The sequence below is a fragment of the Streptomyces blattellae genome (genome assembly GCF_009709555.1).
Lineage (GTDB): Bacteria > Actinomycetota > Actinomycetes > Streptomycetales > Streptomycetaceae > Streptomyces > Streptomyces blattellae.
The window spans coordinates 1-57,433 of sequence record NZ_WJBG01000170.1 but is presented as its reverse complement, the minus strand read 5'-3'; the positions used below and the strand labels follow the sequence as shown (position 1 = coordinate 57,433).

Below are 57,433 nucleotides of genomic sequence, written 5' to 3'. Positions count from 1 at the left end.
GTCCCTCCGGGTACCGAACCCTCCGCTTCAGCCCCCGTGGAGGTCGACCCCAACGACCCCGACCTCAAACTCCCCGAGGGAGCGACGCTCGCCGAACCGAAGGTCCTGGACATCAAGCAGGTCGTAGAAGACCAGACAGGCGACGAACGCCGGGAAGACACCAACGCGGACGTGAAGTTCGCGCTCCAGGCGGAGGTCCTGTTCCCGAAGGACAGCTCACGACTGACGGGCGAAGCACGCTCCCGTATAGCGGCGATCGCGGACGAGATCAAGACCCAGGACGCGACACGGGTCCGCGTCTTCGGCTTCACCGACAACCTCGGCTCCTCTGCCCACGGCGACGTCCTCTCCAAAGAGCGCGCCAATGCCGTACAGGAAGTCCTGGACGAGGAGTTGAACGACCCCGACATCACCTTCGAGGTCCGCGGCTACGGCGAGCAGTACCCGATCGCCTCGAACGCCACGGAGGAGAGCCGCAGGAAGAACCGCAGGGTGGAGGTGACGTTCCCGCGAACCGGGAACTGACGGCGACGGGAAGTGTGCGTCCGAACTGCGCCGGAAGGCAGGGCTGACGCAGCGGGACATGGATTGGCGACGACGCCCGTAGTCGCCTTGGGCTGGGGGTTCTGATCTCGATCTGTACCGCGCTGATCGGTGTGACATGTCCCTGCCGCGGGCGCACCCACCTGTCAATTAGCATATCTAAACGCCCGGGGGGCACCGAAGACTCCCGGCAACACACGTTACGGGGGCGGCGATGGCAGGCACGACTCATGTCGACGACACGGAGCAGTTGCTGACGGCCAGCCGCGGCTGCTCTGAGCTGGCCTCGCTGGTTCGGGTCGCGGGTGACTTCCCGCGCAGCGACCTGGATGAGGCAGCCCGTAGCCTGTCCGGTGCCAACTGGGACGGCCAGCTCGGCGACGCTCTGAAGTACCTGGCGACCCGATGGATGGACCACCAGTGCGAAGCGCTGCACGCCACCTACCGCGGCCTCGGGGAGAAGACCTGGGACACGTGGTCCGCCTACACAGGTGTCGAGCGCACCAACACCGCGACGTTCAGCGACGCGCACGCTGACATCCGCGCCACTTTCGGCTGACGCACGCGAAGCCGACGTCGACCAGTCGCAACCAGCGGGGACACCACGATGACGATCACCTACTCCCAGCTCGACCACCTCAGCCTGGCCCGCCTCGACCACGCCGTCACCGCGTGGAAGGAAGTCGTGCGGAAGATGAGGGAGGTGGACGACTCCCACGGGCCCAAGGCGCAGAAGCCCTTCGAGGCCGCGGGATGGACCACCACTGGGGTGAGCACAGATACGGCCGAGATAGCCCACAAGCAGATCAAGGATGCCGGGCACGAGGCCGATGCCGCCTTGCAGCAGGCACGCGCGATCGAGAAGGTCCTCACGGAGACCCGTGACAACCTCAAGGCCCAGCAGAAGCGGCTCCACGACTACGTACAAGAGACGACCGCGGGTGGGAAGGTCCGGATCTCCGACCAGGGCAAGGCCACCTTCACCGACTCCGTGCTGGACGACCCCAAGCTCCAGGGGCAGCCCGGCTACGGCCAGGCCGTGGCTGCCGAGCAGCGCCGCATCGACGAGATCGAGGGCGAGATACGCAAGATCCTGAAGACAGTCACGGAGATCGACGACAGCGCCGCCGCTGCCCTGCGCTACAACGTCGGCAACGACAAGCGCAGCTTCAACGAGCACGCCACGGGCAACACGGAAAAGGCCGAGGACCGCTACGACTCCGCCCGCGCGGTTCAACTCGCCCAGAAGGGCGAGGACATGAGCAACAGCGAGCTCAAGGAGTTCAACGGCCTCCTCAAGGAGCACAAGAGGGACCCCGAGTTCGCGGAGCGGTTCGCCACCCGCATGGGCGCTCGCGGGACTCTGGAGTTCTGGGAGGCCATGAACCTCCACGGCGCCCCGGCCCCCGAGGGCGCCCGCAAGGAGCTCTTGGAACAGACCCGCAGCCAGCTCGGTGCGACCCTCGGCACCGCCACCCACTCCGACAGCAAGGCGATGCAGGAGTGGAAGAACGACGTGATCGCCGCCGGCCCCTACGCGCTCGATCACGATCTCAACAAGCCCAGGGGATTCCAGGTGATGTCGGACCTGATGAACTCGGGCCGTTACGACAACGCGTTCCTCAAGGACTACGGGAACGCCCTGATCGACTACGAGAAGGACGCCACCAAAAACGGTGACTCCCTGAGCGAGGAGTACCTCGGCAAGACCATCCCCGGCAGCGGCCTTGACGGCGGCGACATCGATCTCACCAACAACTGGGGCACCGACCCCATGACCGGCTACATGAACGCCCTCGGCCACAACCACCAGGCGTCCACCGAGTTCTTCTCCGACAAGGGCAACTTCGACTACGTGGTGGGCGGCGAAGGCGTCAAGGGTGCCCGCGACTGGCCCGAGGACGCCTACCCCCAGTACGAGAACGGCAACTCCCGTGGCTACAACGCCCTCGGCCACGCCCTGGAGTCCGCCACCACGGGGCGCGACTACGGCGCCGCCACACCCGAACTCCACCGGGGTGAGGACGAACGCGCCGTCATGCAGCGGGTCATGGAGCGCTACGGGAATCCCGAAATGGAGCTGATGGACAAGCAGACGGGCATCTCCGACAGCATGGGGCGCATCGGCGCCGCCTACATCGACGACCTCAACTACGGAATTTCGGGACTGGATGCCTCCGACCAACGTGATCGGGGTATGGAGGAGTTGTTCGGCGCCAAGCACGAGAACCGGATCGAGCCGGTGACGGCCCAGCAGTTCGTCCGTGAACTCGGCAACGACGAGACCTCGCACGGCATCATGTCCCAGGCCCAGCAGGCGTTCACCACCAGCCGTATCCAGGCCCACGAAGGCACCGCTGAAGCGTACCGGGCCGCCGAGTGGGGGATGACGATGCACGGTGCCCTCGATGAGGCGCGTGCCGAACAGATCGGCCGCGAATACCGCGAGGGTGACGAGGACTACAACCACGAACTCGCGAAGGCCGCAGCCTGGAAGCAAGCGGGAATCTCCGTCGCCGTGGGCGGTGCCACAACCGGGGTCGAAGCAGCTGCCACCATCCTGGCCCCACAAACTGCGCCCATCATCATTCCCCTCGCCGAGGCGGCCGGTACAGCTGTGGAAACCGGCCTGGGTAACGAGATTGCCGACTCCCTCAGGGAAGACGAGCGGGACAGCACAGGCAAGGCCATCAACAGCATCGATGAATTCGACTACGAATCCAAGAAAATGGCCAGGACGGGCATCGATAACTACATGGACAGCCAAGGTGTCACGGGTCCGTCGCGGGATGCCCGGAACACGGCACTCGAGGAGGCATACGCCCGGGGAAGCCGCGACACAGACACGGACAACTCCCGATGACCCCAAAGCCCCACCGTCAACAAGCCACGGTCGTGATGCTGCTGCTTGCAGTCCTCATCACCGCCTGCACTGCTTCACCGGATGAGCCTAAACCTGTCCCCATCAAGCCGGTCGCGGCGGACGACATCTGTGGCGGCATGTTCGGCAGCGGCACAGGGCGAGACCTTCAGCAGCTGCTCGTTGGCCGGAAGGAGTTCTATCCGCGTACGCGTTCTGAGGGGACACGAGTCGAGCGGGTCGCAGAACAGATGCGTAAGGAAGCCCCGGGCAGCAGCAAGCCGAACTACACGAGAGCCTCCTCTGTGTGTTCCTTCCTGCTGTGCAAGGAAGATGCGCGAACGCCCTGCGGAGGCCAAAGGGACATCGACTTCTACTTCGGCTGGACCCGGCACCCGTACTTCACCGAAGAGGAGAAGTCTGAAACCCTCAATTTCACCGTAGGCGATGCGGAGATGACGCGCGCTGTGGACGACCTCCGGCGTGCAACAGCACGCTTCGCGTGCAGGCTTCCGAGCGGCGACGAGGGTGCCGTACAAGGCTACTTTGAGGGGTATTGGGACAACCACCTCGACGACGTAAGCGAGCAGAGCAATGCTCGGCTCAGAGTGCTGCTCTCGGCCGCATCCAAGGTAAGCAAGTCCTTGGGCTGCACGAACAGTCCTCGCCTCTCGCCCGCTGACGTCGAGGAGTCTCACCAGGATGAGACCTCTTGACCATGGTTTCGTGAGAGCGGGACGGACGGGTTCGCCGCTCCTTGTGCGGCTCTCTACTACTGGTACGGATAGCGGTCGGGCGGCGGCTGTTGCTGGTGCGGAGCGGAACCGAGGTAGGAACTCGGCGGATAACTTCCGTATCCGGCCTGTTGATTGAACGAGTTCTGTTCTGCCACCCGACGGCGCTTCGCGCGCCGGACCAAAAGCAGGGGAACCCCGATCACGATGAGCCCGCCGAGGGCTGCCAGCGTGCTGAGCGCGATGACCGAGTTGGTGGTCAGGCCGCTGCCCGAGTCATTGGACGCGGAGGCCGGTGCCGTGCTGTCCGTGGAATCGGACTCGGGCATGGTGAGGGGGCCGTTCTTTGAGCCGGCCGGGATGTTCTCCTCAAGGGCGGCGAGGGGGCGGATGTAGCCGTAGCCGTACTTCTCGTCGGGGAGCTTCACGCCCTCGGCTGAGGCTGGGAGGCCGGCCGTCTTGGTGAGGCGGTTGACGATCTGGCCTGCGGTGAGGTCGGGGAACTTCTCGCGGAGTAGGGCGCAGGCGGCGGAGACGTAGGCGGTGGCGTCGGAGGTACCGCTGCCCCCGCCGTAGCCGTCGGAGTCCGTGCTTGCGGAGACGATGTTGTCGCCGGGGGCCGTCAGCAGGAGGTTCGCAGAGGAGTTGGACTTCTCCCAGATCTCGTTGGACTCCTTGATAGCGCCGACGCTCACCACGCCCAGGTAGCTGGCCGGGTAGCCGTTGGCCTCGGTGTTGCGTTCCCCGTCGTTGCCCGACGCCGCCACGACGACCACATTGTGTTCAATCGCGTACCCGATCGCCTGTTGCTCCTCGCCGCCGGAGGTTGGGGGGCTTCCACCCTGTGAGATATCGGTGGCAACTGACCGCGCTTGCGGGCGGGCGGAGCGGCAGGGCCACCACCTCAGGTTTCCGCCCCGGTCGCAGCAGCGCGGTGTCGAACGACCAAAATACGCGGTGCAGCCCCGGCAATTGGAGAATTTGGGCCACCCCTGACCCGACTCGCCCGCGCTGCCTGCGGGTTTGTGAGCTGCTCTTGGCCCAGATCTCCCAATTGCTGCTGCTTCTGCCGAACGGAACCGGGAAGTTGTGGCGCATCCGGGTGCTCGGCCCGCCGAAGCTCGCGGCCGATAGGGCCTCCGACGCGCTGTCCGTGCCGCTGCCCAGCAGGATTCCGCCCGCGGCGACCCTGCCGGTCTACAGGTCGGCTGCGAGGAGCCGGTAGCCGACGTCGAGGCTTTCGTGGTCGAGCAGGTCGGCATGGCGTTCGTGCCACATGCCGGAAGACAGGTCGTCGGAAAGCCGGGCAAGTCCCGGTCGGAGGAGCCTTTCGCCGGTCTGGGCGAGCATCGAAATGCCGGCCCGCACCTGCGGATCGAGGTATGCCTCGGGGCGGCGCCAGAAGGCGGCGCCGAAACCGTCGGTGCAGTCGTGCGGGATCGGGACCGTGTCGATGCGGGTGCCTCCCAACAGCGCAGCCAGCCGGTCGACTGCGACGGCCCGTGTGTCGTCGAACCTGGCCGCCTCGGGCAGGTACTCGTCCAGCAGCCAGAATCGCCGGAAGACGACCGGATCCCAGGTGAAGATCACGACGCGTCGGCGAGCGACCCGGAGCAGTTCTTCGATGCCGGTTTCCAGGTCGGTCCAGTGGTGCACGGTCAGGAGGGCCATCACCGCGTCGGCCGCATCGTCGGCCAGAGGGATCGCCTCTGCGGATGCCTGCACGGCCTGGGCGGATCCGGCCGCACGTTGGGCGATCATCACCGCGCTGGGTTCGACAGCCAGTGTCGTCTGCGGTGGTTCGTATGAGCCTGTGCCGGCTCCCACGTTGATCACCGTGGCAGCGTCACCGAGCGCCTCGTGGATCTTGACAGCGATCCGGGGGTCCGGTCGCCGGGTACCACCGTAAGTCGCGCCGATGCTGTCATAAATCGCCATGGCAGACAGTGTGGCGCGTTTCGAACGCCCTTCGTCCGCCCGGCACGTCAGTCGCACGCGTGTCGCACGTCAGTCTTCGTCCGACCTCGACAGTGCTTCGCTGATCATTCGCGTGGCGAAGTCGGGATCGTCGGTGATGCGGTTGATGTGCTCCGCGAGCAGGAAGGCGGTGACTTCCAGGGGGTTCATCTCCTCCTTGGTCCAGTCTCCGTACTGTTTGCGCCACAGGTTGGGGCTCAGGCCGGTGCCTGCGGCGATCACCAGGCCGGCCATGGTGGGGATGGCCTCGGGGCGGACACTCTTGGGCATCATGCGCATCGTGGCCACGAGGTTGGGCACCACGTACTCGATGGCGTCCTTGTCCTGGCTCTCGTGGGCCTTCCGCAGCCAGGTCATGAACATGAAGATGAGGGTGCATGCGCCGTCCAGCAGGTCATCGGCTCCCTCGGGGCCGAGTGACGCGGTCAACTGGTCGATCAGCGCCTGTTGTTCGGGGTCGATCTCGGTCTTGCCGCCGTGGATGCTCTTGAGGCGGGAGTCGATCATCATGAGCGCTGCACCCACATCACCGACGGGAGCGTGCTGGGGGTCGCAGGGCGATGGCACAGGTTCCTCCACGGGGGGCTGTGGTGGGCAGCTCGGCGTGTCCGTACGGGTACGGTAGACGGCCGGTGAGGCGGGGCTGGTGGTTTTCCGGTTTCGCTCCTACTTCGTACTGAAGTTCAGTACGGCGCCGTCCTTGTTGACCGCGGTGGCGTTGACGTCGGTCGTCTTGCCGCCGGCAGTGGAGAACCCGCCTCCACCGCCGGCGCCGAACGACATCATGCCCACGAATCCCGAGGCATTGGTGTTCGTGAGGGTGACCGTGGCGTCCTCCACGGTCACGTGCAGATTCCAGTCGCCGACGACGAAGTCCACCGGCTCGGTGACGAGGATTTCGCAGGTCCCGTCCTCACAGGCTGCGGTGTTCTTGCCGTCCTCGGCCTCAGGCAGCGGGCCGGTCGTGGCCGGGCTCGGGGACGGGCTTGAGGACGTGGACTCGGAGGCGCTGGGTGACGGCTCGGCGGGCGGGACGCAGCGGGGCGCGAGCCTGTGGGCTGTCTGGAGCCTCGACTCCCCGGCAACCACGGCCGACAGTCCGGGTTTCGGCATCTCCAGGGCCTCGACCAGCCCGGCCACGCGCTCGGCCCGGTCGACCTTCTCCTTCTCGGAGAGGTCGTAGAGGGTCATGAAGTCGGACAGTTCGGTGACCTCCGCGGCGGCCTTGCCGACGTCCTCGGCCAGGCGGTCGTGCAGCCGGTCCGCGGCGGCGATGCCCGTCTTCCGTACGCTGTCGAGCTCCTCCACGAGCGTGTCGAGGGACGACGAGGTGTCCGACAGATAGCTGTCCGCCGCCATGTCGACCGGCCAGATCGCGTCTTCGGGTGGATCCGTGACGTCCCCGATGCCCTCGGCGCTCTCCTTCTTCAACGCCTCGAAACCGTCGGTGGACTCACACATCCCGTCGGCCCAGACGACGAGCGCCCGGCTCGACACCGGGCTCGCCGACGGCTCGGCCCCCGAGGAGTCCGTGCCCTCCTCCGACGAACAACCGCCGACGGCCAGTACGGCCCCGACCACCACCACCGCGACGCGCTTCACCGGTGCGGCCATGTCCATCTCCCTGTCTCTCACCAATTCGCCTTCGTGCCCGGCGGCAGGCCGTGCCCCTTGGTCTTCGGGTCGCCGCGTTCGCACCGAAGCCCGAGGACCACGATGAGCCGGGCCAACGGGATCCAGGCCGAGAACCACGCCCAGCCGCTCCGGCCGCAGTCGTGCATCCTGCGGAGTCGGAACGGGATGCCCGGCCCTCCCAGGAGAAGGTCTGTCGTCGACTTCGACGAGCACGCTAAGCAGTCCCCCCTGGGACCCCTCCCGACATCGGGCGGTCAGGGAAGGGAACAGGCATACGGCGCCCACCCCTGCCACGTTCACGACGGCGGCCCCCGCGCTCGCGAGTGACCGGAACCCACAGGTGACCGGAGGAGCGTGTGACGGTATGCCGGTGTGAACCGCCCGGCACGCCGGCTGTCTTGCTGCTCACGACGCCCGTCGATGGCCGGTGCCCATCGCCCGCCGGATCGTGGCGATCATCGTCGCCGGAGAATGGAACACTTCCTCCGCGGTGAACCGCAGAGCGATCCGTACCTCGGCGCACTGCTGGAGTTCATTGAAGCGGGCGATGTCGCGGCGGTGGTCCTCGCGGCGGCCGTGGTATGCGAACCCTTCGATCTCCACGGCGACACCCTGCGCCCGAAACAGGAAGTCGGGGCGCAGGAGCCGTCCGGCGGGGGTGACCAGTTCGGCCTGCGTCTCGGGATGCAGGCCGGCGTCATACATCCGCAGCCGGGCGACCGTCTCCGCCGGCGACCCGGCGGCGGAATCGGCGAGCGCCAGCCAGTCGCGGGCCCGGACGGCACCGCGTGACCGGCCGGAGAGGGCTGAGGCGATCGCGTCGAGGCGGGTCAGTGGCCCCCTGCGGACGCGCCGGTCACCCACCGTCACCGTGCGGTACGAGAGCGCGGAGTCGACGGCCACCAGGGCCTCGTCCCGAGGCCCGGAGAGCAGCAGGTCGGCCAGAGTGCGGTCAACCCCGGTGACGCGCAGCCCGCCGTACGAGGCCATGCCGACGACGTCCTCGGCGCGCAGCGCTCCGCGGCGCACGCGCACCCCCTTGCGCTGCCGGAACCCGCCCAGATCGGTGAACTCGGCCTCGACCTCCAGGAGTTCTATCCGCCACAACCACGCCGCAGCCCGGTGACTGACCACGAGTTCCGGCGCGGCCAGCTGCACCGCCCGTAGCCGCATCGGGAAGTCCGGCCGGGTACCCGGCTCCGCCCACACGCCCCCGCCGAGGGGCACCCACCCCTTCTCTCTCAGACGCCGGAACACGGAGGCCCGTGCCCACCCCGCATCCACGGCCCCCGCCACCGACAGCAGCCCACCCACAGCCACATCCCGCAACTCGCGCATCCCCCCAAGCTCTCACCCCCACCGACGCGGCACCCCGCCCCTGCGTTCGGGGAGGCAAGTGTCGGACGAGTCTCAAGGGCGCGAGTGGCCAGGCTCTGTTGACCTGCGGATACGTGTGGTTGACGGTCGATTTCCTGAGACTGAGAACACAGATGACCTGAAACGCCTCCCAGTGGGAGGCGCTGACGTCGTATCGGCGGCGTGTCACTGCTCCCGACGCGCCCGCGCCCGCGCACTCGCCTCGTACCGGCCGTCCACCACCGCGTGAAACCGCCGTGCCCGTCGGGTCTCCGCGGCCTCGCGGCGGGCGTGCCGGGCGGCTGTCCAGAAGGCTCGGCCCGGCTCGGTGCCGAAGACGCTGTCGGCTCCCTGCCGTAGGTGCTCCTCGGACAGCGTGCCCAGCTCGAACATCATCTCCCAGTGGGACATCACCAGGTTGAGGTAGAGGTGCTGGCGGCGGGCCGTCACCGTCGCGTCGCCGTCGAGCCTGCCCCAGCAGGTCATGAGGTCGGGGTCGGCCATCGCCATCCGCATGAGTTCGGTGTGCGCGGTGCGCATGCCCTGTTCGCGGTTGGCCTTGCTCTCCCGGGCCTGGAGCACCAGCGAGGCGCCCACACCGGCCAGCGCGAGCCCTGCGATGAGGGCGGATACGGCGCCGTACGCCTGAGCGATGTTGCCGACGCGCTGCCAGTCCCGCTCCGAGCCGGGGTCGTCCGGTCCGAACGCGCGGAGGGCGAGGGGGGAGAGGAGGACGAGAGCGGTGGACAGGACCAGGGCGAGGACGGTGAGGGAGATCCGTACGGCGGTGGACGACCAGCGCAGCCGCCTCGCGGCAGGAGTCGTACGACGGTTTCCTCGGTTTTCTCCGGATTCGCCGCTGCTCATCGGGCCGCCCGTCCCTCGACTCGGCCGGCGAGCAGGGGCGCCGTCACGCGGTCGTGGAAGGCGAGCAGCTCCTCACCCTCGGCAAGGAGCTGCTCGATCTCCAGGCGGCAGGCTTCGATCAGGCCCTGATCGGTGTGGCGTACCGCGCCGTCGAGGTCTCCCTCAGGGGTGTAGAGCAGCTCGTACAGGGCGGTTGTGCCCAGGAGGACGAGTTCTGGCATATGCGCTGGGGGGGGGTGTTGCAGACCGGTCCGGGCTGAGCCGGTCCGGGCGCTGCCGCCACCGATCACCTTGATCTCCTCACCCAGCTCCGCCCGGAGCCGGAGGATGCTCATCTCCCACAACACGTAGTCGGAGGGCGGGAGTTCGACCAGACGCACGCGACGCAGGCGACGGCCACGAGCCCGTGCGTCCTCGTACTGGCGTGCCAGTACAGGCCGTTCCGCATCGGCGAGCCGGACCGCCGCACCCCAGTCACCCCGCCGGGCTGCCTCCCAAGGGGCGTATCCGGGCTCGCGGAACTCCTGGGCGGACTCCAGTTTGTCGACTTGGACGCAGTGCGGGTACTCGGCTCTGAAGCGGGCGAGATAGTCCGCGCGGGCAAGTCGGCTGCCCGAGGAGCGGAGCTCCCGAAGACCCGTGACAGCCGGGAACCTGCCGGCGGCGGCGTCAGACATCGGGGATGTCCCGCTTCGCCGAGCACAGCGTGGCGCGGGGGACGATCACCACTCGCTCGTCGTGTGCTACGGACACTCCTTGAGGCAGCCGGTCCGCGTAGGCTCCGGTCGCTTCGCGGCCTATCACCGCGAAGTCGCCGTTGCGGAGTTCCCATATGTCCGGGCAGCTCTCGGTCGCGCTGGTCAGACCGAGTTCCTGTGGCGTCCGTCCGAGCCGGCGCGAGAAGCCTGCGGCAAGGTCGGCTTCCCACGGGCGTCCGTCAGTCCCGTTCGCAGTTCCATTCGCAGTTCCATTCGTTCCGGTTGTTCCCGTCGTTCCATTCGTTCCGGTTGTTCCCGTCGTTCCCGTCGTTCCCGTCGTTCCCGTCGTTCCCATCGATGTCGTCTCCATCTCCCCTGAGGGGCATGAGAGTTGATCTTGCGGGGCCGTTGCGAGGCTAACGAGGGAACTCGGGTGCGGCAATGGGGCGCGGGGTGAGCCTGGTTCTACCCGCCGACCATCAAGTGGCCTGCACCACAACCGGATTGCCCCGCTCCCCTTCCAGGGAAGAGATGACGGTGCTGTCTCGCGAGACTCCCCGAAGGGAAACCGCACCGTGACCACAGCGTCTCCCCCCATGCCCAAGGCACCCGGCTCGCTCCCGTTGCTGGGCCACGCGATACCGCTCCTTCGTGACAACCTCGCCTTCATCGCCTCGCTCCGCGCCTACGGTCCGCTCGTCGAGATCCGCCTCCAGCCGCAGCAACCCACCATCGTCGTCAACGACCCTGACCTGATCCGCACGATGCTGATCGACGCCGCCCCCACCCTCGACAAGGGCCGCTTCTTCGAGAAGATGGGCCAGCTCCTCGGTGACAGCGTCGTCACCGCCGCGGGCACGGACCATGTCCGCAAACGCCGCCAACTCCAGCCCGCCTTCCGCCAGACCGAGATCACCCGCTACGTCGACCTGATGCGCGAGCAGGTCACCGCGGCCATGGCCGGCTGGCGTCCCGGGCAGACGCTGGACGTCCGTGAGGTGATGGTCAGACTCTCCCTCGACATGCTCGCCTCGACCGTCTTCTCCGGCAGCATCGACGAACAGGCCTTCCAGCAGCTGCGCCGCGACCTCAGCGTCGTCATGAACGGCGTGGGCACCCGCATCATGCTGCCCGACTGGGCGGAGAGACTCCCGCTGCCCGTCAACCGCCGCTTCACCGCCGCCCGGGACGCGGTTCGCGCCACGATCGACGCCGCGGTGGCCGAACTGCGCGACTCCGAGCGCGACACGGGAGACATGCTCTCCCTCCTGCTCCGGGCCACCGACGAGGACACCGGCCGGCCTCTGACGTCGTACCAGATCTGCTCGGAGATCCTCACCCTGGCGGTGGCCGGTACGGAGACCACGGCCTCCGTGCTCTCCTGGATCCTGTACGAACTCGCCCGCGCCCCGGAGATCGACGAACGCCTCCAGGCGGAACTCACCGACGTCCTCGGCGAACGCCCCGTCACCTTCGACGACTTGCCGCGCCTGCCCTACCTGAACCGCGTCATCCAGGAGGCCACCAGGCTGCACCACACCGGCTGGCTGGTCACCCGCCGCACCCTCGAACCGCTCCGCCTCGGCGACTGGGTCATCCCGGCCGGTACCGAACTGGCCTACTGCCAGCACGCCCTGCACCGCGACCCGGCCCTGTTCCCCGACCCGCTCACCTTCGACCCCGACCGCTGGCTGGACACCGCCCAGCCCCCGCCGACCGGTGCGTTCCTTCCCTTCGGCGCCGGCAAGCACAAATGCATCGGCGACCGCTTCGCCCTCACGGAACTGGGCACCGCGATCGCGACGATCACCCGCGAGGTCCGCCTCGAACTCGCCCCGGGCCGGACGGTGCAGCCGGTGGCCCGAGCGACGGTACGGCCTCGGACGCTGCTGATGACCGTGCGGCAGCGCGAGCGCACTCAGTCTGCACCGGGAGCCTAGGGAACGTGGTGGGGACTAGCCCACCCCCACGCCCTCCACCCTCACCCGAACCCCCACCCGCAACCCCCACCCCGTCATGACCCCCGCCCCCGCCTCCACCACATGCCGAGCACGGAGCCGGGGCATTCCGAGCCGTCCGGGCCTCATGGTCGTCACGGCGATGACCATGAGGTTGCGGTCGAGGTAGGCGACGTCGATGGGGATCCGCATCCGGAAGGTGTGCACGCTGTTGGCGGGGGACAGCAGAATCGCCCCGTCGACGGAGTCCCGCCCCAACAGCCCTTTCGTCCGGGCACGGTACGAGGTGGCGATCTCCAGAGGCACGGAGACGCCATCCCCGCGGCCGTCCCCACAGCCATCCCCGCGGCCGTCCCCGTACACGACCAACGTCCCCAGTCCGTCCCGCCAACGACGCCGCATTCCAGCAGGGTGACACACCGACACACCGCTGTGCGCGCGTGGAAAAGATGTTGTACGCCGCGTCGCGACCCGGGTAGGAAGGCCCGTATGACGACTGGACTCGGTGCCGTGTTCCGGCCACAACTGCCGCCCGAGCGACTGCGGGAACTCGCCTGGATCGCGGACGAGACGGGACTTGAAGAGCTCTGGCTGTGGGAGGACTGCTTCCGCGAGGGGGGACTGTCGACCGCGGCCGCTGCTCTCGCCTGGACCGAGCGGGTGCGCGTCGGTGTCGGGCTGCTGCCCGTGCCGCTGCGGAACGTGGCCATCACCGCGATGGAGGTCGCCTCCCTGCACCGGATGTTCCCCGGGCGTCCCGTCGTCGGCGTCGGGCACGGCGTGCAGGAGTGGATGGGGCAGGTGGGGGCCCGGGTCGAGTCACCCGTGACCCTGCTGCGCGAGCATCTTCACGCCCTGCGTGCCCTGTTGCGCGGCGAGCGGATCACGACCGAGGGGCGGTACGTCAAGCTCGACGACGTAGCGCTCGACTGGCCCCCTGCCGATCCCGCGCCGCCCGTCCTCGCCGGTGCCACCGGGCCCCGCTCGCTGCGGCTGGCCGGTGAGGCGGCCGACGGGACCATCCTCACCGCGGGTACGCCGCCCGACGGTGTCCGGCGTGCCCGGCAGCTCATCGACGAAGGGCGGGAGTCGGCCGGTCGTACCGAACCGCACAAGGTCGTCGTCTATCTCCTCGCCGCCACCGGTCCCGGCGCCGCCGCACGGCTGCGTGCCGAGCTCGTCGCCGAAGGCCTCGCATCAGTCCAGGACCTCGGTGTCGCCGGAGACGCCTCAGCCGTCGCCAAGGCCGTCCAGCGCCTGGCCGACGCCGGCGCCGACACGGTCGTACTGCAGCCGACCGGCGACGAACCCGACCCGGAGGGGTTCGTACGGTTCGCGGCCGAAGAAGTACGGCCCCTGGTTCCGTGAGCCGACGGGTGCCCGGTGCTTCCCGCACCTGCGAAACGTACGAAGCCCTCGTCGCAGAAGCCGTGTCCCACCCCACCGACGGCTGGGACTTCTCGTGGTTCGAGAGCAGGGCCACGGAGGCCCGGCCCTCATGGCGTTACGCGGAGTCCATGGCCGCCCGCCTCCGCGGCACGACCGCCGTGCTCGACATCCAGACCGGCGGCGGAGAGGTTCTCGACTTCGCCCTGGGGCGGATGGAGCGCGCCGAGTCGGCACAGCAGCCCACTTCACCCCTCCTCACCGTCGCCACCGAGGGCTGGCCCCCCAATCTCGCCAGGGCCACCGCCCTCCTCCGCCCCCGCGGGGTCGCCGTCGTCGCCTCGCCCGAGGACGCCGCGCTCCCCTTCGCGGACGGGACGTTCGACCTGGTCGTCAGCCGGCACCCCGTACGCCCCGACTGGCCGGAGATCGCCCGCGTCCTCCGCCCCGGTGGCACCTACTTCGCCCAACACGTCGGGCCCAGCAGCGTCTTCGAGCTGGTCGAGTACTTCCTCGGGCCGCAGCCGGAGGAGCAGCGCAGCGGCCGTCATCCCGACCGCGAGCGCGCGGACGCCCAGGCCGCAGGTCTCGAAGTCGTCGACGTACGTGCGGAACGGCTCCGTATGGAGTTCTACGACATCGGTGCGGTCGTCCATTTCCTGCGCAAGGTGATCTGGATGGTGCCCGACTTCACCGTCGAGGCGTACGAGTCCCGGCTCCGCGCCCTGCACGCCGAGATCGAGGCAGACGGCCCCTTCGTCGCCCACAGCGCCCGCCACCTCTTCGAGCTGCGCAGGCCGGGCTGAGGCACTACGCGTGCGGGCCCGCCCTCACCGCCCCTGGAGCGGTCCTCCCGGAGGGGCGGCCCGCACGTCCGTCCGGGGCGTGGAGGGGCCCACGGCGGCCATGTCTCCACCCGCCTTCGCAGGGTTGGCCAGGAATTGCCGTTCCAGTCGGCGTGCGCTCGCGTCGTCCCAGCTGATCCTCAGGGGCATGGGACGACGGCAGGGCTGTAGTAGGACGGAAGCTGTCCGCTATGCAGGAGAACCAGGGCGTCCAAGCAGGTGCAAATCGGTCTATTGGTGCCTTGCTGGAGATTCCTCCTTCACTTCCACGGATCGTGCACAGTTTCCACATTGTTATCGCAGGTGACTCGCGTTCGGTCGACACTTGACGTAAGTTCAGACCAAGGAAATTCGCGCAAGCAAAGCTGCGCGGGCGGTACCGCGCAGAGGAGGGGGCTGCGCGGTACCGCGCACGTCAAGCGGACGTTCGCTGACGGGGTCACCCACCCGGGGGAAGCGCGGTCACTCCCGGGGTTGCCCGCATCGCCGTGATTCGGCCATGAGCCCGCCCGGAACGAGGCCTTTTGCGGCCATCGTGCCGTCGTCGGCCGACTCCGGAGAGTAGTTGTGGCACGCCGATGCACCCAGCATCACTTACGAAGGGTTATGGTGGAAGCCCCCCCTCGGGCCGGTCCGTCTCCCCCCCACGGACCGGCCCGTTTTTTGTATGCCGGACCGGCGAACCGCCCCCGGACCGGCGAACCGCCCCCGGACCGGCGAACCGCCCCCGGACCGGCGAACCGCCCCCGGAATATGGCCCTCGACGCCCACGGCGGTACCCTCGCTCCGCGGGGACCGCATCCGCACGGAGGGGCTGACATTCACGTGAACCTGCGCGACAAGCTGCGCAGCCTGCTCGTCAGGCTGTACGCACGCCGGGTGGAAGGCCACCTGGACCACGCTCAGGTGCCCAAGCACATCGGCGTCATCATGGACGGCAACCGGCGCTGGGCGAAGGCGGCGGGCTCCACCACCGTGCACGGTCACCGGGCCGGCGCCGAGAAGATCGAGGAATTCCTCGGCTGGTGCTCCGAGACGGACGTCGAGGTCGTCACCCTCTGGCTGCTGTCGACGGACAACTTCGACCGCCCGCAGGACGAACTCGTCCCGCTCCTCGGCATCATCGAGGACGTCGTACGCACCCTCGCCGCCGACGGCCGCTGGCGTGTCCACCACGTCGGCACGCTCGACCTGCTGCCGCAGCAGATGCAGACCACCCTCAAGGAGGCCGAGGAGGCCACGGCGGGCATCGACGGCATAGTCGTCAACGTCGCCATCGGCTACGGCGGCCGCCAGGAGATCGCCGACGCCGTGCGCTCGATGCTGCTGGACGCCTCCGACAAGGGCACCTCGCTGGAGGAGCTGGCCGACACCGTCGATGTCGAGACCATCAGCCGGCATCTCTACACCGGCGCCCAGCCCGACCCGGACCTCGTCATCCGCACCAGCGGCGAGCAGCGGCTGTCCGGTTTCATGCTCTGGCAGACGGCCCACTCCGAGTACTACTTCTGTGAGGTCTTCTGGCCGGCCTTCCGTAAGGTCGACTTCCTGCGCGCCCTGCGCGACTACGCGGCGCGGCACCGCCGTTACGGAGGCTGAACCGCCGTTGCGGAGGCTGAACCGCCGTTGCGGAGGCTGAACCGCCGTTGCGGAGGCTGAACCGCCGTTACCGAGGCTGAACCGCCGTACCCCCGGACGAGGAAAGCCGCGGACGAGGGAAGCCACGCTCTCCGGGGCGGGAGTAACCGGACGTAACGATGAGTTCACCAGCGCGCCGTCATATGCCGTGGCATGGCATCGCGCGTTCGAGGGCATAAGCCAGACAGGTCGACACCCGAACCACGGGTGTCGGATCTCAGCGGACGGCACGGGGCCGTCCGCCCGGGAGGCCCTTTGCACCAGCCCGATCGTGCGTTCACCGCGCGGACGAAGCAGCGGAGGGCCGGTTCTCGGCCCGTGCATCGGCGCCGTCGACCGGTCCAGCTCCTCTCCGTCGCTCCCCGACCTCTTCCGAGGGGGTACGTCCTTCCGTGGTGACCAGCACAAAGCGCCACAAGCCCGACCGGCGCACCTATGTTCTCGACACCAGCGTCCTGCTGGCCGACCCGAACGCCCTGAACCGCTTCGACGAGCACGAAGTCGTGCTCCCGATCGTCGTGGTGACGGAGTTGGAGGCCAAACGGCACCATCCCGAACTCGGCTACTTCGCCCGGCAGGCGCTGCGCCTGCTGGACGACTTCCGGGTGCGGTACGGCCGTCTTGACGCCCCCATCCCGATCGGGGACCTCGGCGGCACCGTCCGTGTCGAGCTCAACCACTCGGACCCCAGCGTTCTGCCGACCGGCTACCGCTTGGGGGACAACGACTCCCGCATCCTCGCGGTCGCCCGCAACCTGCAGGCCGAGGGGTTCGACGTCACCGTCGTGTCGAAGGACCTGCCGCTCAGGATCAAGGCGTCCTCGGTCGGCCTCCTCGCCGAGGAGTACCGCGCCGAACTCGCCATCACGGACTCCTCCGGCTGGACCGGAATGTCCGAACTGACCCTTCCGGGCGAACAGGTGGACATCCTCTTCGAGGAGGGGACGGTCCACGTTCCCGAGGCGTCCGGCCTGCCCGTGCACACCGGGCTGACCATTCAGTCCGAGCGCGGGAAGGCCCTGGGGCGGATGTCGCCCGAAGGCAACGTCCGGCTGGTGCGCGGGGATCGTGAGGCGTTCGGCATCAAGGGCAGGAGTGCGGAGCAGCGGATCGCGCTGGATCTGCTCCTCGACCCGGACGTCGGGATCGTCTCGATGGGCGGCCGGGCCGGCACCGGCAAGTCGGCGCTGGCGCTGTGCGCGGGTCTGGAAGCGGTCCTGGAGCGCCGTCAGCACGAGAAGATCATGGTCTTCCGTCCGCTGTACGCGGTGGGCGGGCAGGAACTCGGCTATCTGCCCGGTTCCGAGGCCGAGAAGATGAGCCCCTGGGCCCAGGCGGTCTTCGACACGCTGTCCGCGGTCACCAGCCGCGAGGTCATCGAGGAGGTCAGCTCGCGCGGGATGCTGGAGGTCCTGCCGCTCACCCACATCCGCGGACGCTCGCTGCACGACGCGTTCGTGATCGTGGACGAGGCGCAGTCCCTGGAGCGGAACGTACTGCTGACCGTCCTGTCCCGAATCGGCGCCAATTCACGGGTGGTTCTCACCCATGACGTGGCCCAGCGGGACAATCTGCGCGTCGGCCGGTACGACGGTGTCGTCGCCGTCGTCGAGAAGCTGAAGGGGCACCCGCTCTTCGCGCATGTCACGCTCACGCGGTCCGAGAGGTCCCAGATCGCTGCACTTGTGACCGAAATGCTCGAAGACGGGGTGGTCTGAGGAATCTGTCGACCGATGCCCAATTAGGGCCGGTTACTCGGTGGTTGGCGCCGTCCAGCAAAGGTCTAGAGCCTAGTTGGGCGGCGCCGTCGTGTGTTGCGGTTTCTCAAAATCCACCGGGGCAAACGGGATGTGAGCTTTCACACGCAACTCGGAATTGCCACCCGGCGTCGGGTTGCGGCAGAGTCTCACTCCTGTCAGGCCCCGCATACGACACACCTGTACCCCTGGGGGTACCCCCACACTTTTGGTAGTGGGGGAGGTACGGCACCACAGCAGGATCAGAGCCAACTCCATAGTCGACGTCGTATGCCGCCCGAGCACCACGCGGCGCTCCCCTCGCGGGAGTTGCCCACCGGGCCCGTGCCTCCCGTGACCGCGCAGTGGGGAGGCCAGCGTTCAGGGGCACGATTGCGTCCGCCAGGGTCACCGAAGCGGGCGATGCTGGAAGGAAACCGTGTGAGCCGGATTTCGGTCCGGGGATTCGCAGTGGCCTCGGCCACCGCGGTCACCGCTGTCGGAAGTGTCGTCGGCGTTGCCTCGGGGAGCACCGCACAGGACAACGACGCCGAAGCGGCGGCAGCCGACCTGACGCTGCTCGCGGACATACCCGCGGGCCAGCAGGCCCAGGTCCAGACCGCGTCCCTCACTCAGCAGGCCGAGACCCAGGCCATCGCCGCGGACGCGACCGCCAAGAAGGACGCCGAGGAGGCCGCCCGCAAGGCTGCCGCCCAGTCCGCGGTCGAGAAGAAGGAAGCCGCCGAGAAGGCGGCGCAGGAGGCCAAGGAGCGCGAAGAGGCGGAGGCGGCGGCCAGCCGCAGCGCCACGCGCGATGCCTCCGACTTCGCCCCCCAGAGCTCATACACCATCGCGGAGATCCAGTCGATGGCGCAGTCGATGGTGGCGAGCGACCAGTACCAGTGCTTCAGCAACATCGTGGACCACGAGTCCAGCTGGAACTACCAGGCCGTCAACCCCTCCTCCGGCGCCTACGGCCTCTTCCAGGCCCTGCCCGGCTCCAAGATGTCGTCCGCCGGCTCCGACTGGCAGACCAACCCGGCCACACAGATCAAGTGGGGCCTCAGCTACATGAACGACCGCTACGGCAGCCCGTGCGACGCGTGGGCCTTCTGGCAGGCCAACAACTGGTACTGAGCAGCCGTTCGCTCAACCTTTCCGAGCCCCTCACCGTCCTACGGTGAGGGGCTTTCGGCACTCGACATGTACGGTCGGACATGACGGCTGTGGGGGAGTGGTGGGGACAGACGGGGGCAAGGGACGGATCATGTCGCGAGTGCCAGGGTGGCTCAGCCGGCTGGGCGCCGGACTGACCGAAATGGGAGAGCGGTTGGACAAGCGCCGCGCCGAGGTGGAGCGGGCCGATGTCGGGCCGGTGTCCGCCCCGGCCGCCGCTGAGAAGCGGGACAAGACCGCGGACAACACCGCGGACAACACCGCGGACAAGACCCCGGACAAGACCCCCGAGAAGGTTTCCGAGAAGGTCCCGCCGCCGCCCGACTACCCCCCGGAGACCGCGTCCCGCTCCGACCGCCCCGACCGCCCCGACCCCGCGCTCGCCGTGCCGTGGGGCATCCGGGTCGCCGCCGAGGCCGGCTGGCGGCTGCTGGTCCTCGCGGGCACGCTGTGGGTGCTGACGCAGGTCATCAGCGCGGTCCAACTGGTCGTGCTGTCCTTCGTCGCCGCGCTGCTGATCACCGCGCTGCTGGAGCCCGCGGTGACCCGGCTGCGGCGGTACGGAGTGCCGCGCGGCATCGCCACCGCGCTCACCGTGATCCTCGGCTTCGTCGTGATGGGGCTGATGGGCTGGTTCGTGACCTGGCAGGTCATGGAGAACATCGACAACCTCTCCGACGAGATCCAGGACGGTATCGAGGATCTGCGCCAGTGGCTGCTCGACAGCCCGTTCCACGTCACCGACCAGCAGATCAACGACATCGCCGAGAACCTGCGGGACGCGGTCGGCGACAACGCGGACGAAATCACCTCCGCGGGCCTGGAAGGCGTGACGGTCATCGTCGAGGGGCTCACCGGCATCCTGCTGGCGGGCTTCTCGACGCTGTTCCTCCTCTACGACGGCAAGCGCATCTGGGAGTGGTCGCTGAAGCTCGTGCCGGCTGCCGCCCGTCCCGGTGTCGCCGGGGCCGGCCCGGCCGCGTGGCGGACGCTCACGGCGTACGTCCGCGGCACGGTGCTGGTGGCCCTGATCGACGCCGTCTTCATCGGCATCGGCATCTACTTCCTGGACGTGCCGATGGCCGTACCCCTGGCCGTCTTCATCTTCCTGTTCTCCTTCATCCCGCTGGTGGGCGCGGTGGCCTCGGGCGCTCTGGCGGTCGTGGTGGCGCTGGTGACGCAGGGCGTCTTCACCGCGGTGATGACGCTTGCGGTGGTGCTCGCGGTCCAGCAGATCGAGGGCCACATCCTCCAGCCGTTCATCCTCGGGCGGGCGGTCCGGGTCCATCCGCTGGCCGTGGTGCTGTCGGTGGCGGCGGGTGGGCTGGTCGCGGGGATCGGCGGTGCGATCGTCGCGGTGCCGCTGGTGGCGGTGACGAACACGGTGGTCAGCTATCTGAAGTCGTACTCCCAGGAGGCGGCGCTCGTGCAGTCCCCGCGGCCGAGGGGAGCCACCGCACTGGATGTGGCGCCGGTACAGCCGCCTCCGCCGTCGGACGCGGCACCGTCGTAGTCCGGGGAAGGGTGTTCGCCCCCGCCGCCCCTACCCGTCCCAACCCTGGGGGCTGCCTGCCGCCCCCAGACCCCCCGCTTCGGCCTGAACGGCCTCGTCCTCAAACGCCGGACGGGCTGAATTGCCCGGACCGGCATCCTCAGGCGCCGGACGGGGCTGGGAAAATCAGCCCCTTGGGGGTCCCCCTCTGGGGGAGTTTGAGGAGCGGGGGTCCAGGGGGCAGAGCCCCCTGGCGGTGGCTGAGTCACTCCGTGCGCAGCCCGTCCGGCCGCATCAGCCGCAGCAGCGGCGGCAGGCTGAGCAGGGTGACGGCGAGGACGACCGCCGCGCCGCTGCCGGCCATCGTCGCCACGCTCGCCCAGTCCACGGTGATCGGGGCGTCCGACATCCTGAGCAGCACCGCGCCCAGCGTCAGACCGACCACCGAGGCCAGCAGCAGACCGATGGCGACCGGGATCGCCGTCTGCCACAGCACCGACAGGCTCAGCGTGCGGCGCCGGGTGCCGAAGGCGACCAGCGACGACAGCAGCTTCTTGCGCTCCCGCAACTGCTCCAGCTGCGACACCAGCAGGCTCGCGCCGATCAGCGCCAGGACACAGGCGGCGCCGACGAACAGGCCGGTGCGGATGGAGTCGTAGCGCTCGGACCGAGCGGTGGAGGACCATGTCATCGGTTCGTTGACCGGGTCGATCGTGGCCGCCGTGTTCCGTACCAGATCGCGTACGTCCGGCACGGACTCGTCGAGGCTGAGGTAGATCTGGCCGTTCATGCCGGGCACGGTGCCCGCGGGCAGCGCCTTGGGGGTGACCATGAGGCCGCCCCGCTTCCAGCCGGTCATGTCGACCCGCGCCTGAGCCTTCTTCACCGTCGGCGGCAGGGTCCAGGCCAGCGGCGTGGTCTCGGGCCCGTCCGTGTATCCCGAGTCGAAGTACACCGTGCCCCCGGGCTTCGCCAGCGTCTCCGTGTTCGCGTCGTCCTCGGCGCCCTGTACGGCGAACACGTCCCCGTCACGGCACGAGGGCAGGCGCGTCACCTCGCGCAGCGCGGCGCAGTCGCCCACGGTGACCTGGGAGCTGAGCTCGGCGTCCATGGGCTTCTCACTGACGTATGCCTCGTCGTACGCGTAGACCCCGCGCACCCCGTCGGTGTCCCGGAACTTCGCCGCGGACTGCGCGAGGGGCACCCCGTCCGGCACGTTCACCTGCATCTGCGCCCGGGTGACGTCCTTGCCCGTCGGCCTGGTGTAGTCGTCGTCGATGCCGGTGAACAGCATCTGCAGCGCGATCGCCCCGGCCACCGCGACCGCGATGCCGTTGACCATGCGGGCTGCCGTGCCGCTGCTCAACTGGAGCCTGCGCACGGCCAGTTGCCAGGCGATGCCGCCCGAGCCGAGCCGGGCGACGACCGTCTCGACGATCCACGGCAGCAGCACGGTCACGCCGACGAGCAGCAGCATCACACCGCCGACGACGAGGTACTGGTTGAAGTCGCCGTCGTCGCGGCCCTGGCCGAACATCGGGTAGAGCATCGCGAGCCCGGCCAGCGGCAGCAGCAGCCGCCACCACAGCCGGCGCCGCGCGGGCTTCGCCGTACGGACCACTCCGAGCGGCTCGATCACCACGCGCCGCAGCGCGAACAGTGTGACCACCACCCCGGCCGCCGGCACCACGACGGCAACCAGCAGGGCCAGCGCGGGCGAGGGGTTGAGGTAGCTCGGGAAGACGCTGACGTCGAACAGCTCCAGCGAGCCCGCGATCTCACGGCCGAGCAGGAAGAAGCCGGTACCGAAGAGCAGCCCGAGCGCGGCCCCGGCGAGCGCCTCGCCCGCCGCCACCCGCTTGGTCATCCGGCTGTCGGAGCCGACCAGCCGCAGAGCCGCGAGCCGCCGGTCCCGCCGCTCACCGCCGAACCGTACGGCCGCGGCGATGAAGACACCGACGGGCATGAGCAGTACGACGAAGACGACGAGGATCAGCAGGAGCAGGACGGGATCCAGCGGATCCGAGCTGGAGTCCTGGTTCCCGAACTTCTCGATCCGCACCACACCGCCGCTGTCGAGCTGCGCCGCGAGCCCCTCGCCGCCCCGGTAGAAGGTGAGTTCGGCAGGGCCGATCAGACCGCTGTCACCGATGGTGCCGACGATCTGCTGCGGCAGCCGCTCCCGCAGCAGCTTCCCCTCGTCGGAGCCGAGCAGTTTCTCCAGCGCGGGCGAGACCACCATCTCGCCGACCGCAGGGAGCTTCTCGACGCCCGGCGGCAGCGGTGCCTTCGGGCCCTCGGGCTGTACGTCACGCCCGCGGATGTCCTTGTCCCGGAAGGTCGTACCGCTGGCCGCGAGCAGCAGGGTGTCGTCCCCCTTCGGTATCTCCTCGGAGCCGTAGTTGATGTCCGACCGGGCCGCCTCCCGGCCGCTGCGGGCGTTCAGCGCGTTCGGGAGCGCCGTCGTCAGCAGCAGCAGCGCCACCCCGAGCCCGACGCCGACACCCGTCAGCAGGACCCGGACCCAGCCCTCGCGTCCCCCGGCGAACGCGAACCTGACGCCCATGCCCAGGTCCCTCGTCCAGTGCCGCACGTTCATACGACCCGCTCCATGTCCCGGGACTTGCCGTCCCGTACGACGATCTCGCGGTCCGAGTACGCGGCCACCCGAGCCTCGTGCGTGACCAGCACGACGGCGGCGTTGGTGGACCGGGCGGCCTCCGTGAGCAGCTCCATCACCCGCTCGCCGTTGAGCGAGTCCAGTGCGCCGGTCGGCTCGTCGGCGAACAGCACGCACGGGTTGGTCACCAGCGAGCGGGCGACGGCGACGCGCTGCCCCTGACCGCCGGAGACCTCGCCGGGCCGCTTCTTGCGCAGGTCGTCGACCTCCAGCCGCTCCATCCAGGACAGGGCGGCCTGCTCGGCCTCCTTGCGGTTCGTCCCGCTCAGCCGCAGCGGCAGGGCGACGTTCTCGACGCAGGTCAGCTCCGGCACCAACTGCCCGAACTGGAACACGAACCCGAACTCGCTGCGCCGCAGCTGACTGCGCTCGGCATCGCTCATCCGGGCCATCTCACGGCCGTTGTAGAGGATCGACCCGGAGTCCGGCGGCACGATCCCCGCGAGGCAGTGCAGCAAGGTCGACTTCCCGGAGCCAGAGGGGCCCATCACGGCGACGACCTCGCCGGGGTGGATGGAGAACTCGGCGCCGTCGAGCGCCGTGGTCGGACCGTACGCCTTGCGCAGACCGGTCGCGACGAGCAGGGAGCCTGCGGGGGTCATCGGGTCACCGCCTCGGCGAGCTTGTGCAGACGCGCGGCGGTCAGTTCCAGCCAGCGCAGATCGGCCTCCAGATGGAACAGGGCGTGGTCGCAGATCAGCTGGTCGGCCAGGTCCCCCTTCCTCTTCCGGTCGGTGAGGATCCGCATCATCCGCAGATGCTCGGAACGCTGTGTGTCGAGGATGTCGGCGGCGTTCCGGTGCGTCAGCAGCGCGAGAACGACCTTGGTGTACAGGGTCGACTGCAGATACGGCTCCGGCTTCTCCGGCGTCGCCAGCCACCGCTGTACGTCGGTGATGCCGGCCTCGGTGATCGCGTACCGCTTGCGTTCCGGACCGCCGCCGGGCTCGATCCCGTCGACTTCGACGAGACCGTTCTTCAGCAGCCGGGACATCGTCGAGTAGACCTGGCCGTAGTGCAGCGGCCGGTCATGACCGAACTTCTCGTCGAAGGCCCGCTTCAGGTCGTAGCCGTGACGCGGGCCGGACTCCAGGAGCCCCAGGAGGGTGTGACCGATGGACATGGGGAGGACTGTACACACGGCGTATACCTCGCGTGTATACGTCGAGTGTGTAGATCGGTACGGGGCGTACGACGGTGCAGGTGAAAGGCGATTGTCACGATTCCGCTACTGGCGCGAGGGCGGCCGTTCCCGACGCGGGATCGGTCGGGCCCCGGCGGGAGGCGTGTGGCGGGAGGCGTGTGGCGTGAGGTGCGAGGTGGTTCACCCGTACGCTTCTGAAGCAACCTTTCTGCCCTCCCGCGCGTCGGTTTTGATGGGGCGGGTGCTGAGTGGCACGTGCTGAGTGTCACGTCCGTAAAGGACCGGATCGCCCGCCCTTTGTCACATACAGCGGTGCTAGCTTTCTGAGCTGACCGGAGCCTGAAACCTGTGTGACAGCTGACGACCGAAGCGGAGCAGACGGAGTCATGGGACGAGCGGAAGAGAGACGAGCGCGACAGCGCGGTGGCCACCGCGCCGCGCCCAGGCGCCGCTCGCGACGAGCGCCGGGGAAGAACGACGGCAAGAGCTTCATACGCCGGATGTTCACGTGGAGGAAGATCCTCGGCACGTTCTTCGGCTTCTGTCTGCTCGGCATCGGCGGCTTCATCGTGCTGTACCTGGTCGTCGACATACCCGAGGGCAACGCGGCGGAGCAGGCCGCGAAGTTGCAGAGCAACGTCTACAAGTACAGCGACGGCTCGGTCCTGGCCCGCGACGGCGAGGTCAACCGCGAGATCGTGGACATCGCCCAGGTGCCCAAGGACGTCCGGAACACCTTCGTCGCCGCGGAGAACAAGACGTTCTACAAGGACTCCGGCATCGACCTCAGGGGCACGGCCCGCGGTGTGTTCAACACCTTGGCCGGCAGGGGCGCCCAGGGTGGTTCGACGATCACCCAGCAGTACGTCAAGAACTACTACCTCAGCCAGGAACAGACGGTCACCCGCAAACTGCAGGAGATCGTCATCTCCTTGAAGGTGGACCGCCAGATGTCCAAGGACGAAATCCTCGCGGGCTACCTCAACACCAGCTACTTCGGCCGCAACGCGTACGGCATCCAGGCCGCCGCGCAGGCCTACTACCGCGTCGACGTCGAGGACCTCACGGTCGAGCAGGGCGCGTACCTCGCCGCCCTGCTCCAGGCGCCGAGCACGTACGACTGGGCCGTCGCCTCCGAAACCGGCAAGGAACTGGTCCAGGCGCGCTGGAACTACGTCCTGGACAACATGGTCGAGATGGACTGGCTGGACGCCGGCAAGCGGCAGAACATGAAGTTCCCGGTGCCCGAGGAGCCGAAGGCCGCCGCTGGCCGGGAGGGGCAGAAGGGGTATCTGGTCGATCTCGCCAACACGGAGCTGGAGAACCAGCTGATGAAGCGGGAGGGTCTCACGCGCTCCGAAGCGGAGGCCCAAGTCGACGGGCAGGGCTGGACCATCACCCTGAACATCGACAAGAAGAAGCAGACGCAGCTGGAGAAGGCCGCCCAGACGCAGCTGACCAGCAAGCTGGACCCGGAGAAGCGCACCGTCGACGGGAACATCCAGGCCGGTGGCGTCTCCGTCGACCCCGAGACGGGAAAGATCGTCGCCCTGTACGGCGGCGAGGACTACTTCAAGCACTACCGCTCCAACGCGACCAGATCGGACTACCAGCCCGCGTCGACGTTCAAGCCGGTGATCCTCGCCGCCGCCCTGGAGAACGAGGCCAAGACGCAGGACGGTACGACGATCTCCGCGAACACGATCTACGACGGCACGAGCAAGCGGCCGGTCGAGGACGACGGCAAGAAGGTCGGCTTCGCCCCGCCGAACGAGGACGACGTCGACTACGGCGACGTCACCGTGCAGACCGCGATGAACAAGTCCATCAACTCGGTGTTTGCGCAGATGGGCATCGACGTCGGCATGGACAAGGTGATGGAGACCGCCGGCCGGCTCGGCATGAACGTCGAGGACGAGGAGGCGGTGGCCGCGCAGACGCTGGGCACCATGGGCGCCAGCCCGCTGGAGATGGCCGGGGTCTACGCCACCCTCGACAACCACGGCAAGAAGGTCACCCCGACCCTCGTCGCGTCGGCCGAGCAGAACGACCGGACGATCAAGATGCCGGACCCGATCGGCGAGCAGGTGATCAGCCGTGAGGCGGCGGACACGGTGACGTCGGTGCTGACCGGCGTGGTCGACGACGGTACGGCCCGCACGTCGGTGCGCGAGAACCCGGCCCGCGACGGCCAGGAGGTCGCCGGCAAGACCGGTACCTCCGACTTCGGCAGGTCGGCCTGGTTCACCGGCTACACGCCGGACCTGGTCACGTCGATCGGTCTGTTCGGCGAGGAGCGCAAGACCGGCAAGCAGGTCGACATGAAGGGCGCGACGGGCACCCTGCCGGGCAAGGGCAGGGTCAACGGCGGCGGGTTCCCGGCGCAGATCTGGGCGGCGTACATGTTCGGCGTGACGGACACGGACGCCGAGTTCGACCTGGACACCACCCAGGGCGCGGCGGTCGAGCCGACCTGGACCCCGACACAGACCGAGGAGCCGGTCGAGACGCCGAGCCAGGCTCCGACAACCGAGGCGCCGACCACCCAGGCCCCGCCGTCGCAGACCCCGACGCAGACGCCCACGCAGACCCCGACACAGACACCCACTCAGACACCGACCCAGACGCCTACGACATCACCGCCGGCGGACGACGGCACTCCCGCGATCCCGCCCGACCCGAACAGCGGCCAGTAGCGGCACGAGAGGGGACCGGGTGCGTCAGGCTCCGCCGACCCCCTGGGCGATCCGGTCCCCGGTCTCCTTGTCGATGTTGCGCCAGTACCGCACCGCACGGTCCACCACCGGGCGGGTGACCCCCTGCTTGAGATGCCCGCTGACGTTGGCGACCAGCCGTCCGCGGGCCGCGTCGTCGAGGACCTGGCGGATCATGGTGCGCGGCTGGCCGAAGTCGTCGTCCTCGCGGTGCAGCTTGTATGCCTCGCGCACCATCTCGCCCGCCGCCTGCCAGCCGGCGATGTCGCCGAACTGCTGGACGGCGGCGGCCGGGCCGCCGTACGAGTTGGGGGCGTACGGGGCGCCGGTGCCGGCCGCTTCGTAGCGCATCGGGCCGTCCTTGGCGTACGAGTTGACCGGTGAGCGGGGTCGGTTGGGCGGTAGCTGGGCGTAGTTGGGGCCGATGCGGTAGCGGTGCGTGTCCGGGTACGAGAAGAGCCGGCCGAGCAGCATCTTGTCCGGGGACGGGCCGATGCCCGGCACCAGGTTGGACGGCTCGAAGGCGGCCTGCTCGACGTGGATGAAGTAGTCCTCGGGGTTCTGGTCGAGGGTCATCCGGCCGACCTCGATCAGCGGGTAGTCGGCGTGCGGCCACACCTTGGTCAGGTCGAACGGGTTGAACCGGTAGTCGGCGGCGTCCTCGAACGGCATCACCTGCACATGGACCGTCCAGGACGGGTGGTCGCCGCGCTCGATCGCCTGGAACAGATCGCGGCGGTGGCAGTCGGCGTCCTCGCCCGCGAGCCGGTCGGCCTCCTCCTGGGTGAGGAAGTCGATGCCCTGGTCGGTCTTGAGGTGGTACTTGACCCAGAACTTCTCGCCGCCGCCGTTGACCCACATATAGGTGTGGGAGGAGTACCCGTTCATGTGGCGGTACGTCTTCGGGATGCCCCGGTCGCCCATCAGCCACGTCACCATGTGCGCGGACTCGGGGGAGAGGGTCCAGAAGTCCCACTGCATGTTGTTGTCGCGCAGCCCGTTGTCGGGGCGGCGCTTCTGGGAGCGGATGAAGTCCTGGAACTTCTGGGGATCACGGACGAAGAACACCGGCGTGTTGTTGCCGACCAGGTCGTAGTTGCCGTACTCGGTGTAGAACTTCAGCGCGAAGCCGCGGGGGTCGCGCCAGGTGTCGGGGGAGCCGGTCTCGCCCGCGACGGTCGAGAAGCGCGCCAGCATCTCGGTGCGCCTGCCCGGCTGGAACAGGTCGGCCTTGGTGAACTGGCTGACGTCGTTGGTCACTTCGAACGTTCCGTACGCGCCACTGCCCTTGGCGTGCACCACGCGCTCCGGGATCCGTTCCCGGTTGAACTGGGCCATCTTCTCGATGAGGTAGTGGTCCTGGAGCAGGACCGGGCCGTTGGATCCGATGGTCAGCGAGTGCTCGTCGCTCTCCACCGGGATCCCGGCGTTGTTCGTGGTGTACGCAACCTGGGTGTTCGGAACCTGCTGGGGTGCCTGCGTCACGAGCGTCCTCCCGTCGTGCATGGGGAGTCGGTCAGGTCGCTTCGTTCACGCAGGTCAGTCAACTCCGCCGACGGGAGGTCGGCAACATTTGGACGATGTCCAAGCTCAGCCCGATTCTCGGCGGAGTCGGCTGCTCACCCTCTGTTGCGCTCGCCCTCTGTTCTGCTCACCCTCTGTTCAGCTCGAACCAGACCACCTTCCCCGTGCTCAGCCGCGTCGCTCCCCAGCGCCGGGCCAGCCGGTTGACCAGATACAGCCCGCGTCCGCCCTCGTCCGTGGCCCGCGCCTGCCGCAGCCGCGGCAGCTGCGGTACGTCGTCGCCGACCTCGCAGCGCAGTACGTCGGTACGCAGCAGCCGCAGCGTGATCGGCCGGGACGCATAGCGCACCGCGTTCGTCACGACCTCGCTGACCAGCAGCTCCACCGAGTCGGTCAGCTCCTCCATGTCCCAGCGGGCGAGCGCGCGCCGGGCCAGCCGCCGGGCCTTGCCGGGCGCCGTCTCCTCCGGCTCCAGGAACCAGTACGCGACATCGCTGGGCGCGATCCCGTCGAAGCGGGCGGCGAGCAGCGCGATGTCGTCGTCCCGGTCGCCGGGACCGAGCATGTCGAGCACCTCGTCGCAGAGCGCCTCCAGCGGCGGCGGATGGTCGGCCCCCGTCAGCTGCGCGGTCGCGGCGAGCTTCTCGCGCAGCTGCTCTATGCCGGTCCACACGTCCCGCAGCCGGGACTCGACCAGACCGTCCGTGTAGAGGAGCAGGGTCCCGCCCGCGGGCGCGTCCAGTTCTACGGCCTCGAAATCGACGCCGCCGACCCCGATCGGCGCACCCGGCGGCACCCGCAGTACCTCCGCCCGGCCGCCGAGGTGCAGCAGCACGGGCGGCGGATGGCCGGCGTTGGCGATGGTGATGCGGTGCGACACGGGGTCGTAGACGGCGTACAGGCAGGTCGCCATGCGGTCGGTGCCCAGGCGCTGGGCCTGCTCGTCGAGGTGGTGCAGGACCTCCTGCGGCGGCAGGTCGAGCCCGGCGAGGGTCTGCGCCGTCGTGCGCAGCTGGCCCATGATCGCGGCGGACGTCATCGAGTGCCCCATGACATCACCCACCACCAGCGCCACGCGGCTGCCCGGCAGCGGGATGGCGTCGTACCAGTCGCCGCCGACGCGGGCGGTCTCGGCGGCGGGCAGGTAACGGGACGCCAGCCGCACACCGGTGGGCCGCGGCAGCGTCTCCGGCAGCATGGTGCGCTGCAACTCGTCGGCGATGTACGCCTCACGGCCGTACAGCACCGCCTTGTCGATGCCGAGCGCGCTGTGCGTGGCGAGCTGGGCGGCGACGAGGAGGTCGTCGGGCTCGAAGGCCATGCGTTCCGGGCGGCGCAGGAACAGCGCGGCACCGATGACCCGGCGCCGCCCGCGCAGCGGGGCGAGGATGGCGCGCTGCCCGCCGGGTACGGCCACGTCGGCGCCGAGGAGTTCGGGGAGCGCGGCGCGGGCGGCGGGGGCGTCGGCGAAGACCGGGCGCACTCCGCGCAGCACCTCGTTCAGCGCGCCGCCGGGCCGCACCTCGCACAGCTCCGCGCTGGCCGGCGTCAGATCCGTCGGCTCGGCCTGCGGCGCGGGTGTGAAACCGCCCTCGGTGTCCCGCTCCTCCGGGATCCGGTCGGTACGGCGCAGCCGCAGCACCACCGGGCCGGTGGGCCGCTCGTCGCCGACCGGCAGCGGGTCGCGCAGATAGACCAGGATCGCGTCCGAGAACGTCGGTACGGTCGCCCGGCACAGCCCCATCACGATCTCGTCGAGGTCGATACCGCGGGCGATCCGCCGGGTCGCGGCGCCGACGAAGCGCAGCCGGTCCCCGTCCCGCCGCATCGGCGTGGGCAGGCCCGGCGCCACCGCCTGTCCGGTACGGCGGTCCTGGCGGGACTTGTCGTCTTCGGTGCCCTGAACAGCGACCCCCTCGGGAACGGGCCGCGGGCGGTGGGTGTCCGGCTCGACGGCGGCGGGCTGGGAGTGCTCCGTGTCACCGACGGGCGTCCCCGCGGGCGGGGTCTCGCCGGTGCGGGCCTGTGCCGGTAAGGCGGAGGCGCGCGCCCCCGGGCCGGGGGTACGCAGGATCGCCCCGCGGGGGTCCGTGGGGCCGGCGCCGGTCTCAGGGCGCTCGAAGGAGGTCGGCTGCTCCGTCACGCGTGTCGAATCCGTCCGTCCGGGGCCATGGCCCAGTCGCCAAATTCCCGCCTGCCCTGCGGCGGCCGGCCCACGCATCCGCCGCGTTGCCGTCGGTCGCCACGGCTGGGCCATGACTCCCTCCTCCGCCTCGCGGCCGCACGCTTCCCCACGCTCGAACACGTCTCGCGCGGGGAAAACCCCATCACCGCCCGCAGGGCCCGCCCTTCGGGCGGACGACGGGAATGCGACGACTGGGCCATGCGCCGTGCGCGCGGTTCGTCCCGCCGAAGTGCCGATACCCGGAATACGTGCCCCAGGAACGGAATTCCCGCGTGGTGAAAGGCTGTTCCTGTGCCACCGGTGGACCGTCCGTGGTCCGTACCGGTGTTGCCCTCGTACCCCTCGCTCACGTCCTGCCGCCCCTCGGTGACGTATGGTCAGGCCCGGCTCATGTGCCGGGAGTTACTGCTGTAACTGCTGTATTCACTTGCGGAGGATGATCCTACGGTTGTGGCCCGGGGGCGCATCAAGGGTCTCATGTGGACATGTGCGCAGGCATACGATCCCAGTCCTCCGGCAGTGACGGTACAGCCCAGGACGGATCCGGGCGCCAGTGCTGCCAGCCGTCCGAGAAAGGCGACCCCCAGGCGCGGATCGACTCGACCGCCGCCCGGCCCGCCGCCCGCACCCGTTCGGCCAGTTCGGCGTCCATCAGGCCGTCCCGCTGGGCCTGCGCGAACTCGTCCTCGTCACGCCAGTGCCAACTGCGGTCCGGGTGGACGGAGATGTCCAGGAAGTGGTCCTCGGAGTCCACCCCGCCGTCCCAACGCACCAGCGGGTCTTCGAGGTTGACGTACCAGTTCTTGAACTGCCAGCCCGGCTCCCAGAACAGCCACACCGACCAGGGCTCGCCCGGCCGCGCCAGCTTCAGCACACCCGTACCGAACCAGCGGTCCAGCGACACGGTGCGCGGCTTGGTGTAGCGCGACCGGAGCGGCTCCTCGTGGACGGGGGTCCCGTCGGCGAGCACCGGCCGGACGCACTCGGTGCCGGGCGCCAGCCAGACGGCGAGGATCTCCGCGTCGTCCTGGACGACGGTCACGGGGCGGGCGATGTGGAAGCGGTCGCCGGCATTCTCCCGGTAGCGCCACAGAATCCGGCTCCCGGGCGCCCAGAAGGCCGTCGTACCGTCCGCTTCCACTCGTCTGACCGTTCCGTCGTCTGGCATGCACAGATATTAGATGTCACAGGCATACGACGCTGCGGCGCGCGTCACGGTTCACGCGGGCGGAACCTTTGGTTACGGGTGCGTCATGGTCACCGGTGCGTCATGGTCACGGGTGGGTCTTGGTCAAGGGTGCGTCATGCGCAGGACGTCCAGCGCCTCGTCGAGTTGCTCCACCGTCAGATCGCCGCGCTCCACATACCCGCTCTCCAGCACGACCTGACGGATCGTCGTCCGCTGCGCGAGCGCCTTCTTGGCGACCTTGGCGGCCTCCTCGTACCCGATGTACTTGTTCAGCGGGGTGACCACGGAGGGCGACGACTCGGCGTACTCGCGCGCCCGTTCCCGGTGCGCGACGATCCCGTCCACGGTCCGGTCGGCGAGCAGCCGCGAGGCGTTGGCCAGCAGTCGCACCGACTCAAGCACGTTCTTGGCGATGACCGGCAGCATGACGTTCAGCTCGAAGTTCCCGGCGGCCCCGGCGGTGGCGACCGTGGCGTCATTGCCGATGACCTGGGCGCTGACCATGAGGACGGCTTCCGGAATGACCGGGTTGACCTTGCCCGGCATGATCGAGGACCCCGGCTGCAGGTCGGGCAGGGAGATCTCGGCGAGCCCCGTACGGGGCCCGGAGGCCATCCACCGCAGATCGTTGGCGATCTTGGTCAGGCCGACGGCGATGGTCCGCAGCTGCCCGCTCGTCTCCACGATCCCGTCCCGCGCGCCCTGCGCCTCGAAATGGTCGCGGGCCTCGGTGAGCGGCAGCCCGGTCGCCCGCGCGACTTCCTCGATGACGGCGGCGGAGAAACCGGGCGGCGTGTTGATGCCGGTGCCGACGGCCGTGCCGCCGAGGGGCAGTTCGGCGAGGCGGGGGAGGGAGGCGTACAGCCGCTCCACGCCGTACGTGATCTGCGCGGCGTACCCCCCGAACTCCTGACCCAGCGTCACGGGCGTGGCGTCCATGAGATGCGTCCGCCCCGACTTCACGACGTCCGCGAACTCCTCCGACTTGCGGGTGAGGGAGGCCGCGAGGTGTTCGAGGGCGGGGACGAGGTCACGGGTGACGGCGGCGGTGGCGGCGATGTGGATGGAGGACGGAAAGACGTCGTTGGAGGACTGAGAGGCGTTGACGTGGTCGTTCGGATGCACGCTCTTGCCCAGCCGCTCACTCGCCAGGGTGGCGATGACCTCGTTGGTGTTCATGTTGGACGAGGTCCCGGAGCCGGTCTGGAACACGTCGACCGGGAAGTGCTCGTCCCACCGCCCCTCGGCGACCTCACGGGCCGCCTCCTGGATCGCCTCGGCGACGTCCTTGTCGAGCACCCCCAGCCGTGCGTTGACCTTCGCCGCGGCCCCCTTGATCTGCGCGAGCGCCTCGATGTGCGCGCGCTCGATGCGCTGCCCGGAGATGGGGAAGTTCTCGACGGCGCGCTGAGTCTGTGCCCGCCACTTGGCGTCGGCGGGCACACGGACCTCGCCCATGGAGTCGTGCTCGATGCGGTAGTCGCTCATACCCGCTATAGCGAACGGGAGAGCATCGATGTTCCGGACTCGGTGCCTGACCCCCTCCCGGGCAGGGGCGGCGGGGGCGAAACACCTCACCGGCCGCCCCGGCGGCACGGAACCAGTCAGCCCGTCCGGCGTTTGAGGACGAGGCCCTTCGGGCCGATCGGGGTCCGGGGCGGAGTCCCGGCGGGGGGCGAAGGGGCGGAGCACCTGGGGGATGGGACGGGTAGGTGCGGCGGGGGCGAGAAGTGTCCCCGCCGCACCCGAGGAACTACGCCAGCCCGGGGCCCCGCACCGGGATGGAGGTGAACGTCGGCGCGGGCGCGGGATCTTGGAAGAAGTCGCTGCCCTTGTCGTCGACGACGATGAACGCCGGGAAATCCTCGACCTCGATCTTCCAGACGGCCTCCATGCCGAGTTCCTCGTACTCGACGACCTCGACCTTCTTGATGCAGTCCTGGGCGAGCCGGGCGGCGGGCCCGCCGATCGACCCGAGATAGAAGCCGCCATGCGCGTCACACGCGTCCGTGACCTGCTTGCTCCGGTTGCCCTTGGCCAGCATCACCTTGGAGCCGCCCGCCGCCTGGAACTGCTCGACGTAGGAATCCATGCGCCCGGCGGTCGTAGGACCGAAGGACCCCGACGCGTACCCTTCCGGCGTCTTGGCCGGACCCGCGTAGTACACCGGGTGGTCCTTGAGGTACTGCGGCATCTCCTCGCCCGCGTCCAGCCGCTCCTTGATCTTGGCGTGCGCGATGTCGCGAGCGACGACCAGCGGACCGGTGAGCGAGAGCCGGGTCTTCACCGGGTACTTGGTCAGCTCGGCGAGGATCGACTCCATCGGCTGGTTGAGGTCGATCCGCACGACGTCCGAGGATTCATCCAGGCCCGCGGCAGAGCCGCTATTGAGCTCAGCGTCCGTCGTCTCCGGCAGGAACCGCGCCGGGTCCGTCTCCAGCTGCTCCAGGAAGACACCTTCGGCGGTGATCTTCGCGACGGCCTGCCGGTCGGCGGAGCAGGACACGGCGATCGCGACCGGGCAGGACGCGCCATGCCGCGGCAGCCGCACCACGCGCACGTCGTGGCAGAAGTACTTGCCGCCGAACTGGGCGCCGATACCGATCTTCTGCGTCAGCTCGAAGACCTTCTCCTCCAGTTCCTTGTCCCGGAAGCCGTGTCCGAGCGGCGAGCCCTCGGCCGGGATCTCGTCCAGGTAGTGCGCGGAGGCGTACTTCGCGGTCTTCAGCGCGTACTCGGCGGACGTACCGCCGACGACGATCGCCAGGTGGTACGGCGGACAGGCGGCCGTACCCAGCGAACGGATCTTCTCCTCCAGGAACTTCATCATGGAGGCCTCGTTCAGAACGGCCTTGGTCTCCTGGTACAGGAACGACTTGTTGGCGGAGCCGCCGCCCTTCGCCATGAACAGGAACTTGTAGGCGCCGCCGTCGGTGGCGTACAGCTCGATCTGCGCGGGCAGGTTCGACCCGGTGTTCTTCTCGTCCCACATGGTGAGCGGGGCCATCTGGGAGTAGCGCAGGTTGAGGTTCAGATAGGCGTCGTAGATGCCACGGCTGAGGGCCGCTTCGTCGCCGCCCTCGGTCAGCACGTTCTGCCCGCGTTTGCCCATGACGATCGCCGTGCCGGTGTCCTGGCACATCGGCAGCACGCCGGCCGCCGCGATGTTCGCGTTCTTCAGCAGGTCCAGCGCCACAAACTTGTCGTTGCCCGACGCCTCGGGGTCGTCGATGATGCGCCGCAGCTGGGCAAGGTGGGCGGGCCGCAGATAGTGCTGGATGTCGTGCACGGCCTCCTCGGCGAGCTTGCGCAGCGCCTCCGGCTCGACCTTGAGGAAGGTGCGCCCGTCGGCCTCGAAGGTGGAGACACCCTCGGAGGTCACCAGCCGGTACGGGGTGGTGTCCTCTCCCATGGGGAGCAGATCGGTGTACGCGAACTCAGGCATGTCGCCCATTCCTCACTCGACAGACGCGACGGCTGACCTCCAGCGGCAGCGTCCACCAGCGTAGAACCTGCGTCGGGGGCGAAGCTTGTGAGGTAATCCTCAGTCGGGGTAGTCGCGATCTATCGCGTTTGGGTACGCTGCTGTCGTGGACCTTCAGAAGCACACCGTGCCCGCCCCGCCCGCGCCGACCGTGCCCGCGCCCGTGCCACCCGCGCCTGCTGCCGCCACCGAGCTCCGTGCCTCCGACGCCGACCGCGACCGGGTCGCGGACATCCTGCGGGAGGCGCTCGCCGAGGGCCGCCTCACCGCCGACGAGCACGCCGAGCGGGTCGAGGGCGTGCTGGCCGCCAAGACCGTGGGCGAACTGGACGCCTTCATCCAGGACCTGCCCGCCGCCCACCAGCGCCGGGTGGCCCCGGCCGCCGCCGCCCCCAGCCGCCCCACCGCCGGCGCCATACCGGCCGACCCCGATGACACCGTGGTCGCGGTCTTCAGCAGCGCCGTCCGCAAGGGCCGCTGGCGCGCGGGCCGCCGTATCCACGCGTACGCGATCTTCGGCAGTGTGGAGATAGACCTCAGCGAGGCATTCTTCGAGTATCAGCAGGTCGTCATCAGGGCCATCTCGGTCTTCGGCAACGTCGAGGTGCGCGTCCCGGAGAACGTGTCGCTGCGCGGCACCGGTGGCGGTGTCCTCGGCAACTTCGAGGTGGACACGCTCGATTCGACGGAACCGCGGGCGCCGGTCGTCTACGTCGACGGCTGGGCGGTCCTCGGCAACATCGAGGCAAGGCCCAAGCGGGGCAAGCTGGTTGCCGACATCCTCGATCGGGTCCAGCGCAAGGTCGACAAGAGTTTGCGCAAACGCTTGGATCGTTGACGGTTGTGAACCGGGGCCTGGTCCAAGGGAGTTCGATCGGTCTCCGGCGCCGCATGGCATCGCGCACGAAGCGCCGTATTCCAGCGGTTCGGAACACAGTGCATAGGCACGCGCACAGCGGGTAGGCCTTGCTGCATCGTCTCTCGCTCGCGAAGCCGTCGTCAGGAGTAGACCGTGCTGCAACCGTCGCATTCGTCCCTGCAGGTAGCTGCCGCTCCGGCCCCGCGGGCGCCAGTGCGGGACAGGGACCAAGACGCCCCTTGGCACACCGAGGCGGTGTGTCGGCGCGACGAGGCCGGCCTGTTCTTCGCACCCTCCAAGGAGCCCACCGCCGCCCGCCTCTCCCGCGAGGAGGCCGCCAAGCGCGTGTGCGCCCGCTGCCCCGTCATGGTCGAGTGCCGCGAGCACGCGCTCCTGCAACCCGAGCCGTACGGCGTCTGGGGCGGCCTCACCGCCGCCGAACGCCGCGTGGTCCTCGCCAGGAGGCGCCGCCGCGACATGGAACTGAAGAAGGCGGCGAGGGCGGCGGGCCGCATAGCGCAGGCAGGCTGAGCAACAGAAGAAGGGCGCTCCCACCGCACCGGGGGCGCCCTTCTGGCTGCGGGGCCTCGGCCGACGTTCAGGGACGGGACGAGGGTCAGTATCGATATCGCGTCCCCGCCACGCAGACGCGACAAGCCACCCACACACACCGCCAGCGCTCTCCGCGCCAGCGCTGCCCGCACCCGTGCTGCCGCCAGCGCTGCCTGAGGCCGCACCCGCGCTGCCTGCGGCCGCACCCGCGCTGCCTGAGGCCGCACCCGCGCTGCCTGCGGCCGCAGTCGTGAACGATCCACAGCCCCTGGCCAGGCCAGCCCGGGCTACTTGGCGCGGTCGAAGTCGATCGCGCTGTAAGCCCGCAGCTTGCTCAACCGGTGCTCCGAGTCGATCCTCCGCACCGTCCCCGACTTCGAGCGCATCACGATCGAGTCGGTCGTCGCGTTCTCCGACCGGTACCGCACCCCCCGCAGCAGCTCGCCGTCGGTGATCCCGGTGGCGACAAAGAACACGTTCTCGCCGGAGACCAGGTCGTCGGTCATGAGCACCCGGTCCAGATCGTGCCCCGCATCGACCGCCCGCTGCCGCTCCTCCTCGTCCTTGGGCCACAACTTGCCCTGGATCGTGCCGCCGAGGCACTTCACGGCACAGGCCGAGATGATCCCCTCCGGCGTACCGCCGATACCGAGCAGCATGTCGACCCCGGTACCTTCGCGCAGCGCGTAGATCGACCCGGCGACATCCCCGTCCGAGATCAGCTTGATCCGCGCACCGGCGTCCCGGATCTCCTTGATGATCCCCTCGTGCCGCGGCCGGTCCAGGATGACCACGGTCACGTCCTCCGGCGTGGACCGCTTCGCCTTGGCGACCCGGCGGATGTTCACCGACACGGGCGCGTCGATGTCCACGAAGTCGGCCGCCTCGGGCCCGGTGACCAGCTTGTCCATGTAGAAGACGGCGGACGGGTCGAACATCGACCCGCGATCGGCGGCGGCCAGCACGGCGATCGCGTTCGGCATGCCCTTGGCGGTGAGCGTGGTCCCGTCGATCGGGTCGACGGCGATGTCGCACTCGGGCCCGGTCCCGTCACCGACCCGCTCCCCGTTGAAGAGCATCGGGGCCTCGTCCTTCTCACCCTCGCCGATGACGACGACGCCGTTCATCGACACGGTGGAGACGAGGGTCCGCATGGCGCGTACGGCCGCACCGTCGGCGCCGTTCTTGTCGCCGCGCCCGACCCAGCGGCCGGCGGCCATCGCCGCGGCTTCGGTGACCCGGACCAGTTCCAGGGCGAGGTTGCGGTCGGGGGCTTCGGAGGGAACTTCGAGTTCGGACGGCAGATGATGATGCTCGGTCATCGAGACGCACCTTTCTGATACGACGACGGCCGGATGAGGGTGATGGCGACGACTCTATCGTCAGACCGACAGAATGAGCAGGGGACCCCACGGATGAGCAGGCCAGGGCACCTGCGACGATAGGGGGCGTGGCAGGTTCGAACGGCAACAAGCAGAAGACGGTCCGGGACATGGTTCTCTCCCTGGGCCTGATCGGGCTCATGGCGGGAATCATCTACCTCTTCATCCCGCACGACGACTCGGAGCCCGACATCCAGCGGGTGGACTACCGCGTCGAGCTGCTCACGGCACGCCGTGCGGCGGCCTACCCGGTGGCCGCGCCGGAGGGCCTGCCGAACACCTGGAAGGCGACCTCCGTGCGCTTCCAGGGCGAGGAGTTCGACACCTGGCATCTCGGCTTCCACACCCCCGACGGCGAGTACGTGCAGGTCGAGCAGTCGACTCAGAAGCCGTCGAAGTTCATCGACGAGGCCACCCAGGGCGCGGAGGACACCGACAGGCGGCAGGAGATCGACGGCCGGAGCTGGACGCGGTACACCGGCGGCCGGTACGACGCGCTCGTGCACCAGGCCGACGGCGCGACGACCGTGGTGGCGGGCACGGGCTCGTTCGAGCTGCTGACGGAGATGGCGCAGGCGCTGAAGACGGAGTGAACGTACGGAGGCCCGCGGCCTGAACACGCGAAGGCCCCCGGCGGCGCGGCGAGCGCTGCCGGGGGCCTTCGTCATGGCTGCCCGTCTGCCTGTCTGTCTGCCTGCCGTCCCCGTCCGTCAGACGGTGGTGACGACCTGCTCGTACTCCAGCCGCGGGGAGCGCGGGAACCAGGCGTCGTCGCCCGGCTTGCCGATGTTGACGACCATCAGCGGGGTGTGGTCGTCGTCCAGGAACTCCTTGCGGACGCCTTCGAAGTCCAGGCCGGTCATCGGGCCGGCGGCCAGACCGGCGGCGCGGACGCCGATGATGAAGTACGCGGCCTGGAGCGAGGCGTTCAGGACGGCGGCACTCTCACGGGTGGAGCGCTCGCCGAAGAAGTCCTTGGCCTGCGGGAAGTGCGGGAAGAGCTGCGGCAGCTCCTCGTGGAACTCGTTGTCCGCGGAGAGGATCGCGACCAGCGGGGCGGTGGCGGTCTTCTGCTGGTTGCCCTCGGCCATGTGCTTGGTCAGCCGCTCACGGGCCGCGGCCGAGCGGACCAGCGTGACGCGCAGCGGCGACTGGTTCATGGAGGTCGGGCCGTACTTGACCAGGTCGTAGATCGCCTGGACCTGCTCCTCGGTCACCGGCTCGTCGGTGAAGGTGTTCGCGGTGCGGGCCTCGCGGAACAGCAGGTCCTGGGCAGCGGGGTCAAGAACGAGTGACATGCGTGAACCTTCTCGGTGGGTGCGTCGTCCGCGTAAACGGACCGTGGACCGGTTGACCCTTCCGACGGTACGCGAGCGAATTTCAACATTCAACAAAAAGCGGGGTGTGGTGATCCGCTTCACAGTTCGTCTGTCTGCTTACTGTGAGCCGCCCTCGGTCCCGGCCGTCTCCTCCCCGGCCAGCGCCGCGTCCAGCCGTGCCCGCGCACCGTCCAGCCAGCGCCGGCAGACCTTCGCCAGCTCCTCGCCCCGCTCCCAGAGCGCGAGGGACTCCTCCAGCGTCGTACCGCCCGCCTCCAGGCGTCGTACGACCTCGATCAGTTCGTCCCGAGCCTGCTCGTACCCCAGCGCCTCGCCCGCGGCCACGCTCTCCTCCACCTTGCTGGTCATGGGCCCACCCTATGTATCGACTCGTACGGAGAACTCGCCCTCGGCGACCCGGGCGCGCAGTGCCTCGTCCGCCGTCACCTCACCGGGATCCCGGACCACCTGCCCGTCGGCCTTCTGCAGCACCGCATAGCCCCGCTGCAGGGTCGCCGCGGGGGAGAGGGCCACCACGCGCGCGTGGGTGTGCCTCAGCTCCGAGTCGGCGCGGTCGAGGAGATGGCCGAGTGTGCGCCGGCCACGGTCGAGCAGGGACGCCACATGGTCCGCCCGCTCGTCGATCATGCGGTGCGGATCCTCTATCGACGGCCGGGCCAGCGCATGGGCGAGCCCCCGCTCCTCCCGCTCGATGAACGCCTCGACACATCGCCGCGCACGATCACGCAGCATCCGCACACGCTCATATTCCTCCCCCACATCCGGTACGGCCTTCTTGGCGGCGTCGGTGGGAGTGGAGGCGCGCACATCGGCGACGTGGTCGAGCAGCGGATTGTCGGGCTCGTGGCCGATGGCGGACACCACGGGCGTACGACAGGCCGCGACCGCCCGCACGAGCTGCTCGTCGGAGAACGGCAGCAGGTCCTCCACGCTGCCGCCGCCCCGCGCCACGATGATCACGTCCACGTCGTCGATCGCGTCCAGGTCCTTCACCGCCTGCACGACCTGCGGTACGGCGTGCACGCCCTGCACGGCGACGTTGCGCACCTCGAAACGGACGGCCGGCCAGCGGTGCCGGGCGTTCTCCAGGACGTCCCGCTCGGCGGCGGAGGCCCGCCCGCACACCAGCCCGATCAGCTGCGGCAGAAAGGGCAGCGGCTTCTTCCGCTCCGCGGCGAACAACCCCTCCGCGGCCAGCGCCTTCTTCAACTGCTCCAGCCGCGCGAGCAGCTCCCCGACCCCCACGGGCCTTATCTCCGCTGCCCGCAGCGACAACTGCCCCCGCGGCGCGTACCACTCCGGCTTCGCCAGTACGACGACCCGGGCGCCCTCACTCACCACGTCCGCCACGGCATCGAACACCTGTCGGTAACAGGTGACGCTCACGGAGATGTCGTACGACGGATCCCGCAACGTCAGAAACACCACCCCGGCCCCCGGCCGCCGCGACAACTGCGTGATCTGCCCCTCCACCCAGATCGCCCCCAGCCGGTCGATCCACCCCCCGATGAGCCGCGACACCTCACCGACTGGCAACGGCGCTTCCGCAGACGTGTTCAAGGCCATGCCGCGAGCGTAACGGCCACCGCTGACATCCCGGCCGACGACGCCGGCGGCAGGGAAGATGGGGGCATGACCCTGTGCAAGAAGTGTGGTGCGCGGAAGCGCCGTTGGCCCCGTTCCTGCTCTGAGTGCGGTTCGGGGTCGGGCCGGGCGGCGGCGGCCGAAGGCGCCGCCGACGTGGCCGTGCCGGCAGGACTGTTCGAGTGGGTGGGGCGGGGAGTCACGGCAGCTGTCCGGATGGTGCTGCGTCTGTTCAACTGACCCGTTTCCCACCCGGGCCATCCACCCGGGCCATCCACCCGGGCCATCCACAGTGCCGTGCCGGTCCCGGCCGTCGTACCTCGCCGGTCGTGCGCCTCCCCACGCCCCCCAGTCCACGATCAGTGCCCCCAAGGACGCGCACTTTGACCTGCCGAGCGCGGCCTTACGATGGGACGCATGACTGCTTTGCCTGGCCGCCGTGTCCTGCTCGCCGCCCCCCGTGGCTACTGCGCGGGCGTGGACCGCGCCGTGATCGCCGTCGAGAAAGCCCTGGAGCAGTACGGGGCTCCCGTCTATGTCCGGCACGAGATCGTCCACAACAAGTATGTCGTGCAGACCCTGGAGAAGAAGGGCGCCATCTTCGTCGAACGGACGGAGGAGGTCCCCCCGGGGAACATCGTCATGTTCTCCGCGCACGGCGTCGCCCCCGTCGTCCACGAAGAGGCGGAGCGCGGCCGGCTCGCCACCATCGACGCGACCTGCCCGCTCGTCACCAAGGTCCACAAGGAAGCGGTCCGCTTCGCCAAGGAGGACTACGACATCCTCCTGATCGGGCACGAGGGCCACGAAGAGGTCATCGGCACCTCCGGCGAGGCCCCCGAGCACATCCAGCTCGTCGACGGCCCCGAGGACGTCGCCAAGGTCGAGGTCCGCGACGAGTCGAAGGTGGTCTGGCTGTCCCAGACCACGCTCTCGGTCGACGAGACCATGGAGACCGTCGACGCCCTCAAGGAGAAGTTCCCGCAGCTCATCTCCCCGCCCAGCGACGACATCTGCTACGCCACGCAGAACCGTCAGCTCGCGGTGAAGCAGATGGGCGCGCAGGCCGAGCTGGTGATCGTGGTCGGCTCCCGGAACTCCTCCAACTCCAAGCGGCTCGTCGAGGTCGCCAAGCTCGCCGGCTCCCGCGAGTCCTACCTGGTGGATTTCGCGGACGAGATCGACGAGGCATGGCTCGAAGGCGTGTCCACGGTGGGTGTCACCTCCGGCGCCTCGGTGCCCGAGGTCCTCGTCGAGCAGGTGCTGGAGTGGCTGTCCCAGCGCGGCTTCGAGGACGTCGAGCTGGTGAAGGCGGCCGAGGAGTCCATCACCTTCTCGCTGCCGAAGGAACTCCGCCGCAACCTGCGCGAGGAGGCGGCGGCACTGGCCGCGGAGCGCGGCGGGGCGGGTGCGGGGACCGGTACCGCGACCGGATCGGGCACCGCCACCGGGTCGGGTACCGCGACCGGGTCGGGTACCGCCACCGGTACCTCGGGGGAGTGACTGTCAGTCCACCGTCGTAACGTAGGGCCATGCAGATCTTCGGCGTGGACATCGGTGGATCCGGGATCAAGGGCGCCCCTGTGGACCTGGACAGGGGCGACCTCGCTCAGGAGCGCCTCAAAGTGCTCACCCCCCATCCGGCGACGCCCGGCACGGTGGCCGACGGCGTGAAGGAGGTCGTCGACCACTTCGGTTGGACGGGACCGGTCGGCATCACCTTCCCGGGTGTGGTGACGGGCGGCGCCACGGTCCGTACCGCGGCCAACGTGGACAAGAGCTGGATCGACACCGACGCGCGCGTGCTGCTCGGCGAGCGGCTCGGCGGCCTGCCGGTGACGGTGATCAACGACGCGGACGCGGCGGGCGTCGCCGAGATGCAGTTCGGCGCCGGCCGCGACCGCCAGGGCACGGTGATCATGCTCACCTTCGGCACCGGCATCGGCAGTGCCCTCTTCGTCGACGGCGTCCTCGTCCCGAACACCGAACTCGGCCATCTGGAGCTGCACGGACACGACGCGGAGAAGCGCGCCTCCAGCAAGGCCAGGGAAGACCACGACCTGTCCTGGGAGCACTGGGCCCACCGCGTCCGTGCGTACCTCGCGCATGTGGAGATGCTGTTCTCCCCGGAGCTGTTCATCATCGGCGGCGGAGTCAGCCGCAAGGCGAGCAAGTTCCTGCACTACATCGAGGGCATCAAGGCCGAGATAGTCCCGGCGCAGCTGCAGAACAACGCGGGGATCGTGGGAGCGGCCATGCGGGCGGCGAAGGAGGCCTGAGGCCGGGGAGGGGGGCTACGCCCGTCGGCGGCGGCGCACCATGCGGACCCGCCGCACCGCCACGACCACACCGGCGATCAGCGTCCCCCCGTACAGCCACCCCGCCTCGGTCGCCAGCGCTGTGACGAACCCCATCAGCTGCCCGTCGGCCCCGTTGTTCCCGTCGGCCACGGGCAGCAGCCCCACGGCGAAGGCGAGCGGCACCACGACCGGTGCCGTCACCAGTTCGGCCTTGCTGGTCCACCCCGCCGTCAGCGCGCACACCGGCAGGAACAGCACGCCGTACACCGTGGTCGACGAGCCGAACAGCAACGCGTCGAGACAGCCCGACACGAACATCAGCACCCCGCAGAACAGCCCGCCGCCGCGCCCGGTGAGCCGGGGGTTCGGCATCCGGCGCACGGTCCGGGCGATCCGCCGCACGGCCAGTACCACCGGCGGAGCGGGCCGTCGTACGTCCGCCCCCGCCGGATGCCCCTGCGGCCGACCGCCCGCACCCCTGCCCTGTGGGGGCAGCCGGGGTGTGCCACGTGGCGTTTCGTACCGGGGGGACCGTGTTCTGTGTTGCTCCACCGGACCAACCTAGGTCTGCTTATGTGCCGAATAGCCCGTCAGACACGCCGTGGGGCAGACGTTGGCCAAGCGTTCGATACGGCGCCGATGCGGGGGTCGAGAGCCCGTAGACTTGTGGATCGGCCGCCAGGTCTCCAGGTTCCAGTCCTTTCAGGTTCCTTCAGGTCCTTCAGGTCCTCTCAGGCCTCTTACGCCTCCTAGGTCCTCTCAGGCCTCCTAGGTCCTCTCACGCCCTCTCATGTACGGGAAGTCGCAACGTGTCGCTCACGATCGGAATCGTCGGTCTGCCGAATGTCGGCAAGTCGACCCTGTTCAACGCCCTGACCAAGAACGACGTGCTGGCGGCCAACTACCCGTTCGCCACGATCGAGCCGAACGTCGGCGTGGTCGGCGTCCCCGACGCCCGCCTCACCAAGCTGGCCGAGATTTTCGGCTCGCAGCGCATCCTCCCGGCGACCGTCGACTTCGTCGACATCGCGGGCATCGTGCGCGGCGCGAGCGAGGGCGAGGGCCTGGGCAACAAGTTCCTCGCGAACATCCGTGAGTCGGACGCGATCTGCCAGGTCATCCGCGCCTTCAAGGACGAGAACGTGGTCCACGTCGACGGCAAGGTCTCACCCAAGGACGACATCGAGACGATCAACACCGAGCTGATCCTCGCCGACCTCCAGACCATCGAGAAGGTCCTTCCCCGGCTCCAGAAGGAGTCGCGGATCAAGAAGGACGTCGCGCCGAAGGTCGCCGCGGTCGAAGCCGCCAAGGAGATCCTCGACAAGGGCGACACCCTGTTCTCGCAGGGCATCGTCCAGGGCGGCGAGCGCGCGGAACTCCTGCACGACCTGCACCTCCTGACCACCAAGCCCTTCCTCTACGTCTTCAACGTCGACGAGGACGAGCTGATGGACGACGACTTCAAGGACGAGCAGCGCGGACTCGTCGCCCCCGCCGAGGCGATCTTCCTCAACGCCAAGCTGGAGGCCGACCTCGCCGAACTCGACGAGGAGGACGCCCTCGAACTCCTCCAGTCCGTCGGCGCCGACGAGCCCGGCCTCGCCACCCTCGCCCGCGTCGGCTTCAACACCCTCGGCCTGCAGACCTACCTCACGGCCGGCCCCAAGGAATCCCGCGCCTGGACCATCAAGAAGGGCGCCACCGCCCCCGAGGCCGCCGGCGTCATCCACACCGACTTCCAGAAGGGCTTCATCAAGGCCGAGGTCATCTCCTTCACCGACCTGGTGGCGACCGGCTCGGTCGCCGAGGCCCGCGCCAAGGGCAGGGCCCGTATGGAGGGCAAGGACTACGTCATGCAGGACGGGGACGTCGTCGAGTTCCGGCACGGAGGAACCTCTGGAAGCGGGAAGAAGTAGTCCCCCGCGGGGGAGAACGATGGCTGACGATCCTCTGAACCTTGACGAGGCCGGCGAATGGGCTGGCCTGTGGTGGCTGCCGGAGGACCCTGACGAGCAGGTCCCGGGCGTGCTCCGGTACGACCCCGAGAGCGGCCTCTCGCTCTCGTTGATCGGCGCGTTCGAGGACCGCGTCGGCCGCCCCGACGACGTCGCCCACGCCGTCGAGTACCTCGTCAACGCCGACTACGTCACCGGGACCGTCCTGCCCGTCGACGGAGGCCTGACCCTGCCGCAGTGAGGCGAACGACAGCGCCCCGCGTCGGACGGATCCGGCACGGGGCGGGGCGGGGCGGGGCGGGGCGTGAGGGTCAGCTCTGGGCGGCGTAGTTGACGAAGTCGTTCCAGGCGGTGGGGGAGAGAGCGAGTTCGGGGCTTTGCCGGTCCTTGGAGTCCCGTACGTGGACTGCCTGCGTGCCCTGGGCCACCTCAACGCAGGCGTCACCTTGCGAGCCGCTGTAACTGCTCTTGAACCAGGCCAGTTCGGACATGCTCATAGCGCTCCTCGCAGTCGCTTCAGCAGGCCCACGGAATCCTCGGGGGTCAGGGCCTGTGAGCGCAGTTTTGCATACCGCTGCTGGAGCAGGCTGATCTCTTTCGGGCTGGAGATCAGTCGCCCGTTCTGTTGGCCCTCCGAGTAGGCGAACCACTGATTGTCCGGAGTCTCGGCCAGCATGATCGGCCCGTCCACCCCCGCATGCGACGGCTGCCGTGTGGGCATCACCTGGAACTCCACGTTCCAGTTCCGCTCGATCAACTCCAGCAAGTGGTCCAGGAGTTCCCGCGTCACCCCATCCCCACCAGTCCCCCGCTCCAGTACCGCCTGCTCCACGATGAAGTTGAACGCCGTCGGCGGTTTCCGCGTCACCGCCAGCAGTTCCTGCCGCTCCAGCCGCGCCGCGATCCGCTGGTCCAGTTCCTCCGGGCCGGGCAGCGGCGGCACGGCCAGTGACACCGCCCGCGCGTACGCCTCCGTCTGCAACAGGCCCGGCACCACCCGGCATTCGTACGTGCACAGGCTGATCGCCGTCGTCTCCAGCCGCGCCCACTCCCGGAACCAACTCGCCAGCCCCGCCTTCCGCGTCAGATGGGGCGCGGCCCTCCGCAGGGCCCCGGTGTTGCCGGTCGCCTCCTCCGCGCGCTCCACGAAGTCGCCGTCGGGCATGCGGCGGCCCTGCTCGACCGAGGCCACCGTGTGCTTGGAGTAGCGGACCGCGCTGGCGAACTCCTCGCGGCTGAGGCCCGCGTGTTCCCGTAAGGCCTGGAGGACCGCGCCGAAGGTACGCAGACTGTCCGAGACGCCGGGCTCGCCCCAACTCCCCGCGCTCGCGCCGCCGTCCGTGTTCTCGTAGGCCACTGTCGGCCCCCTCCCGCACACACACCACGCCGTACCGCTTCTGACTCGGCCCCATGGTCGCGTTCGGCGGTGCGTACCGTCCACTTTCCGTGCGCGTACGCTGACTCAGCGTACGCGGCGCGCTCGTGCCGCGTCGCCGGGTTGCTTGAGTCCCGGGTGCCTCGCGCCATAACCTCCGCGGATGACGTCAGTTGAGTCTCAGCCCAGCGGACCCCGCTCTCCGGAGCAGCGCAAGCGCGAGGCGCTTGAACGGCTCGCGCGGGACATCGACGTGTGGGTCGCCACCGCCGACGCCACCGGCGAGCCGTGCCTCGTTCCGCTGGCCTTCTGGTGGGACGGCGAGGCGGTGTGGCTGTCCACCCGCGACACGAATCCGACCGGGCGCAACCTGTGCGCCTCGGGCCGGGTCCGGCTCTGCTTCGGCCATACCCGGGACGTGGTCCTGGTGCACGGCACCGCGCGCATGCTGACCCGCGAGGACCTTCCGGCCGAGGTGGGCGACGCCTTCGCCGCCAAGGACGGTTGGGACCCTCGTGAGGACCACCCCTCCTACGTCTTCTTCCAGGTCACCCCGCAGGTGATGCAGGCGTGGGGGACGGTTCCCGAGATGGCCGGACGGACCCTGATGCGCGACGGGAAGTGGCTGGTCTGACGCGACTCCCTCACGGCGGCGGGGGTGTCGGGGCCGGAGCCGGAGCCGCTGCCGGAGTCGGGGGCGATGCGTGAGCCGGAGCCGGTGCGTGAGCCGGGGTCGCAAGGAATTCCCGGAGGCGGGCGTGGCGGAACTCGTAGTACGGGCCCGTCACGCGCAGCACCTGCCGGTCGTAGGCGTCCTCCAGGAATCTCATGGCCCGCAGGGGGACCACCCCCTGGGCCCAGAGCTGTACGAACCCCACCATCGTCCGCCAGACGTTGGACACGGTGAGCGCCGCCGCCGTCCCGGTGACCACGGCGAACAGGAAGCCGGTGATGAGGCCGACCCGCACCGACACCCAGGGCACTTCATGGCGGGCCATGGCGAGGGCGTCGGTCAGCCCCGCGGCCAGGCCGATGGCGAGGCCGAAGACGACGCCGGTGGCCAGGCTGCGCCGGCGGTCGCGGCGCCAGACCTTGCGCGGACCGGCAGGGGAGTCGTCGTCCGGCCGCAGTTGGGCGTAGCCGTCGATCAGGCCGAAGGCGACGACGTAGGCGAGGCCGATGGTCGGGCCCACCACGAGCCCGCGCACAGGGCCCTCGCCGAGGCCGAGCGGGATGCCGCTCGCCAGTCCGGCCGGGACGCCGGTGGCGAGCCCGGCCGGCAGTCCGACCGTAAGCCTGCCGAGGAACCGCCGGGCCCGCCCTGCCCGCGCCAGGGCCGTCGACGGCGGCGGGCGCAGACGGCGTTCGGGCGTCGCCATGAACCCGGCGCCCGCTCCGGCCACCAGCGTCGCCGACGGAGCCGCGATCAGCAGGGCGATCGGCCCGGACACCGGCCCCACGGCCAGCGCGACCGCGGTGAGGGTGGCGAGCCCCGACATCATCCCCATCCCGGTGTTGAAACCGGAGCCGCCCGAACCGCCCGAACCGCCCGAACCGCCCGAACCGCTCGAACCGCCGGGCCGGGCCGTGCCGGTGGCGCGTCTCTCGGTCACGATCGCGATGGCCAGCCCCAGCACCGCGCCCGCGGCGGCGGCAGGCAGCACTCCGACGACCGTACGATCCGCGAAGCCGTTGGTGAGCAGGCCGTCAAGGCCGGCGATCAGTCCCGCACCGAACGCGCACCCGGCCACACCCGCCAGGATCCGCCAGCGGTGGGGGACCCATTCGGGCATCCGCCACCAGGCCAGCTGACGGGTCTGCCGCTCCGTCATGCGTTCCGCCAGGCGGCGCAGCCATCGCTCGGCCTGCTCCCGCGGGTACAGCGCGGGGTCGTCGGTCCGGTCGAGGTAGGCGATGGGCACGACCTGGCCGAGGAGGCACAGCCGGACGGCCTCCGCGCCGCCGGTCCGCTCGGCCGCCGGCAGGTCGGCGGCGAGCGCGGCACGATCCCCTGGAGCCCCGGCGGCGAAGGCGCCGCGCAGCAGGCTCAGCATGAACGGCGTGTCGAGCACCCGCGCCAGCCCGCCGTCGGGCCGCTGCCGGACATGGTCCGTGAGCCCGCGCCAGGAGTGACGGTCAGGATCGGCCGGCTCCCACCCGTCGAGGCATCGCACGACCTCGTCGACCGGTACGGGCCGCAGTTCGAGGACGACGGTGCCGGGCAGGTTCGGGTCGTGACGGCCGTCTCCGCCGAAGAGCACCAGGCGCACGTCCTCGTTCAGACGGTCCAGACTCCTCAGTGCCAACTCGCGCTGATCGGCGCCGATATCGTCGAAGCCGTCCAGGAACAGCGTGAGACGTCCCTGCTCGATGAGCTGCTCCGCCGCCCGGAAGCCGTAACGGTCCAGGTCGGGGAAGTCGCTGCGGAGGCGGTCGGCCAGCCAGTCCCGGGCCGTCCGCCGCCGGGGCTCCCAGTCGTGCGGGGTGAGCAGCACCGGCACGCGCCCTTCGCCGTCGCGGCGGGCGCGCTCGTCGAGGGACCTCACCGCCGCGAGGAGCGCGACGGCCGACTTGCCCGATCCGGGTCCGCCGAGTACCACCAGCCGCCCGAACCGTTCGTCCGCGCACAGCCCGACCAGTTCGTCACGGCCACCGGTGTCCGGTACGGGCGGGGCCGACTCCGGGGCGCGCAGGCGCCGCCAGGGGACCGGAGCCAGCCGGTGCTCGCTCAGCTCCCGCCTCGCCAACTGCTCCCGGTACTGCGCGGCGGCCTGGTCCGCGAGGGCGTCCGCTGCCGACGGCGGTGGTTCCGCCGGATCTCCGGGCTGCGGCGTCGGACCGTTCTCATCGAGGCGGCTCCGCTGGACGAGCTGGACGACGGTCCAGCCCAGGGCCGTCACGACCAGCGCGCTCAGCGTGCTGCCGATCGTGCCGAGGAGCAGGTCCCTGTCGGCACCGAGAACGAACCACACCGTTCCCACCGCCGGCGAGGCCAGGACGAGGATCAGCGCGATCCGTGCGATACGTCTGGCCTTGCGTCCGTCGTCACGTCCGTCGTCCCGTCCCCCACGACGTCCGCCACGCCCCGCCCCCCGATGCATACCACCGAGTGTGACAAGGCGCCGGCGTCGCCGCCACGGTCTTCGCGGTAACTCGCGTCCGGGTGCCGTTCGTTCAGCGCGGCGAGTCGGCCGATGGCGACATCGGGTCCGAAGCGAGCCTCCACCACGGCGTGGGACGCGCGGACGCCTCGCGCTGACATGCCGTGAGACCCGGGCCGCTCCGTCCGATCGACGCCTGGCACCGTGGTTCTGACGAGTGACCAGTCATCCGTGACGTGACGTGACCTCGCGGGCAGGGCTTCGGTCGGTGACCCGGCCCGCCGCGAGGACGAGGCACGAGACCCGTGCAAGCGTGCGGCAGGCGTGTTTACGATTCGCGCAGCATCAGTCTCATCAGTCCCGCTTCGCGCGCCACCGCCTGAACCAGGAGCACGGCACCCGTGTCCATACCCCCGCCCTCCGGGCCCCACCAGCCACAGGAGCCCCAAGGGCAGTACCCGCCGACCCAGCAGTACCAGCAGGGCCCGCACGGTCCGCAGTACCAGCAAGGTCCGTACGGTCCGCAGTACCAGCAGGGCCCGTACTACGGGGTGCCGTACCCCTCCTGGGGACAGGGCTACAGCCCGTTCAACCGTCCGGCGCCGGTCAACGGTGTCGCCATCGGCTCGCTGGTCACCGGGCTGCTCTGCTTCGTCCCGGGCGTGGGGCTGGTCCTCGGCCTGATCGCACTGAGCCAGATCAAGCGGCGGGGCGAGCGCGGGAAGGGCATGGCGGTCACCGGGTCGGTGCTGTCCTCGGTCGGGCTGGCACTGTGGGCCCTGTTGCTGTCGTCCGGCGCCGCGGCCGAGTTCTGGGAGGGATTCGAGGAAGCCGCGCGCGACGATTCGAGCCTCTCCCTGGAGAAGGGCGAGTGCTTCGACTCGCCCGGCGGCCTTGAGGGGTTCACCTACGACGTCGACTCCGTGCCCTGCGCCGGCCGGCACGACGGCGAGGTGTTCGCGGTCGTGGAGATGCCCGACGGCTCGTATCCGGGCGACGACGAGGTGACCCGGTTCGCGGACGACAAGTGCTATGCCCTCCAGGACGGTTACGCGATGGACGCCTGGGCCCTGCCCGGCACCGTCGACGTCTACTACCTGACCCCGACCCGGCAGAGCTGGCGGCTCGGCGACCGCGAGATCACCTGTGCGTTCGGCCACACGGACGGCGCGAGCGGCCTGACCGGCTCGCTGCGCAACGACGCGACGACACTCGACGACGACCAGGTCACGTACCTGAAGGCGGCGGACGTCCTCAACACCGCCATGGACTCCGCTCCCACCCAGGAGTACGTCGAGGACGACCTGCCGGGCCACAAGGAGTGGGCGGAACGCGTCGCGGACGCGCTGACCGAGCAGGCCGGGACGCTCCGCGACCACCCGTGGCCCGCCGGCGCCGAGCAGCCGGTCGGGGATCTGGTCGAGGACCTTCAGGCCGCCCGGAAGGAGTGGGCCGCAGCCGCCGGGGCCGCGGACGCGGACACCTTCTACGAGCACTACGACAAGGGCTACGCGCTGATCGCGCCGGAGCGGTCGGTCACCGCGCGCAAAGCTCTGGGGCTGGCGACGACTCCACCGTCGTACGACGACAGCGGCGACGGCTCGGACAGCGGGGGAGGAGACGGCGGAATCGAGGTGTGATCGCGGCCATAGCGGGGAGAAAGCGCCTGCGTAAAGCCCTTCCGGGCCGCAAGTCATCACATCGGGTGATTCTCTGACCTTTGCTTGCGCCGGACAACTCACGGTTGCCACGCTGTTGCTGTCTGTACAACCTGATGGGAGCGGCCAGTGACATTCGGTGAGCAGCCGGCGTACCTGCGTGTCGCGGGTGATCTCCGCAAGAAGATCGTCGACGGTTCACTGCCCCCGCACACCCGCCTCCCGTCACAGGCCAGAATCCGCGAGGAGTACGGCGTCTCGGACACCGTCGCCCTGGAGGCGCGCAAGGTGCTGATGGCCGAGGGCCTGGTCGAGGGCCGCTCCGGCTCCGGGACGTATGTCCGCGAGCGGCCCGTGCCCCGCCGTATCGCCCGCTCCGGATTCCGGCCGACCGGCGGCGCCACCCCGTTCCGGCAGGAGCAGGCCGACGGCGAGACGCGCGGCACCTGGGAGTCCAGCAGCCGGCAGGCCGAGGCGAGCCGCGGTGTCGCCGAGCGGCTCGCGATCCAGCCCGGGGACCGCGTGATGTGCACCAAGTACGTCTTCCGGGAGGCCGGCGAGGCGATGATGCTCTCCACTTCCTGGGAGCCCCTCGCCGTCACCGGCCGCACGCCCGTGATGCTGCCCGAGGAGGGGCCCCTCGGCGGCATGGGCGTCGTCGAGCGCATGGCCGCCATCGACGTGATCGTGGACAACATGACGGAGGAGGTCGGCGCCCGTCCGGGCCTCGCCGAGGAACTGCTCGCCCTGGGCGGCGTGCCCGGCCATGTCGTCCTGGTCGTCTCCCGCACGTACTACGCCTCGGGCCGCCCCGTGGAGACGGCCGACGTGGTCGTCCCGGCCGACCGCTACCGGGTCGCCTATCACCTGCCTGTGAAGTAGCGCACGCCGTCACGGCAGTTGCCCCGGCCGCCGCCCAACGGGCGCCGGTCCGCCCGGCGTTGGAATCCGGTCGTTCTCGCAGGTCGCCCCGGCAGGTGCGGCAGGTCGCCGACCGGATGCGCGAACAGGTCCGCACGGCGCATTCGCCGTCGTGCGCCCCCTGCACTTTGGCTGGTTGCGTACCTCTTCGTGAAAAGCCGTATTCGCTGCGTAAAGGTTAGGCGTAGGCTCAGGCATATGCGGATTGCGGTTTCCTTAGCGGGTGGGGCACGGCACAGGCCGCGGGCAGGACTCGTGCGGTCGCGGGCTGGAAGGAGCGGTGGGGCGGGATGAACGACAGCACGATCACTCTTCCCTGGCTCGTCATACGGCAGGACGACAACGGCAATCGCTACCGCGTGGGCCGGTACGCGACCCGGGCCGAGGCCCAGAAGATCGCCGACAGCCTCGACTCCCGCGGACACAAGCAGCTGTACTGGGTCGAGCGGATCGGGCAGAACGGGGCGAGTTCGATCGACTGAGCGTGCGCGCGTGCGCACCTGTGCCGCTGCCACAGGCTCCCGCGCATGGCCACAGGCTCCCGCGCATGGCCGTAGGCTCCCGCGCATGACGGAACCGATCGTGGTCGTGGGGGCAGCACTCCTCTCCGGCGGCCGGCTGCTCGCCGCCCGCCGCAGCGCACCCCCCGAACTGGCCGGACGCTGGGAGCTGCCCGGCGGCAAGGTGGAGCGGGGCGAGACTCCCGAGGCGGCCCTGGTCAGGGAGGTGCGCGAGGAACTCGGCGTCGAGAGCGAGACGGTCGACCGCGTGCCGGGTCAGTGGCCCCTCAAACCCCCGTACGTCCTCCAGGTCTGGACGGCCCGCCTACTGCCCGGCTCCCCCGACCCCAAGCCCCTCCAGGACCACGACGAGCTGCGCTGGCTGACCCCGGCGGAGTTCTGGGACGTCCCGTGGCTGGACGAGGACATTCCGGCGGTGCGGGAGATCGAGGCCCGACTGGACCGACCCCAAGGGGCGCGGGGAACTGCGCGACCAGCCCCCCACGAACCCGCACCCGCACAACAATGTCGCCCCCCGAGCCATTAGGCGCACCCAGCTAAACCCGCGGAGCGCACGGTACTGTCGCCGCGATATCGGGTATGTGCCCATTAACCCCATGAAACCGGACGTGCGTGGGCTTGCTGGCCTGGGAAGTGATCGGCGTGATCGACACCGATGGCGACTGCGCCGACTGGACCTTTCCCGCAGACCCGGGCGCCGTCCGCGCCGCCCGTGCCGCCGTCCGCGCCAGGCTGCGCGAGTGGGACCTGGAGAGCGTCGCCGACATCACCGCCCTGCTGGTCAGCGAGCTGGTCACCAACTCCCTGCGCCATGCCACGGGCCCCATCGGCGTACGGCTGGTCCGTCCCGCGGATGTGCGTGACGTCCTGCTGGTCGAGGTCTCCGACCCGCTCCCGGACCCGCCGCGCGAGCGCGTGGTCCGGCCCGATGACGAGAGCGGGCGCGGGCTCCAACTCGTCGCCCTCTCCTCGCGCCGCTGGGGAACCCGGCCCGGCGAGGCGGGCAAGACGGTGTGGTTCGAACTGGTGGTACCGGACTGAACCGGGTGTGCTGAACCGGGTGTGCTGAACCGGGTGTGCTGAACCGGGTGTGCTGAACCGGGTGTACAGCCGCAGACCCGCTGTCCGGTGTCTGGTTCAGGCCAGTGGCGGTTCTCGTGCTGCGTGATTCGACGACGTGTCCGCTGGTTAGAAGACTGGAAGTGTTGTCGCAGTCCGGACCGAAAACCGTCGGGACCGTGCTGTGATCGTGAACACCGTGTCAGGTGGCGTCGTAGTGCTGGATACTGCGGGCAGCCGCCCCTGGTGACTGGTGCCGGGCGCGGTGAGCTGGAGGGGACGGTTCGCGTGAGCGAGATACCAGCGAAGGCCACGGAGTCCGAGGACCCGTCGGGCGGCGCGAGGACGGGAGTCGCGGCTTCCTTCGGGGCCGACGCGACGAGAGCCTCCGGCGCCGGGCGGCCCGGGGACGACGGGTCTTCCGGTGCTGTGCCGTCCGGTGACGACGGGTCGTCCGGTGGTGCCGTGCTGTCCGGCGAGGCGCCCCCCGGTGACGCCATGTGGCAGAGCAGCCCGCCCGGCTCCATCTACGACTACATCAAGGTCGCGTCCTTCTCCATCGGCGCCGACGGCCTCGTCGACCAGTGGAGCCTGCGCGCCGAGCAGTTGTTCGGCATCCCCGCCGAGCGGGCCGTCGGCATGGACCCCATCGAGGCGTTCATCGACCCCGACCTGCGCGAGCAGGGCCAGCGGAAGATGGCCGAGATCCTCGACGGCCGGGAGTGGACCGGCGTGGTCCCCTTCCGGAAGCCGGACGCGACCGACGGGGAGGGCGACGAGGCTCTCGCCGAGGTCTACGTCATGCCGACGCGCACCGAGGACGGTGAGAAGGCCGCCGTCTGCATCGTGGTCGACGTCCGCACCCTGCGCCGGATCGAGACCGACCTCGCCGCCTCGCAGTCGATTTTCGGCCAAACTCCGTTCGGCTTTCTGCACATCGACCCCGACCTGCGGGTTCGCCGCGCCAACAGGCGGTTTGCGTCCCTGTTCGGCGGTACGCCCGAAGAGCAGCGGGGCCGCGGCGTGCACGACTACCTCGCCCGGCCGGAGGCCGAACGGGTCACCGCGGTGCTGCGTCGCGTCCTGGAGACCGGCGAGAGCATCACGGACATGCACGTCACCGGCTTTGTGCCGGGCTCCGACGAGCGCCGCCACTGGTCCGTCAACCTCTACCGCATGCACAGCGGCACCGGTCGCCCCGTCGGCATCGCATGGCTCGGAACGGACATCACCGCCCGCCGCGCCGCCGCCCGCGAGGCCGCCGCCGCCCGACGCAATCTCGCCCTTCTCAACGAAGCGGGCGCCCGTATCGGCAACTCCCTCGATCTGGAGACCACGGCCCGCGAGCTCCTCGACGTCGTCGTCCCCGGCTTCTGCGACCTGGCGACCGTCGACCTCTACCAGGGCCTGCTGGCCGGCGACGAGACCCCGCCCGGGCTCGCCGACGGCAGTGCGGCACTGCGCCGGGTCGCCTACGCCAGCGCGGTCTCCGACGCGCCGTTCATCAGCTGTGGCACACCGGTCGCCATCGGTGCCGTCCACCACTACCCCTTCAACTCCCCTTGCGCGGACGCCCTGCGCACCGCCAAGCCGCGGCGCGTCCCGCCCGAGGAGGGCGGCCTCGTCCAGTCCACGCTCGCCGTTCCGATGGTCGCCCACGACACCGTCGTAGGACTTGTGCAGTTCTCCCGTACGAAGGGCAGCGAGCCGTTCGGCGACCGGGACCGGGAGCTGGCGGTGGAGCTGGCGGCGCGGGCGGCGGTCTGCATCGACAACGCCCGCCTGTACCGCCGCGAGCACGAACGGGCCCTGATACTGCAGCGGTCCCTGCTCCCGCCGGGCGACCCGGTGGCCTCCGGCCTCGACATCGCCTGCCGCTATCTGCCCGGCAACTCCTCCGCCGACCGGCCCAGCGAGGTGGGCGGGGACTGGTTCGACGTCATCGAACTGCCCGGCCACCGTACGGCATTGGTGGTCGGGGATGTGATGGGACGCGGGCTCAGGGCGGCCGTGGCGATGGGCGAACTCCGCTCCGCCGTACGGACCCTGGCCCTGCTGGACCTCGAACCGGCAGAAGTGCTCTCCGCGTTGGACGAGATCGCACGGGGACTCGGGGCGCCGGGCGGCGTCCAGCAGGCGACCCGCGCGGCCCGCCGCCCGCGTGAGGCGGACCTGTCCGAGGTGTACCTGGCGACGTGCGTGTACGCGGTCTACGACTCCGTGACGCGCCGCTGCACCTTCGCGAACGCGGGCCACCTGCCGCCCGTCCTGGTCGAGCCCGGCGAGGACGCGCTGATGCTGGACGTGCCGCCGGGCATGCCGCTCGGCGTCGGCGGGGAGCCCTTTGAGGAGGTGGAGGTCGAACTGCCCGAAGGCGCGCTGCTGGCGCTCTACACGGACGGACTGGTCGAGTCCCGCGACCACCCCCTGGACGAGGGCCTGCAAGCGTTCGTAGGCACGCTGACGGACCCCTCCGCCCCCCTGGAGGACGTCTGCGACCACGTCCTCAACACCCTCGACACCCACCACGGCGAGGACGACATCGCCCTCCTGATGGCCAGGGTCCAGGGCCTGCCGGCCGACTCCGTCGGCGACTGGACGCTCCCCCGCGAACCCCGCAGCGTCGGCCGTGCCCGCGAGTACGCGCGCGGCCAGCTGCTGAGCTGGGACCTGGAGCCGCTGGTCGACACGGCGGAGCTGCTGGTGAGCGAGCTGGTCACCAACGCGCTGCGCTACGGCGAGGGAGAGATCAGACTGCGCCTCCTCCTGGACCGCACCCTCGTCTGCGAGGTCTGGGACTCCGGCCTGGTCCAGCCCCGCCGCCGCCGCGCCCGCGACACCGACGAGGGCGGCCGCGGCCTCCAACTCGTCGGCCTCCTGTCCGCCGCCTGGGGCTCCCGCCGCACCCCCCGCGGCAAAACGGTCCGGTTCGAACTCCCCCTCCCGGACGGCGAAACGGGACTGACGGATCCGGCGGAGGCGTTGCTGAGCCTGTTTTAGGC

At 69.6% G+C, this 57,433-nt stretch carries 51 protein-coding genes (1 of these 51 cut by a window edge); 26 read left to right on the top strand and 25 right to left on the bottom strand.

Going from position 1 to position 57,433, the window contains the following annotated elements:
- The 4 genes from GFH49_RS22270 to GFH49_RS22255 all read left to right on the top strand — a co-directional run.
- Positions 1–525: the 3' portion of an OmpA family protein gene (locus GFH49_RS22270; RefSeq protein ID WP_155057869.1), read on the top strand. It extends 123 nt beyond the left edge of the window; 525 of the gene's 648 nt are visible here — the last part of the coding sequence; its start codon lies beyond the left edge, outside the window; it ends in the stop codon at positions 523–525.
- A 232-nt stretch (positions 526–757) separates the two neighbouring features.
- Positions 758–1,102, top strand: a complete 345-nt coding sequence (locus GFH49_RS22265) for a hypothetical protein (protein ID WP_155057868.1) — start codon at positions 758–760, stop codon at positions 1,100–1,102.
- Between the two features lie 48 nt (positions 1,103–1,150).
- Positions 1,151–3,406 carry a hypothetical protein gene (locus GFH49_RS22260; protein WP_155057867.1) on the top strand — a complete coding sequence of 752 codons (2,256 nt, stop codon included), beginning with the start codon at positions 1,151–1,153 and terminating at the stop codon, positions 3,404–3,406.
- The gene (locus GFH49_RS22255) at positions 3,403–4,119 is read left to right on the top strand and encodes a hypothetical protein (protein ID WP_155057866.1); all 717 of its coding nucleotides are present in this window, start codon (positions 3,403–3,405) and stop codon (positions 4,117–4,119) included. The genes GFH49_RS22260 and GFH49_RS22255 overlap by 4 nt, the downstream gene beginning before the upstream one ends.
- A gap of 56 nt (positions 4,120–4,175) precedes the next feature.
- On the opposite strand, the gene GFH49_RS22250 is transcribed toward GFH49_RS22255, so the two are convergent.
- The 8 genes from GFH49_RS22250 to GFH49_RS22215 all read right to left on the bottom strand — a co-directional run bounded on the left by GFH49_RS22250 (position 4,176) and on the right by GFH49_RS22215 (position 10,649).
- The gene (locus GFH49_RS22250; protein ID WP_230396422.1) at positions 4,176–5,399 is read right to left on the bottom strand and encodes a S8 family serine peptidase; all 1,224 of its coding nucleotides are present in this window, start codon (positions 5,397–5,399) and stop codon (positions 4,176–4,178) included.
- A complete protein-coding gene (locus GFH49_RS22245) occupies positions 5,335–6,075 on the bottom strand; it encodes a class I SAM-dependent methyltransferase (RefSeq protein ID WP_155057864.1) in 741 nt (246 codons plus the stop codon). The genes GFH49_RS22250 and GFH49_RS22245 overlap by 65 nt, the downstream gene beginning before the upstream one ends.
- Before the next feature lie 69 nt (positions 6,076–6,144).
- Positions 6,145–6,681, bottom strand: coding sequence for a hypothetical protein (locus GFH49_RS22240; RefSeq protein WP_155057863.1), 537 nt, complete (start codon positions 6,679–6,681; stop codon positions 6,145–6,147).
- 99 nt (positions 6,682–6,780) lie between these two features.
- Positions 6,781–7,728: a hypothetical protein gene (locus GFH49_RS22235; protein ID WP_155057862.1), complete on the bottom strand. Its 948-nt coding sequence runs from the start codon at positions 7,726–7,728 to the stop codon at positions 6,781–6,783.
- Positions 7,729–7,745: 17 nt separating this feature from the next.
- A complete protein-coding gene (locus GFH49_RS41580) occupies positions 7,746–7,916 on the bottom strand; it encodes a DUF805 domain-containing protein (protein ID WP_408055937.1) in 171 nt (56 codons plus the stop codon).
- A 238-nt stretch (positions 7,917–8,154) separates the two neighbouring features.
- Positions 8,155–9,087, bottom strand: coding sequence for a putative endonuclease domain-containing protein (locus GFH49_RS22225; RefSeq protein ID WP_155057861.1), 933 nt, complete (start codon positions 9,085–9,087; stop codon positions 8,155–8,157).
- Between the two features lie 204 nt (positions 9,088–9,291).
- On the bottom strand, positions 9,292–9,972 hold the full coding sequence (locus GFH49_RS22220; RefSeq protein WP_155057860.1) for a DUF6082 family protein: 681 nt from the start codon (positions 9,970–9,972) through the stop codon (positions 9,292–9,294).
- The gene (locus tag GFH49_RS22215) at positions 9,969–10,649 is read right to left on the bottom strand and encodes a DUF6879 family protein (RefSeq protein WP_155057859.1); all 681 of its coding nucleotides are present in this window, start codon (positions 10,647–10,649) and stop codon (positions 9,969–9,971) included. Before GFH49_RS22215 ends, GFH49_RS22220 begins: the two co-directional genes overlap by 4 nt.
- A gap of 617 nt (positions 10,650–11,266) precedes the next feature.
- On the opposite strand from GFH49_RS22215, the gene GFH49_RS22210 reads away from it, so the two are divergent.
- On the top strand, positions 11,267–12,610 hold the full coding sequence (locus GFH49_RS22210) for a cytochrome P450 (protein WP_155057858.1): 1,344 nt from the start codon (positions 11,267–11,269) through the stop codon (positions 12,608–12,610).
- A 15-nt stretch (positions 12,611–12,625) separates the two neighbouring features.
- Here GFH49_RS22210 and GFH49_RS22205 read toward each other — a convergent pair whose 3' ends face one another.
- Complete coding sequence (locus GFH49_RS22205; RefSeq protein ID WP_155057857.1) at positions 12,626–13,030, bottom strand: DUF192 domain-containing protein; 405 nt, start codon at positions 13,028–13,030, stop codon at positions 12,626–12,628.
- 87 nt (positions 13,031–13,117) lie between these two features.
- On the opposite strand from GFH49_RS22205, the gene GFH49_RS22200 reads away from it, so the two are divergent.
- The 6 genes from GFH49_RS22200 to GFH49_RS22175 all read left to right on the top strand — a co-directional run bounded on the left by GFH49_RS22200 (position 13,118) and on the right by GFH49_RS22175 (position 20,922).
- Positions 13,118–13,996, top strand: coding sequence for an LLM class flavin-dependent oxidoreductase (locus GFH49_RS22200; RefSeq protein WP_155057856.1), 879 nt, complete (start codon positions 13,118–13,120; stop codon positions 13,994–13,996).
- A gap of 8 nt (positions 13,997–14,004) precedes the next feature.
- A complete protein-coding gene (locus tag GFH49_RS22195; protein WP_155057879.1) occupies positions 14,005–14,820 on the top strand; it encodes a class I SAM-dependent methyltransferase in 816 nt (271 codons plus the stop codon).
- 864 nt (positions 14,821–15,684) lie between these two features.
- Positions 15,685–16,458, top strand: coding sequence for an isoprenyl transferase (locus GFH49_RS22190; RefSeq protein ID WP_155057855.1), 774 nt, complete (start codon positions 15,685–15,687; stop codon positions 16,456–16,458).
- 431 nt (positions 16,459–16,889) lie between these two features.
- Positions 16,890–18,215 carry an RNA 5'-3' helicase PhoH2 gene (phoH2, locus tag GFH49_RS22185; RefSeq protein WP_155057854.1) on the top strand — a complete coding sequence of 442 codons (1,326 nt, stop codon included), beginning with the start codon at positions 16,890–16,892 and terminating at the stop codon, positions 18,213–18,215.
- Positions 18,216–18,674: 459 nt separating this feature from the next.
- Positions 18,675–19,370 (top strand): aggregation-promoting factor C-terminal-like domain-containing protein, encoded by a 696-nt coding sequence (locus GFH49_RS22180; RefSeq protein WP_196218086.1) that lies wholly within the window; start codon positions 18,675–18,677, stop codon positions 19,368–19,370.
- Positions 19,371–19,500: 130 nt separating this feature from the next.
- Entirely contained in the window at positions 19,501–20,922 is a 1,422-nt protein-coding gene (locus GFH49_RS22175; RefSeq protein WP_155057852.1) for an AI-2E family transporter, read from the top strand.
- Positions 20,923–21,166: 244 nt separating this feature from the next.
- On the opposite strand, the gene GFH49_RS22170 is transcribed toward GFH49_RS22175, so the two are convergent.
- From GFH49_RS22170 to GFH49_RS22160, 3 genes are read right to left on the bottom strand one after another with little or no spacing between them, the layout of a single operon-like run.
- Positions 21,167–23,500 (bottom strand): ABC transporter permease, encoded by a 2,334-nt coding sequence (locus tag GFH49_RS22170; protein ID WP_155057851.1) that lies wholly within the window; start codon positions 23,498–23,500, stop codon positions 21,167–21,169.
- Complete coding sequence (locus tag GFH49_RS22165; RefSeq protein WP_155057850.1) at positions 23,497–24,183, bottom strand: ABC transporter ATP-binding protein; 687 nt, start codon at positions 24,181–24,183, stop codon at positions 23,497–23,499. The genes GFH49_RS22170 and GFH49_RS22165 overlap by 4 nt, the downstream gene beginning before the upstream one ends.
- Complete coding sequence (locus tag GFH49_RS22160) at positions 24,180–24,704, bottom strand: PadR family transcriptional regulator (RefSeq protein WP_155057849.1); 525 nt, start codon at positions 24,702–24,704, stop codon at positions 24,180–24,182. The genes GFH49_RS22165 and GFH49_RS22160 overlap by 4 nt, the downstream gene beginning before the upstream one ends.
- Positions 24,705–25,111: 407 nt before the next feature.
- Here GFH49_RS22160 and GFH49_RS22155 point away from each other — a divergent pair, with 407 nt between their 5' ends.
- Complete coding sequence (locus GFH49_RS22155) at positions 25,112–27,421, top strand: transglycosylase domain-containing protein (protein ID WP_155057848.1); 2,310 nt, start codon at positions 25,112–25,114, stop codon at positions 27,419–27,421.
- Positions 27,422–27,445: 24 nt separating this feature from the next.
- On the opposite strand, the gene GFH49_RS22150 is transcribed toward GFH49_RS22155, so the two are convergent.
- From GFH49_RS22150 to GFH49_RS22130, 5 genes are all read right to left on the bottom strand, one after another.
- Complete coding sequence (locus tag GFH49_RS22150) at positions 27,446–28,924, bottom strand: catalase (RefSeq protein WP_155057847.1); 1,479 nt, start codon at positions 28,922–28,924, stop codon at positions 27,446–27,448.
- Between the two features lie 166 nt (positions 28,925–29,090).
- Positions 29,091–31,106, bottom strand: coding sequence for an ATP-binding SpoIIE family protein phosphatase (locus GFH49_RS22145; protein ID WP_155057846.1), 2,016 nt, complete (start codon positions 31,104–31,106; stop codon positions 29,091–29,093).
- A gap of 517 nt (positions 31,107–31,623) precedes the next feature.
- Positions 31,624–32,316, bottom strand: coding sequence for a cytidylyl-2-hydroxypropylphosphonate hydrolase (gene fomD / locus GFH49_RS22140; RefSeq protein WP_196218085.1), 693 nt, complete (start codon positions 32,314–32,316; stop codon positions 31,624–31,626).
- A gap of 123 nt (positions 32,317–32,439) precedes the next feature.
- The gene (locus GFH49_RS22135) at positions 32,440–33,825 is read right to left on the bottom strand and encodes a class II fumarate hydratase (RefSeq protein ID WP_155057845.1); all 1,386 of its coding nucleotides are present in this window, start codon (positions 33,823–33,825) and stop codon (positions 32,440–32,442) included.
- A gap of 265 nt (positions 33,826–34,090) precedes the next feature.
- Complete coding sequence (locus tag GFH49_RS22130; RefSeq protein WP_196218084.1) at positions 34,091–35,782, bottom strand: fumarate hydratase; 1,692 nt, start codon at positions 35,780–35,782, stop codon at positions 34,091–34,093.
- A gap of 145 nt (positions 35,783–35,927) precedes the next feature.
- On the opposite strand from GFH49_RS22130, the gene GFH49_RS22125 reads away from it, so the two are divergent.
- Together GFH49_RS22125 and GFH49_RS22120 are read left to right on the top strand one after the other, a co-directional pair.
- Positions 35,928–36,659 (top strand): DUF1707 SHOCT-like domain-containing protein, encoded by a 732-nt coding sequence (locus GFH49_RS22125; RefSeq protein WP_155057843.1) that lies wholly within the window; start codon positions 35,928–35,930, stop codon positions 36,657–36,659.
- A gap of 174 nt (positions 36,660–36,833) precedes the next feature.
- Positions 36,834–37,211, top strand: a complete 378-nt coding sequence (locus tag GFH49_RS22120) for a WhiB family transcriptional regulator (protein ID WP_155057842.1) — start codon at positions 36,834–36,836, stop codon at positions 37,209–37,211.
- 308 nt (positions 37,212–37,519) lie between these two features.
- Here the strand turns inward: GFH49_RS22120 and glpX are convergent, their stop codons facing one another.
- Positions 37,520–38,554, bottom strand: a complete 1,035-nt coding sequence (gene glpX, locus GFH49_RS22115) for a class II fructose-bisphosphatase (protein ID WP_155057841.1) — start codon at positions 38,552–38,554, stop codon at positions 37,520–37,522.
- A gap of 128 nt (positions 38,555–38,682) precedes the next feature.
- On the opposite strand from glpX, the gene GFH49_RS22110 reads away from it, so the two are divergent.
- Positions 38,683–39,207: a DUF4245 domain-containing protein gene (locus GFH49_RS22110; protein ID WP_155057840.1), complete on the top strand. Its 525-nt coding sequence runs from the start codon at positions 38,683–38,685 to the stop codon at positions 39,205–39,207.
- Positions 39,208–39,324: 117 nt separating this feature from the next.
- Here the strand turns inward: GFH49_RS22110 and GFH49_RS22105 are convergent, their stop codons facing one another.
- From GFH49_RS22105 to xseA, 3 genes are all read right to left on the bottom strand, one after another.
- Entirely contained in the window at positions 39,325–39,912 is a 588-nt protein-coding gene (locus GFH49_RS22105) for a malonic semialdehyde reductase (RefSeq protein WP_155057839.1), read from the bottom strand.
- A gap of 138 nt (positions 39,913–40,050) precedes the next feature.
- Positions 40,051–40,302 (bottom strand): exodeoxyribonuclease VII small subunit, encoded by a 252-nt coding sequence (locus GFH49_RS22100; RefSeq protein ID WP_155057838.1) that lies wholly within the window; start codon positions 40,300–40,302, stop codon positions 40,051–40,053.
- Between the two features lie 9 nt (positions 40,303–40,311).
- Positions 40,312–41,520 (bottom strand): exodeoxyribonuclease VII large subunit, encoded by a 1,209-nt coding sequence (gene xseA, locus GFH49_RS22095; RefSeq protein WP_155057837.1) that lies wholly within the window; start codon positions 41,518–41,520, stop codon positions 40,312–40,314.
- A gap of 426 nt (positions 41,521–41,946) precedes the next feature.
- Here xseA and GFH49_RS22090 point away from each other — a divergent pair, with 426 nt between their 5' ends.
- On the top strand, positions 41,947–43,041 hold the full coding sequence (locus GFH49_RS22090; RefSeq protein WP_230396419.1) for a 4-hydroxy-3-methylbut-2-enyl diphosphate reductase: 1,095 nt from the start codon (positions 41,947–41,949) through the stop codon (positions 43,039–43,041).
- A 29-nt stretch (positions 43,042–43,070) separates the two neighbouring features.
- Positions 43,071–43,817 carry a polyphosphate--glucose phosphotransferase gene (gene ppgK / locus GFH49_RS22085; protein WP_155057836.1) on the top strand — a complete coding sequence of 249 codons (747 nt, stop codon included), beginning with the start codon at positions 43,071–43,073 and terminating at the stop codon, positions 43,815–43,817.
- A 15-nt stretch (positions 43,818–43,832) separates the two neighbouring features.
- Here the strand turns inward: ppgK and GFH49_RS22080 are convergent, their stop codons facing one another.
- Positions 43,833–44,210 (bottom strand): DUF6542 domain-containing protein, encoded by a 378-nt coding sequence (locus GFH49_RS22080; protein ID WP_328288287.1) that lies wholly within the window; start codon positions 44,208–44,210, stop codon positions 43,833–43,835.
- Positions 44,211–44,647: 437 nt separating this feature from the next.
- Here GFH49_RS22080 and ychF point away from each other — a divergent pair, with 437 nt between their 5' ends.
- Positions 44,648–45,757 (top strand): redox-regulated ATPase YchF, encoded by a 1,110-nt coding sequence (gene ychF, locus GFH49_RS22075; RefSeq protein ID WP_155057834.1) that lies wholly within the window; start codon positions 44,648–44,650, stop codon positions 45,755–45,757.
- A 19-nt stretch (positions 45,758–45,776) separates the two neighbouring features.
- Positions 45,777–46,037, top strand: coding sequence for an ApeA N-terminal domain 1-containing protein (locus GFH49_RS40265; protein WP_155057833.1), 261 nt, complete (start codon positions 45,777–45,779; stop codon positions 46,035–46,037).
- 70 nt (positions 46,038–46,107) lie between these two features.
- Here the strand turns inward: GFH49_RS40265 and GFH49_RS22065 are convergent, their stop codons facing one another.
- Positions 46,108–46,293, bottom strand: coding sequence for a DUF397 domain-containing protein (locus tag GFH49_RS22065; RefSeq protein ID WP_155057832.1), 186 nt, complete (start codon positions 46,291–46,293; stop codon positions 46,108–46,110).
- The gene (locus tag GFH49_RS22060) at positions 46,290–47,153 is read right to left on the bottom strand and encodes a helix-turn-helix domain-containing protein (RefSeq protein ID WP_155057831.1); all 864 of its coding nucleotides are present in this window, start codon (positions 47,151–47,153) and stop codon (positions 46,290–46,292) included. The genes GFH49_RS22065 and GFH49_RS22060 overlap by 4 nt, the downstream gene beginning before the upstream one ends.
- 181 nt (positions 47,154–47,334) lie before the next feature.
- Between GFH49_RS22060 and GFH49_RS22055 the strand changes: the two genes are divergently transcribed.
- Positions 47,335–47,805, top strand: a complete 471-nt coding sequence (locus GFH49_RS22055) for a pyridoxamine 5'-phosphate oxidase family protein (protein ID WP_155057830.1) — start codon at positions 47,335–47,337, stop codon at positions 47,803–47,805.
- A 10-nt stretch (positions 47,806–47,815) separates the two neighbouring features.
- Here the strand turns inward: GFH49_RS22055 and GFH49_RS22050 are convergent, their stop codons facing one another.
- On the bottom strand, positions 47,816–50,272 hold the full coding sequence (locus GFH49_RS22050) for an NACHT domain-containing protein (protein WP_155057829.1): 2,457 nt from the start codon (positions 50,270–50,272) through the stop codon (positions 47,816–47,818).
- A gap of 401 nt (positions 50,273–50,673) precedes the next feature.
- On the opposite strand from GFH49_RS22050, the gene GFH49_RS22045 reads away from it, so the two are divergent.
- The 6 genes from GFH49_RS22045 (at position 50,674) to GFH49_RS22020 (ending at position 57,431) form a co-directional block, all read left to right on the top strand.
- Positions 50,674–51,912, top strand: a complete 1,239-nt coding sequence (locus GFH49_RS22045) for a DUF4190 domain-containing protein (RefSeq protein WP_155057828.1) — start codon at positions 50,674–50,676, stop codon at positions 51,910–51,912.
- A 147-nt stretch (positions 51,913–52,059) separates the two neighbouring features.
- Positions 52,060–52,812: a GntR family transcriptional regulator gene (locus GFH49_RS22040; protein ID WP_155057827.1), complete on the top strand. Its 753-nt coding sequence runs from the start codon at positions 52,060–52,062 to the stop codon at positions 52,810–52,812.
- A gap of 329 nt (positions 52,813–53,141) precedes the next feature.
- The gene (locus GFH49_RS22035) at positions 53,142–53,333 is read left to right on the top strand and encodes an SPOR domain-containing protein (RefSeq protein WP_155057826.1); all 192 of its coding nucleotides are present in this window, start codon (positions 53,142–53,144) and stop codon (positions 53,331–53,333) included.
- Positions 53,334–53,418: 85 nt separating this feature from the next.
- On the top strand, positions 53,419–53,898 hold the full coding sequence (locus GFH49_RS22030; protein ID WP_155057825.1) for a (deoxy)nucleoside triphosphate pyrophosphohydrolase: 480 nt from the start codon (positions 53,419–53,421) through the stop codon (positions 53,896–53,898).
- A gap of 86 nt (positions 53,899–53,984) precedes the next feature.
- Complete coding sequence (locus GFH49_RS22025) at positions 53,985–54,413, top strand: ATP-binding protein (RefSeq protein ID WP_155057824.1); 429 nt, start codon at positions 53,985–53,987, stop codon at positions 54,411–54,413.
- A 306-nt stretch (positions 54,414–54,719) separates the two neighbouring features.
- Complete coding sequence (locus tag GFH49_RS22020) at positions 54,720–57,431, top strand: SpoIIE family protein phosphatase (RefSeq protein ID WP_155057823.1); 2,712 nt, start codon at positions 54,720–54,722, stop codon at positions 57,429–57,431.
- The last annotated feature ends 2 nt before the right edge of the window (positions 57,432–57,433 follow it).

Coding starts and splice junctions, on each gene's coding strand:
- GFH49_RS22265 (WP_155057868.1), top strand. CDS start 758: ATGGCAGGCACGACTCATGTCGACGACACGGAGCAGTTGCTGACGGCC.
- GFH49_RS22260 (WP_155057867.1), top strand. CDS start 1,151: ATGACGATCACCTACTCCCAGCTCGACCACCTCAGCCTGGCCCGCCTC.
- GFH49_RS22255 (WP_155057866.1), top strand. CDS start 3,403: ATGACCCCAAAGCCCCACCGTCAACAAGCCACGGTCGTGATGCTGCTG.
- GFH49_RS22250 (WP_230396422.1), bottom strand. CDS start 5,399: ATGCCGACCTGCTCGACCACGAAAGCCTCGACGTCGGCTACCGGCTCC.
- GFH49_RS22245 (WP_155057864.1), bottom strand. CDS start 6,075: ATGGCGATTTATGACAGCATCGGCGCGACTTACGGTGGTACCCGGCGA.
- GFH49_RS22235 (WP_155057862.1), bottom strand. CDS start 7,728: ATGGCCGCACCGGTGAAGCGCGTCGCGGTGGTGGTGGTCGGGGCCGTA.
- GFH49_RS22225 (WP_155057861.1), bottom strand. CDS start 9,087: ATGCGCGAGTTGCGGGATGTGGCTGTGGGTGGGCTGCTGTCGGTGGCG.
- GFH49_RS22220 (WP_155057860.1), bottom strand. CDS start 9,972: ATGAGCAGCGGCGAATCCGGAGAAAACCGAGGAAACCGTCGTACGACT.
- GFH49_RS22215 (WP_155057859.1), bottom strand. CDS start 10,649: ATGTCTGACGCCGCCGCCGGCAGGTTCCCGGCTGTCACGGGTCTTCGG.
- GFH49_RS22210 (WP_155057858.1), top strand. CDS start 11,267: ATGCCCAAGGCACCCGGCTCGCTCCCGTTGCTGGGCCACGCGATACCG.
- GFH49_RS22205 (WP_155057857.1), bottom strand. CDS start 13,030: ATGCGGCGTCGTTGGCGGGACGGACTGGGGACGTTGGTCGTGTACGGG.
- GFH49_RS22200 (WP_155057856.1), top strand. CDS start 13,118: ATGACGACTGGACTCGGTGCCGTGTTCCGGCCACAACTGCCGCCCGAG.
- GFH49_RS22175 (WP_155057852.1), top strand. CDS start 19,501: ATGTCGCGAGTGCCAGGGTGGCTCAGCCGGCTGGGCGCCGGACTGACC.
- GFH49_RS22170 (WP_155057851.1), bottom strand. CDS start 23,500: ATGAACGTGCGGCACTGGACGAGGGACCTGGGCATGGGCGTCAGGTTC.
- GFH49_RS22165 (WP_155057850.1), bottom strand. CDS start 24,183: ATGACCCCCGCAGGCTCCCTGCTCGTCGCGACCGGTCTGCGCAAGGCG.
- GFH49_RS22160 (WP_155057849.1), bottom strand. CDS start 24,704: ATGTCCATCGGTCACACCCTCCTGGGGCTCCTGGAGTCCGGCCCGCGT.
- GFH49_RS22155 (WP_155057848.1), top strand. CDS start 25,112: ATGGGACGAGCGGAAGAGAGACGAGCGCGACAGCGCGGTGGCCACCGC.
- fomD (WP_196218085.1), bottom strand. CDS start 32,316: ATGCCAGACGACGGAACGGTCAGACGAGTGGAAGCGGACGGTACGACG.
- GFH49_RS22135 (WP_155057845.1), bottom strand. CDS start 33,825: ATGAGCGACTACCGCATCGAGCACGACTCCATGGGCGAGGTCCGTGTG.
- GFH49_RS22130 (WP_196218084.1), bottom strand. CDS start 35,782: ATGCCTGAGTTCGCGTACACCGATCTGCTCCCCATGGGAGAGGACACC.
- glpX (WP_155057841.1), bottom strand. CDS start 38,554: ATGACCGAGCATCATCATCTGCCGTCCGAACTCGAAGTTCCCTCCGAA.
- GFH49_RS22105 (WP_155057839.1), bottom strand. CDS start 39,912: ATGTCACTCGTTCTTGACCCCGCTGCCCAGGACCTGCTGTTCCGCGAG.
- GFH49_RS22100 (WP_155057838.1), bottom strand. CDS start 40,302: ATGACCAGCAAGGTGGAGGAGAGCGTGGCCGCGGGCGAGGCGCTGGGG.
- xseA (WP_155057837.1), bottom strand. CDS start 41,520: ATGGCCTTGAACACGTCTGCGGAAGCGCCGTTGCCAGTCGGTGAGGTG.
- GFH49_RS22090 (WP_230396419.1), top strand. CDS start 41,947: ATGGGACGCATGACTGCTTTGCCTGGCCGCCGTGTCCTGCTCGCCGCC.
- ppgK (WP_155057836.1), top strand. CDS start 43,071: ATGCAGATCTTCGGCGTGGACATCGGTGGATCCGGGATCAAGGGCGCC.
- GFH49_RS22080 (WP_328288287.1), bottom strand. CDS start 44,210: ATGCCGAACCCCCGGCTCACCGGGCGCGGCGGCGGGCTGTTCTGCGGG.
- GFH49_RS40265 (WP_155057833.1), top strand. CDS start 45,777: ATGGCTGACGATCCTCTGAACCTTGACGAGGCCGGCGAATGGGCTGGC.
- GFH49_RS22065 (WP_155057832.1), bottom strand. CDS start 46,293: ATGAGCATGTCCGAACTGGCCTGGTTCAAGAGCAGTTACAGCGGCTCG.
- GFH49_RS22055 (WP_155057830.1), top strand. CDS start 47,335: ATGACGTCAGTTGAGTCTCAGCCCAGCGGACCCCGCTCTCCGGAGCAG.
- GFH49_RS22050 (WP_155057829.1), bottom strand. CDS start 50,272: ATGCATCGGGGGGCGGGGCGTGGCGGACGTCGTGGGGGACGGGACGAC.
- GFH49_RS22035 (WP_155057826.1), top strand. CDS start 53,142: ATGAACGACAGCACGATCACTCTTCCCTGGCTCGTCATACGGCAGGAC.
- GFH49_RS22030 (WP_155057825.1), top strand. CDS start 53,419: ATGACGGAACCGATCGTGGTCGTGGGGGCAGCACTCCTCTCCGGCGGC.